Annotated in this window: 33 protein-coding genes, 3 tRNA genes, 1 rRNA gene, 2 pseudogenes and 1 riboswitch; of the genes and pseudogenes, 38 read left to right on the top strand and 1 reads right to left on the bottom strand. The window is 46.7% G+C overall.

What is annotated here, in order from left to right:
* The 35 genes and pseudogenes from BLR65_RS22970 to BLR65_RS30060 all read left to right on the top strand — a co-directional run.
* Window positions 1-81, top strand: a 16S ribosomal RNA gene (locus BLR65_RS22970); the annotation flags it as partial.
* A 611-nt stretch (window positions 82-692) separates the two neighbouring features.
* Complete coding sequence (locus BLR65_RS22965) at window positions 693-2,219, top strand: ArnT family glycosyltransferase (protein WP_245692995.1); 1,527 nt, start codon at window positions 693-695, stop codon at window positions 2,217-2,219.
* A gap of 12 nt (window positions 2,220-2,231) precedes the next feature.
* Window positions 2,232-3,881: an ArnT family glycosyltransferase gene (locus BLR65_RS22960; protein WP_093796497.1), complete on the top strand. Its 1,650-nt coding sequence runs from the start codon at window positions 2,232-2,234 to the stop codon at window positions 3,879-3,881.
* 34 nt (window positions 3,882-3,915) lie between these two features.
* Complete coding sequence (locus BLR65_RS22955) at window positions 3,916-4,599, top strand: response regulator transcription factor (protein WP_093796496.1); 684 nt, start codon at window positions 3,916-3,918, stop codon at window positions 4,597-4,599.
* The gene (locus tag BLR65_RS22950; protein WP_093796495.1) at window positions 4,589-5,905 is read left to right on the top strand and encodes a sensor histidine kinase; all 1,317 of its coding nucleotides are present in this window, start codon (window positions 4,589-4,591) and stop codon (window positions 5,903-5,905) included. The genes BLR65_RS22955 and BLR65_RS22950 overlap by 11 nt, the downstream gene beginning before the upstream one ends.
* Before the next feature lie 118 nt (window positions 5,906-6,023).
* Window positions 6,024-6,099, top strand: a tRNA-Phe gene (locus BLR65_RS22945).
* A gap of 72 nt (window positions 6,100-6,171) precedes the next feature.
* Window positions 6,172-6,246, top strand: a tRNA-Gly gene (locus tag BLR65_RS22940).
* Between the two features lie 101 nt (window positions 6,247-6,347).
* A tRNA-Cys gene (locus BLR65_RS22935) sits at window positions 6,348-6,422 on the top strand.
* A gap of 299 nt (window positions 6,423-6,721) precedes the next feature.
* Window positions 6,722-6,838: riboswitch (molybdenum cofactor riboswitch) on the top strand.
* Window positions 6,839-7,029: 191 nt separating this feature from the next.
* On the top strand, window positions 7,030-9,060 hold the full coding sequence (locus tag BLR65_RS22930; RefSeq protein ID WP_093796494.1) for a sigma-54-dependent Fis family transcriptional regulator: 2,031 nt from the start codon (window positions 7,030-7,032) through the stop codon (window positions 9,058-9,060).
* Window positions 9,061-9,378: 318 nt separating this feature from the next.
* Entirely contained in the window at window positions 9,379-10,404 is a 1,026-nt protein-coding gene (locus BLR65_RS22925; protein WP_093796493.1) for a molybdopterin-binding protein, read from the top strand.
* 84 nt (window positions 10,405-10,488) lie between these two features.
* On the top strand, window positions 10,489-13,248 hold the full coding sequence (locus BLR65_RS22920) for a molybdopterin-dependent aldehyde oxidoreductase (protein WP_093796492.1): 2,760 nt from the start codon (window positions 10,489-10,491) through the stop codon (window positions 13,246-13,248).
* 145 nt (window positions 13,249-13,393) lie between these two features.
* Window positions 13,394-15,694 carry a pyridine nucleotide-disulfide oxidoreductase/dicluster-binding protein gene (locus BLR65_RS22915; RefSeq protein ID WP_093796491.1) on the top strand — a complete coding sequence of 767 codons (2,301 nt, stop codon included), beginning with the start codon at window positions 13,394-13,396 and terminating at the stop codon, window positions 15,692-15,694.
* 11 nt (window positions 15,695-15,705) lie between these two features.
* On the top strand, window positions 15,706-15,915 hold the full coding sequence (locus BLR65_RS22910; protein WP_093796490.1) for a DVU_1557 family redox protein: 210 nt from the start codon (window positions 15,706-15,708) through the stop codon (window positions 15,913-15,915).
* A gap of 294 nt (window positions 15,916-16,209) precedes the next feature.
* Window positions 16,210-16,488 (top strand): hypothetical protein, encoded by a 279-nt coding sequence (locus BLR65_RS22905; protein ID WP_093796489.1) that lies wholly within the window; start codon window positions 16,210-16,212, stop codon window positions 16,486-16,488.
* The gene (locus BLR65_RS22900) at window positions 16,478-17,227 is read left to right on the top strand and encodes an XdhC family protein (protein WP_093796488.1); all 750 of its coding nucleotides are present in this window, start codon (window positions 16,478-16,480) and stop codon (window positions 17,225-17,227) included. Before BLR65_RS22905 ends, BLR65_RS22900 begins: the two co-directional genes overlap by 11 nt.
* Before the next feature lie 12 nt (window positions 17,228-17,239).
* Window positions 17,240-17,551 carry an XdhC family protein gene (locus tag BLR65_RS22895; RefSeq protein WP_093796487.1) on the top strand — a complete coding sequence of 104 codons (312 nt, stop codon included), beginning with the start codon at window positions 17,240-17,242 and terminating at the stop codon, window positions 17,549-17,551.
* 79 nt (window positions 17,552-17,630) lie between these two features.
* Window positions 17,631-19,562, top strand: a pseudogene (locus BLR65_RS22890) (methyl-accepting chemotaxis protein); the annotation flags it as partial.
* 178 nt (window positions 19,563-19,740) lie between these two features.
* Complete coding sequence (locus tag BLR65_RS22885; protein WP_245692994.1) at window positions 19,741-20,190, top strand: DVU_1555 family C-GCAxxG-C-C protein; 450 nt, start codon at window positions 19,741-19,743, stop codon at window positions 20,188-20,190.
* A gap of 6 nt (window positions 20,191-20,196) precedes the next feature.
* Complete coding sequence (locus tag BLR65_RS22880; RefSeq protein ID WP_093796484.1) at window positions 20,197-21,348, top strand: DVU_1551 family NTP transferase; 1,152 nt, start codon at window positions 20,197-20,199, stop codon at window positions 21,346-21,348.
* Window positions 21,326-22,459 (top strand): aminotransferase class V-fold PLP-dependent enzyme, encoded by a 1,134-nt coding sequence (locus BLR65_RS22875; RefSeq protein WP_093796483.1) that lies wholly within the window; start codon window positions 21,326-21,328, stop codon window positions 22,457-22,459. The genes BLR65_RS22880 and BLR65_RS22875 overlap by 23 nt, the downstream gene beginning before the upstream one ends.
* On the top strand, window positions 22,446-22,772 hold the full coding sequence (locus BLR65_RS22870) for a hypothetical protein (protein ID WP_093796482.1): 327 nt from the start codon (window positions 22,446-22,448) through the stop codon (window positions 22,770-22,772). The genes BLR65_RS22875 and BLR65_RS22870 overlap by 14 nt, the downstream gene beginning before the upstream one ends.
* Window positions 22,769-24,148, top strand: coding sequence for a radical SAM (seleno)protein TrsS (gene trsS / locus BLR65_RS22865; RefSeq protein ID WP_093796481.1), 1,380 nt, complete (start codon window positions 22,769-22,771; stop codon window positions 24,146-24,148). Before BLR65_RS22870 ends, trsS begins: the two co-directional genes overlap by 4 nt.
* Window positions 24,145-26,103: a DVU_1553 family AMP-dependent CoA ligase gene (locus BLR65_RS31075; RefSeq protein WP_245692993.1), complete on the top strand. Its 1,959-nt coding sequence runs from the start codon at window positions 24,145-24,147 to the stop codon at window positions 26,101-26,103. Before trsS ends, BLR65_RS31075 begins: the two co-directional genes overlap by 4 nt.
* A 67-nt stretch (window positions 26,104-26,170) precedes the next feature.
* Window positions 26,171-26,311 carry a hypothetical protein gene (locus tag BLR65_RS30065; RefSeq protein ID WP_169716773.1) on the top strand — a complete coding sequence of 47 codons (141 nt, stop codon included), beginning with the start codon at window positions 26,171-26,173 and terminating at the stop codon, window positions 26,309-26,311.
* Between the two features lie 232 nt (window positions 26,312-26,543).
* Window positions 26,544-27,668, top strand: coding sequence for a mannosyltransferase family protein (locus BLR65_RS22850; protein WP_218130659.1), 1,125 nt, complete (start codon window positions 26,544-26,546; stop codon window positions 27,666-27,668).
* A gap of 266 nt (window positions 27,669-27,934) precedes the next feature.
* On the top strand, window positions 27,935-29,533 hold the full coding sequence (nikA, locus tag BLR65_RS22845) for a nickel ABC transporter substrate-binding protein (RefSeq protein ID WP_093796479.1): 1,599 nt from the start codon (window positions 27,935-27,937) through the stop codon (window positions 29,531-29,533).
* Window positions 29,534-29,583: 50 nt separating this feature from the next.
* Entirely contained in the window at window positions 29,584-30,519 is a 936-nt protein-coding gene (opp1B, locus tag BLR65_RS22840) for a nickel/cobalt ABC transporter permease (protein WP_093796478.1), read from the top strand.
* Window positions 30,516-31,397 (top strand): nickel/cobalt ABC transporter permease, encoded by an 882-nt coding sequence (gene opp1C / locus BLR65_RS22835; RefSeq protein WP_245692992.1) that lies wholly within the window; start codon window positions 30,516-30,518, stop codon window positions 31,395-31,397. The genes opp1B and opp1C overlap by 4 nt, the downstream gene beginning before the upstream one ends.
* Complete coding sequence (locus BLR65_RS22830) at window positions 31,397-32,230, top strand: ABC transporter ATP-binding protein (protein WP_093796477.1); 834 nt, start codon at window positions 31,397-31,399, stop codon at window positions 32,228-32,230. The genes opp1C and BLR65_RS22830 overlap by 1 nt, the downstream gene beginning before the upstream one ends.
* On the top strand, window positions 32,223-32,993 hold the full coding sequence (locus tag BLR65_RS22825) for an ABC transporter ATP-binding protein (RefSeq protein WP_093796476.1): 771 nt from the start codon (window positions 32,223-32,225) through the stop codon (window positions 32,991-32,993). The genes BLR65_RS22830 and BLR65_RS22825 overlap by 8 nt, the downstream gene beginning before the upstream one ends.
* A 454-nt stretch (window positions 32,994-33,447) precedes the next feature.
* Window positions 33,448-34,023 (top strand): GNAT family N-acetyltransferase, encoded by a 576-nt coding sequence (locus BLR65_RS22820; protein ID WP_093796475.1) that lies wholly within the window; start codon window positions 33,448-33,450, stop codon window positions 34,021-34,023.
* Window positions 34,024-34,279: 256 nt separating this feature from the next.
* Window positions 34,280-37,006 carry a molybdopterin-dependent aldehyde oxidoreductase gene (locus tag BLR65_RS22815; protein ID WP_093796474.1) on the top strand — a complete coding sequence of 909 codons (2,727 nt, stop codon included), beginning with the start codon at window positions 34,280-34,282 and terminating at the stop codon, window positions 37,004-37,006.
* A 158-nt stretch (window positions 37,007-37,164) separates the two neighbouring features.
* Window positions 37,165-39,495, top strand: a complete 2,331-nt coding sequence (locus BLR65_RS31505; protein WP_093796473.1) for a pyridine nucleotide-disulfide oxidoreductase/dicluster-binding protein — start codon at window positions 37,165-37,167, stop codon at window positions 39,493-39,495.
* Window positions 39,496-39,500: 5 nt separating this feature from the next.
* Complete coding sequence (locus BLR65_RS31880) at window positions 39,501-39,563, top strand: hypothetical protein (protein ID WP_425441023.1); 63 nt, start codon at window positions 39,501-39,503, stop codon at window positions 39,561-39,563.
* A 109-nt stretch (window positions 39,564-39,672) separates the two neighbouring features.
* Window positions 39,673-39,828 (top strand): hypothetical protein, encoded by a 156-nt coding sequence (locus tag BLR65_RS30060; RefSeq protein WP_169716772.1) that lies wholly within the window; start codon window positions 39,673-39,675, stop codon window positions 39,826-39,828.
* A 234-nt stretch (window positions 39,829-40,062) separates the two neighbouring features.
* On the opposite strand, the gene BLR65_RS22805 is transcribed toward BLR65_RS30060, so the two are convergent.
* Window positions 40,063-40,827 carry an SDR family NAD(P)-dependent oxidoreductase gene (locus tag BLR65_RS22805; RefSeq protein WP_093796472.1) on the bottom strand — a complete coding sequence of 255 codons (765 nt, stop codon included), beginning with the start codon at window positions 40,825-40,827 and terminating at the stop codon, window positions 40,063-40,065.
* 251 nt (window positions 40,828-41,078) lie between these two features.
* Between BLR65_RS22805 and BLR65_RS22800 the strand changes: the two genes are divergently transcribed.
* From BLR65_RS22800 to BLR65_RS22790, 3 genes and pseudogenes are all read left to right on the top strand, one after another.
* Complete coding sequence (locus tag BLR65_RS22800) at window positions 41,079-41,867, top strand: IclR family transcriptional regulator (RefSeq protein WP_093796471.1); 789 nt, start codon at window positions 41,079-41,081, stop codon at window positions 41,865-41,867.
* Between the two features lie 72 nt (window positions 41,868-41,939).
* A complete protein-coding gene (locus BLR65_RS22795; RefSeq protein ID WP_093796470.1) occupies window positions 41,940-42,143 on the top strand; it encodes a 4Fe-4S dicluster domain-containing protein in 204 nt (67 codons plus the stop codon).
* A 13-nt stretch (window positions 42,144-42,156) separates the two neighbouring features.
* Window positions 42,157-42,784, top strand: a pseudogene (locus tag BLR65_RS22790) (3-methyl-2-oxobutanoate dehydrogenase subunit beta); the annotation flags it as partial.

The raw sequence follows: 42,784 nt of genomic DNA, 5'->3' as shown, positions 1-42,784 counted from the left end.
CCGTCTAAGGTGGGGTCGATGATTGGGGTGAAGTCGTAACAAGGTAGCCGTATCGGAAGGTGCGGCTGGATCACCTCCTTTCTAGGGATAAGCAGCGAACCAGATTGTTGCGAGCCGAGAGGCGAAGCAAGAACCTGAGTGAGTCGCTTAGTTACGAGTGGTAGCGAGTAACATCCTATAAACTCGAGCTCAATTCCAGGTCGACACATCAGGCAGATACATCTTACATTGTTTGGTTTTGAGGGAACGGAAAAACAAATATAGATTATAAAAGCAAAAGTCTGTAGGGAAAGCCTACAGACTTTTACTTTTTTGCATTATCAGACAGTATAACCTTTCTGATAATGTAAGAACCACTAGGGCTTGTGCCGGCATCCTGAAGGGCTTGGCACAAGCCGATCTTTTCTTATATTTACGGATATTTTCATAGTGCTTTCATAATTTGTTGATATAATTCCACGTAAGGCATGATCAGTTACCGTGAACCAAAAGAAAAATTATCAGAGCCGGCTGTTGTCTTGAATAGGAAAATAAGGAGCGGTTATTTTTAGCTGCGGCACAAGGAAAAACAGGTAGAATTAAGGTCGACAAAGCGGGACATAGTAGCACTAAAAGTAATTTTATAATTAATTTTACATTGAATATTACGGAGGAAGTGAAGGAGTATAAGAAAGTTAGGATATAATGTACTCTTGCTTTTATGTGTTGCCAGTGTTGTCACACTGGCGTATTTGGGTCATTTGCCTTTGTTGGATCCGGATGAACCGGTTTATGCGGAAACAGCGCGCGAAATGCTGCAGTTCCAGGACTTTATTTCACCACGAATTTATGGAGAGTTTTGGTATGATAAGCCTCCCATGTATTATTGGCTGGTGGCTGTTGCATTTAAAATTTGGGGTATTGGTGAATTTGCGGCCAGATTGCCGTCTGCCTTGTTGGCAATAGGCGGTTCCGTAGTTGTCTATTTGTCGGGGCGTGAACTCTTTACTGAACGTGCCGGCCTTTTAGCGGGACTAGTATTGACCACAAGCCTGGAATATTTCTACTTAGGCAAGGCTGCCGTTACCGATATTACGCTGACTTTTTTTCTCACATTGGCATTGCTTGCTTATTTGCACAACAGGTATGACCTGTTGTTTATCGGTGCTGCTTTAGCCGTTGTGACGAAGGGACCGATTGGCATCATATTTTGTGCAGCGATTATCGGGCTGCATGTAATAGTCACCAAAAACTGGGCCGTATTCAAATCTATGAAAATACTGCGCGGCACAATGTTATTTCTTATGATTGCATTGCCTTGGTATGTATTGATGTACCAGTATCATGGAATGGCCTTTATTGAAACCTTTCTGGGGTTTCATAACGTAGCGCGCTTTCTAAAACCGGAGCATCCGTCCGGGACTCTCTGGTACTATTATGTTCCGGTGTTAATTGTCGGATTTTTTCCTTGGACTGCGTTTATGCTACAGGCTTGTAAAGCTGCCCTGCGGCAGCGGAGCGCTGATTGGAACCGGCTGGTATTTCTAGTTATCTGGGCAGTCACGGTCTTTGTATTTTTCAGCATGGCGCAAACCAAGCTGGTTTCTTACATACTGCCGATGTATCCGCCCTTAGCCCTTTTAGTAGGTTGGTATTTTGACAAAGCATGGTCTGAGAAGCAGTTCTCAATGTTAAAATGGTCAGCGGCTATGCTGACAGTGGTTGCTGTTATTCTGGAAGCCGGTCTCTTTTATTTAGCCAATACGATGCCTGAGCTGTATGTTCCCGGAATGGTAGCGGCAACCGTACTTATAGCGGCAAATGCGTTCGTATGGTGGTTCAGTTTACGACAGGATTTTCGTTCAGTATTTACTGTCAATGTAGTAGCTATGTTGTTTTTTTCCATATATTTGGTAGTGCAGCTGCTGCCGGCCATTGCCCCCGCATACTCTATGAAATCGTTTGTTGAGGACTTCAATCAGCACTATGACGGACACAGTCAGGTATATATTGCAAAATTTTACCGGCCAGGTTTTATGTTTTACAGTGGCATGCCAGGCAACGAGCTAATGGATGATGATGCTGTTAAAACATTACTGGTCAAAGATGAGGCTGCCTTTTTTATTGTTAAAGCACAGACGTATAAAAATTTGCCGGCCCAACTGCAAAATGACATTATTGTGCTGACTGCCAGTGAAGATAAAGCGTTATTGTACCGTAAAAGGCAAAATTTGATGTAAGGGGGAATTTGGATGGCCGTTTCACTGTCTATTTCGGCTGTTCGATCCAGAGACATTGGCGTAAGTCTGTTTTTGGTTGCCTTTATTTCGTTTCTGTTGTTCAGCCATCTTATGCCCATTACCGATCCGGTAGAGTCGAATTACGCCCTTACCGCCAAAGAGATGGTAGGAAGCGCCGATTGGCTTTCTCCCAGAATTTATGGTCAGGTATGGTATGATAAACCGGTCTTTTTTTACTGGCTTACGGCCTTAGCCTTTAAATGGTTTGGATTTTCCGATATGGCGGCCCGGGTAGTACCGGCTTTGTTTGGCGGGCTGGGGGTGGTGCTGCTATATTGGTTTATAACCAAGACTTCCAGCCAGGCTGCGGCCCTTTTATCAGCGCTTGTTATGGCAACATCATTTGAGTATGTGCTGCTTGCAAAGTTTGTCATTACCGATATGGTGCTGTTTGTATTTAGTAGTGCGGCGCTTGTGTTTTTTTATCTTGCCTATACCGGTGTGGGCGGGACAAAACGTTGGTATTTGCCAATGTATGTAAGCATGGCTTTGGCCGTATTAACGAAAGGGCCGGTTGGGCTGCTGTTGCCCAGCCTTGTAGTTGTCAGTTTCATTCTGGTGCAGCGTAAATGGATGGAACTGCGGCAGATGTCGATACTGCCAGGCCTTTTTCTCTTTTTAGTAGTTGCCTTGCCTTGGTATGCGGCCATGTATTATGTTCACGGATCAGAATTTACCACTACCTTCTTCGGCGTGCATAATTATCTACGGGCAACTGTTTCCGAGCATCCCAAGGATAATGTAATCTATTTTTATATTGTTGTTTTTTTACTCAGCATGCTGCCCTGGTCTTTGTTAACAGTGAAGGCTCTGGTGGCTGGGGCTAAAGGGTACATGATGCGGACATCGTCATTACGGATTTTTTGCTTTATTTGGGCTGGCGTTTATCTGATTTTTTACTCCCTGATGGCAACGAAATATCTAACGTATACCTTTCCTACACTTTTTCCGTTGGCAATCTTAACAGGACATTATCTGGAAAGGGTACTGTTTTTCAATAAGAAAAGCACCATTCATTATTGGGTTGGTCTACCGGTATATATTGCAACTTTTGCTATGGTTGGCGCAGCGTATTTTGAACTTGACGACATGCGGCTGCCTGTTGTGGCAGGCAGCCTGATGTTGATCATAACGGTTGCCTGGTGGCAAATAAGGAAACGGCATGCCAAAACTTTACTAAGTTTATTTTGTGCGTTTCAGATTCTCGTCTATATCGCATTGTTTTTTTTGGCTTTCCCGGCATTGGCTGATACCCGCTCCGATAAGAAACTTGCGCAGGATTTAGCCGAATATGGCAGTTACCGGTTGGGATTTTACGAATTTTATAGTACGTCGGCAGTCTATTATGGTGGCAAGACGGCGGTAAAACTGGTAGCGGCGGCGGAGGCCGCCATGCCTGAGCAACCGGGTTTGAGCTGGTCAAGCAAATATACGATGCCCACAGAATCACTGAGAAATTTTGTGAGTAGTCCTGAAAAGGAGCGTACTGTGATTGTAGTACCGCAGGAGCAAACAGAACAATTTTTGGGAAAAATAAAGGATCAACATGTTCGATTATTGAAAACTACAGAGAAATATAACTATTATAATCTTATTGACTGACAGTTCAGCTTATAACTGCTGGGGGAGAGGAAAAATGCGGATATTACTTGCCGAAGATGATGTGAAACTTGGTAAATTAATTAAACGCATGCTGGAAAAGGCCGGCTTAGCGGTTGAGTGGGTTACACGGGGTGATACTGCTTTTGAATATGCAGCGTACTCTTACTATGACGTAATTATTTTGGACTGGATGATGCCAGGCCAGACAGGCATTGAGGTATGCCAAGCTTTGCGCAAAAATGGCTGTCAGGAAGCGATATTAATGCTTACTGCCAAAGATGACGTTAATGACCGGGTGTTAGGGCTGGATACCGGGGCGGACGATTATCTGGTAAAACCGTTTGAATTTGCGGAATTGCTTGCCAGGCTGCGGGCTTTGTCGCGTCGCAGCAGTGCCAAGTTAAAAGAAGATGTGGTACAGATCGGCGATCTCGTTTTGGATCGTTCTACCCGTAGTGTTCGCTCCAAGGATACGGAGGTGCAGCTTTCCAGCCGTGAGTTTCAATTGCTTGATTTGCTTGTGCAAAATCAGGGACGGGTTGTACCACGGGAAGTAATCCTAGACCGGATCTGGGGACTGGAAGCGGATGTATCATCCAATAATCTGGATGCTTATGTACGGCTATTGCGGAAAAAGATTAATGTGCCCGAAGGTGAAGTAGGCATACAAAATGTACGCGGGGTGGGTTTCAAGCTGGAGGCACAGCATGTTTTCTAAAATTCGCAACCATTTAACAATGGTCTATTCTGCCGTTATGGCCTGTTTTCTTATATCCTTTATTGTGGCAAGCTATACAGGGTTGGTTTGGGTACTGTACCGGGAAGAACAAAGAGATATCGAGGCGTTTGCCAAGGAAGAAGCTCATGAACATGTAAATTTGCTGCGGCAACGCAAACTTTCACCCAACTCCCCCGTGGAAGAGGATGAGGATCAAAGTGACGGCAAGCTTTTTCATTATGCGTTTGATGTTAATGGCCGGCAGATTTCCTCAAGTCAGCCTGCGCGCGAGGTTCGTGACGCTATTACCGAGCATATTCACAACTGGCAGGACGGGGACGGGGAGGCTGTTTTAACCAAACTGCACCTGGCCGGTGATAAAAAAGGCTATTTTATGTTATGCAAAATAATGGTATATGAAGGAGAGGATGTCCTTGGTACGGTCTTTGTGGGTAAGGACATTACTACTTACTATGTTATGTTAAAGAGGATACTGTTTATGCTTTGTGTAGTTTGTCTATTCTTCCTTATCATTGCCACCTTTGCCGGACATATGCTGGCCGGCCGGACGATTGTCCCCATTAGAAACTCTTTTTTGCGGCAGCGGGAGTTTGTGGCTGACGCCTCTCACGAATTGAGGACACCGCTTAGTGTTATGTTGACTTCTGTGGATGTTATTCGCACTGATGATGACAATAAACTTTCATCATTTTCGCAGGAAGTGCTGGATGATATGAAAGAGGAAATCCGGAGAATGACGAAAATTGTTTCTGATTTATTGACCCTGGCGCGTGCCGATGCCGGGGCGGCCAATATTATTAAGGAAAAATTTGATATCAGCCTTGTTGCCGGCAAGGTTATCCGTTCACTTTTACCGATAGCTGCTGAAAAAGGGATCAAACTTGAGTTTGCCGGCGCAGACAGTCTTATTGTTCAGGCAGACAAAGAGAGAATGAATCAATTATTGTTGATTTTGCTGGATAATGCCATCAAGTACGGGCAGCAGGAGGGAAGCGTAATTCTTACGGTCAAACAGGCAGGTGGCTCAAAGGGTACCGTGAATCTTATTGTCCAAGATGATGGGGCGGGAATTCCCCAAGAACAGCAGCAGCTTATATTTGAACGGTTTTATCGGGTAGATAAAGTAAGATCAAGGGAAGCAGGCGGCAACGGCCTGGGTTTGGCCATTGCCAAATGGATCGTGGAGGCTCATGGCGGGACAATCAGAGTAGAAAGCACTATTGGTGTTGGCAGTACTTTTATTGTAACTTTGCCGGGAGTGGAATGTAGGGAAAAACGGTTGTAACAAAGCCGAGCAGGCCAAGAAGTTAGAGCCCAGTATATTTAACTCAAATTGCATAATTTACCATTGCAAATTATTTTATTTTGTTATATAATCACCTATGTGCCTTTAAATAGGGTACGCCTCGGTAGCTCAGTCGGTAGAGCAGAGGACTGAAAATCCTCGTGTCGACAGTTCGATTCTGTCCTGAGGCACCATTCTCGGCCTTGGACATTAGCAGGCGACGTTCGATAGCGAAAATCGAACGTCTAATGTCGAAAGTCGAACATGCGGAAGTAGCTCAGTGGTAGAGCATCGCCTTGCCAAGGCGAGGGTCGCGAGTTCGAATCTCGTTTTCCGCTCCATTTATATATATTTAGCGGATGTTATCGCTACGCTCTAATAAGCGACTCACACATGTTCTTGCTTCGCCTATCAGCTCGCAACAACATGGTTCGCTGCTTATGGCGACATAGCCAAGTGGCAAGGCAAGGGTCCGCAAGACCTTTATCCCCTAGTTCGAATCTGGGTGTCGCCTCCAAATATACGGAAAAAAGGCTACTTTGCGGTAGCCTTTTTTGTTTGAAAAATTTTAATGTGTAAATCGTTGGTGATTATAGCATAGGATTATAGCGTGGATAATTTTGAACGATTCGCATGAATTGCAGGATTTTTCTAAATTAATATAGAAATATATACTCAAATTTTACTATGATAAATTTCATAAGAAAAGACTTGGCTTGTGCCAAGTCCTTCGGGACGCCGGCAGAAGCCCTAGTCGCTCTTACTTATTATCAGAAAGATTAACCTTCTGATAATGTAAAATAACCGTAATCTGTCAATAAACGTTAGCTCCGAGCCTGTTTACCTAAATCAATACGAGATGGTGGCTGGCCAATGGGTGTAATGGGAAACTGTTACATCTTCCTTTTGAAAAGGAGTGTTGCAATTATTCGGATTTTGCTCGCCGTGCCTGTCTTATAGTAATTAACTATGAGCGGTAAGGTTATTTTCGTATGATTAATTGAAACACAAGCCAGATACCTTTGCGTTGAAGTGGGGTATCTGTTCTTTTTTTCTGGCAACGGGGATAACCCTTCAAAGTCCATTATTACTGTAAGTGAAAATAAAAACAGGCAGGTGATTAGATGACTGGTGTTGAAAGTGCCCCCAATACGATTTTTTCTGAATGGCTAAGACTTACTGCTGCTTCCGAAGCTACGGATCAAAGTCAAGCGTATTCAGTCCGACCGGAAATTTTGGATTCATGGCGACGCTGCAAGCACGACATGGTTGAGCCTAATAGCCGTACACTGCACCGGCAACTGGACTCTGCAAGTCTTCAGGTTATGCTCGAGGAAAATCAAGAGCTTATTACCATAGCGAAACCGTTTATGGCTAATTTGTACGGATTTGTTGCAGGTTCCGGTTTCGTAGTCGTGTTGACAGATGTTCGCGGCTATATCATGGAGATATTTGGTGATGAAGATGTGTTAACCAATCCCATGACGGTAAGTTTTTTTCAGGGGGCTGACTGGAGTGAACGGGAAGCCGGCACGAACGCAATCGGTACGGCTTTGGTCATCAAGGAGCCCATCCAGGTGTCCGGAGCAGAACATTATTGCCGCAAACACCATAATATAACTTGTTCGGCCGCTCCTATTATGGATAAGCAGGGCAATATGATCGGTATTTTGGATGTTTCGGGTTCTTTTACAGCAGCCCATCTGCATACATTAGGTATGGTTGTGGCGGCTGCTGAGGCTATTATGGCCCAAATCAGCATCCGCAGAAAAAATAATGAATTGAGTGTCATTAATAATCGCCTGATCAATATTTTCAATACCATGTCAGATGGTGTAATTATGGTTGATAATCAGGGATTTATTAGTGAACTGAATCCTGTTGCCCAAAAACTGCTTGGTTGTGGCTGCGGTTCAATTACACCGGAAGCCGGGCCCGGGATACGGCTGACAAGCATATTGGGAGATAAAAATCCGCTTATTCAGAAAATGCTGCATGGTAAACAATCGTGCAATGATATTGAACTCATGCTGAATACCAGGCATGGTGTCAGTCACTGTCTGGCTTCGGGGGAACCGGTCACCGATGCCCAGGGACTTGTTAACGGTTATATAATTATTATGCGGTCAATTAAACAGATACAAAAATTAGTGAACCAGTTTAGCGGTCATTACGGGACTTTGCAATTCAGTGATATAATCGGCGAAAGCAAGGCCATTCTTGAGGCTGTGCGTATTGCTTCCCGGGCGGCAGCGTGTACGTCGAATGTACTGCTGCAAGGCGAAAGCGGCACAGGTAAGGAGATTTTTGCTCAGGCTATTCATAATCGCAGTAATCGTCAGGCAGGGCCTTTTATTGCGGTTAATTGTGGCGCGATACCCAGGGAATTAATTGGCAGTGAACTTTTTGGCTATGCCGAAGGGGCTTTTACCGGGGCGAAACGCGGCGGCAAGTTGGGCAAGTTTGAGTTGGCATCAGGCGGGACCTTATTTTTGGACGAAATAGGGGATATGCCATTAGAACAGCAGGTTGCGCTGCTCAGGGTATTGCAGGAACGCTCTGTGACACGGATCGGCTGTGATCAAGTGATTCCGGTAGATGTCCGGGTAATATGCGCGACCAATAAATGCCTGGTGCAAGAAGTGGAAAGGGGAACTTTCCGCGGTGACCTGTATTACCGGCTGAGTGTCATATCCATCACAATTCCGCCGCTAAGGGACCGGTCTGACGATATTATCCCTTTATTTAATTATTTTTTGGAAAAACTGGATAGGCAAGAGCGGAATTTCAACGTGGATTCCGAGGTACTTGCCAAAATTATCAGGTATGATTGGCCCGGAAATGTGCGCGAATTGCAAAATGTGGTTGAACGGATTGTTAACTTGACAGAAGGACTGGAAATCACATTGGCCAATTTACCGCAGGAAATATTGGATTGGCATCCTCATTTTTTAGCCTCTGCACCGGTCAGAAATATAAAGGAAACATTAGGCGTGAGAGGGCAGCACCGGCGTATCGTGGAGGAGACGGAAAGAGAGGAAATTCTAACCTTGCTTTATACGCATGGCGGTAATGTCAGTCTAACGGCCAAGGATATGGGGGTTTCCCGCAATACGCTGTATCGGAAAATGAAACAATATGCGATAGAAAACTAACTGTATCACAGATGTTATTTTAATGTGACACTTGTGTGACACTTGCAGTACACTATGAATGAAAAGCTGAAACCAATTGCTTAACAAGCAGTTGGTTTTTTTTTGTTCCGAATAGACCATCATGGTTTGGGTAAAACCTAAGTGCACAAAGGCTTTGATCAGACTGCTCAAAAGGACTCGGACAAGTCAAGTACTTTTCTAGGAGTCATTTTGCGAAATGGTATAACAGTTGGCATAAATCTTGCGATAATAATGGTTAGCGTAGCTGATGAAATTAAAAAGAGATAAAGCCGGCGTTTAGCTAGAGAGGGTGGTTACATGAAAGTAGTTTCTGTATATCAGGCAGAAGGAATGGTTCTTTGTCATGATATTACGGAAATTGTTCCCGGCAAGTTTAAGGGCAGGGCGTTTAAAAAAGGACATGTTATCCGTAAGGAGGACATTCCCAAATTACTTACTATTGGTAAGGAAAACATTTATGTGTGGGAAGTCAATGACAAAACTCTCCATGAAAATGATGCCGCTTTACGGTTGGCCCAGGCGGTAGCCGGATCAGGGGTGACTTTAGCGGAGGCTTCTGAGGGAAAAGTTGAAATTAAAGCCGGAATCAGCGGACTGCTTAAGGTAAACAGCGCAGCATTGGAAAAAATCAACGATATTGATCAACTGGCAGTGGCTACCCTCCACGCCAATCAGGTGGTTGAGGCGGGGAAAAAGCTAGCTGGCTGCAAAGTAATTCCTTTAGTGATAGATTTAGAAAAAATTAAGAACGCGGAGCAACTGTGCGCTGCCTGTTATCCAGTGGTGGAAGTAAAGCCCCTGCAATCGTGCAAAGTGGGAATTGTAACTACCGGCAGCGAGATTTACTATGGGCGCATAAAAGATTGCTTTGGCCCGGTATTAACCGAAAAGTTCGGGCAATTAGGCAGTTCCATTTTGCAGCAAATCATTGTTGACGATGACATTGACATGATTGCGGATGCGATTCACCGGTTGCTTGACGCGGGAGCTGAAATGATCGTGACTACCGGGGGGATGTCTGTTGATCCTGATGACGTAACGCCTGCCGCTATCCGGACGGCGGGTGGAGAGATTGCTCTTTATGGTGCGCCAACCTTGCCGGGAGCGATGTTTATGCTGGCATATTTTGGAGATGTTCCGGTTTTGGGATTGCCGGGCTGTGTCATGTACCACAAGAGCACGATCTTTGACTTGGTTGTGCCACGCCTGCTGGCAGGGGAAAAACTGGTGAAGCGGGATATTAGCAAACTGGGCTATGGCGGTTTATGTCTGAACTGTGAAGAGTGTCATTATCCGGAATGTGGTTTTGGCAAAGGCAGTTAAAAAAGTAGGCGCAATTGGCGTGTTTCAGGGAGGTAAAAGTCCCTTGAAATATACGAATATTGTGAAAAGGAGAGGGAGAACTGAATGCAAAAAAAAGTGCTGATTATCAATGGTATACCCAGAACGTTAATCGTTGATCTGGAGGCCAGTCTTGCCAGTGTGCTCAGGGAACAGTTGCTGTTAACCGGTTGCAAGGTTGGCTGTAATCAGGGACAATGCGGTACCTGTTCCATTATCATGGATGGCCGGGTCGTCCGGTCTTGTGTCATGAAAATGAAGAGAGTGCCAGACGAAGCTCATATTACCACAATTGAAGGAATGGGAACTCCTAATAATCTTCATCCGTTGCAGGTGGCCTGGATGGCTTATGGTTGTGCCCAGTGCGGCTTCTGCAGCCCGGGATTTATTTTATCGGCAAAAGTCCTGCTTGACGAAAATGTCAATCCCACCAGAGAAGAAATTCGGGCATGGTTCCAGAAGAACCGTAACGCTTGCCGTTGTACCGGTTACAAGCCAATCGTGGACGCCGTTATGGCCGCCGCTAAAGTGCTGCGTGGTGAAATGCGTAGCGAGGATCTCATGTTTAAGCCTGTTGGCAATAAAATTTACGGTACAACCTATCATCGTCCGTCTGCTTTGCAAAAAGTTACCGGCACATGGGATTTCGGCGCCGATGTTGGGCTGCAGATGCCGAAAGGAACATTGCGGTTAGCCCTTGTGCAAGCAGAAGTCTCTCATGCGAATATTAAAGGAATCGACACCTCGGCAGCCGAGAAAATGCCGGGCGTATATAAAGTAATTACCCATAAAGATGTAAAAGGCAAGAACCGGATTTCGGGTTTGATTACATTCCCCACGAACAAAGGGGACGGCTGGGATCGCCCGATTCTTTGCGATGAAAAGGTATTCCAGTTTGGCGATGCTATTGCCATGGTGGCCGCCGATACGGAAGAACATGCCAGGGAAGCCGCGAAAGCGGTAAAAGTTGATCTGGAAGTATTACCGGCCTATATGAGCGCGCCGGCTGCTATGGCGCCTGACGCTATTGAAATTCATCCCGGCACCCCGAATATCTATTTTGAAACCGGTGTGGTAAAAGGGGAAGATACCAAGCCGATCATGGAGCGCCCGGATGTGGTTATTGCCGAAGTCGAAACCTATTGCAGCCGTCAGCCGCATCTGCCGCTTGAACCGGACTGCGGCTCTGCCTACATGGATGAAGAAGGCCGCCTGACGATTCATTCCAAGAGTATCGCCCTGCACCTGCACCATGCCATGATTGTTGCCGGCATCGGCATTGAGCCGGAAAAATGCCGCCTTGTTGCCAATCCGACCGGCGCTACGTTTGGCTATAAATTCAGTCCTACCAATGAAGCTTTATTGGGGGTTGCCTGCCTGGCCTGCGACGGCAAGCCTGTTTCGCTTAACTTTAACATGTTCCAGCAAATTACGTATACCGGCAAGCGGTCGCCTGCGCTTGTGCGGACCAAGCTGGCGGCCGATAAAACCGGTAAACTGCTGGGAATGGAGACCAATTGGTGGCTCGACCATGGTCCGTACAGCGAATTCGGCGATCTGAACTGCATACGGCAGGGCCAGTTTACCGGCGCCGGCTATAATATCCCCAATATTCGCGGCAAGGGCAAGTGCGTATGCACCAATCATGCCTGGGGTTCCGCATTCCGGGCCTATGGTTCGCCAAAAGCTTTCCTGTCGTCGGAAATTTGTGTGGATGAACTGGCGGAAAAATTGGGGATGGATCCATTGGAATTCCGTTATAAGAATGTTTACCGTCCCGGGGCTACCACGCCGACCGGCCAGGTACCGGAAGTGTTCTGCCTGCCGGCAATGCTTGACAAACTTCGCCCACATTGGGAAGAGGCCAAGAAACGTTGTAAAGAGCTTTCCACGCCGGAAAAGAAACGTGGTGTCGGCTTGTCGCTCGGTATATATGGCTGTGGCCTGGATGGCGCGGACAGTTCGCACGCCTGGTCAGAGCTTAATCCGGACGGCACAGTCACTGTCGGCAATTCCTGGCAGGACCATGGCCAGGGCGCTGACCTTGCTACCTTGACACATGCCCATGAAACTCTCCGGCAGATGGGGATTACCCCTGAGCAAATTAAGCTTGTCATGAATGATATGGCATTCACACCGGCCAGCGGTCCGTCTGGCGGCAGCCGTCAAAACGTTATGACCGGCAATGCCACCAGGGTTGCCTGTGAAATGCTGGTTAACGCTATGCGTAAGCCGGACGGCACTTTCCGCACCTATGAGGAAATGGTAGCAGAAAAGCTTCCGGTTCATTATGATGGATCCTGGACAGCCTCTATGTGTACGGACTGTGATCTGGAAACCATGCAGGGAAATCCGTTCCCCATTTATATGTATGCGCTCTTTATGCCGGAAGTGGAAGTCGACATGAAGACCGGCAAAGCGACCGTAGTCAGGTTTGTAACCGTTCAGGATATTGGCACTTTAACCAATAAAACAACTTGTGACGGCCAAGTCTATGGTGGTTTGGCCCAGGGGATTGGCCTTGCGCTTACGGAAGATTTTGAAGATCTCAAAAAACACACCACGCTGGTTGGCTGTGGTCTGCCGTTTATTAAAGACATTCCCGACGATATGGAGATCATCTACAATGTTTCCCCGCGTGAAAATGGACCGTATGGTGCTGCCGGCGTAGGGGAAGGCCCGCTGACGGCGCCGCACCCCGCTATTCTCAACGCTATTTATAATGCCTGCGGTGTTCGCATTTATTCCGTGCCTGCACTCCCGGAAAAAATAAAAGCAGGTTTGGAGGCGCTTGCTGCTAAAGAGCAGGCTGCCGGCGGCAAATAATCGGCTACAAATACCCTGTAACCTTAAACGAACAGGAAAGTCGCAAGGCTTTCCGTTCGTTTAGGTTTTTCCATCAGGTAGCTTGGATTATTACTTTGGAACCAATAACAAAGGCTTTTCTCATACCGGGAAGAGGAGGTTCGCTATGGATCAAAAACTATTGCATCAACGGGAAGCCAAATGTGTTCAGGATAACCCGCCAGGCTGCACGACCAACTGTCCGGTTCATGTTGATGCTCGGGGTGTAATTGCCTCTGTCCGTAAAGAAGACTATGCGGCAGGTTTTACCTTATTTCATAAAATGGTCCCTTTTCCGGGAATTATCAGCAGGATTTGCGATCAACCCTGTCAGCAGGGGTGCAAGCGCAGAGAAATAGAAGAGCCGGTTAATATCAGGGCTTTGGAGCAGATTTGTGTGGAAAATAGCGCTGCGATAATCAATTTTGCCGCTTTACCGGCTAAGAAACGAACAGTTGCCATTGTGGGAGCAGGCTTGAGCGGCTTGACGGCGGCTCTTGAACTGAGTCGCAAAGGATATAAAGTTGCTCTTTTTGAAGCTACTGACCGGTTGGGGGGAAGTATCTGGGATATTTCCGAAAAACGGCTGCCCCGTCATGTGATTGACAATGACTTTTCTATTTTTGAGAAAATTTTGGTAGAAATTTATTATCATACTCTTATTATCTCCTTAGACAGCCTGGATGAAAAATTTGACGCAATTTATTTAGGCACAGGTCTTTATCAGAATAACTTTGGTCTTACGGTGTCTGCCAATGGAAAAATAAACGTTGATGTGGTTTCTTTGGCGACAAGTTATCCTAAGGTTTTTGCCGGGGGAAGTCTGCGCTCCCACACGGGAAAACGTTCGCCGATTACATCAATAGCGGACGGTAAAATCGCTGCCGTTTCGATTGACCGCTTTTTGCAGAATGCTTCTTTGACTGCTAACAGGGAGAATGAAAGAACTTATGCATCTTTGCTGTTCACAAATATTACAGGGGTAAAGCCGGAGCCCACGGTGGCGGCGGCTGATCCGGACAGTGGCTATACTAAGGCGGAAGCGAGCCGGGAGGCGAATCGCTGCCTGTTGTGTGAATGTCTTGAATGTGTCAAGGCTTGTGAATATCTTGCCCACTACAAGGGGTATCCTAAACGCTATGTACGGGAAGTATATAATAATTTATCCATTGTTATGGGGATTCATCGTGCCAATAAAATGATTAATTCCTGCAGTTTATGCGGTTTGTGTGAACAGGTTTGCCCGGGTAAGCTGAACATGGGAGAGATTTGCCGGGAGGCACGGCGGACGATGGTGGAAAAGGGAAAAATGCCGCCGTCAACGCATGATTTTGCCCTGCGGGATATGCAGTTCAGTACCAGTGACAAATTTATGCTAACCAGGCATCAGCCCGGGTTTGCTGACAGCGAGCTGGTTTTTTACCCCGGTTGCCAGCTGGCCGCATCGTCGCCGGAGCATGTCATAAAAATATACCGCTTTTTATGTGAAAAGGTAGCCGGTGGTGTCGGATTAATGCTGGGGTGCTGCGGCGCACCGGCCAGTTGGGCCGGCCAGGCGACAATCTTTCAGGAAAAAATGCAAAACCTGAAGGCTAACTGGCGCAGTTTGGGAAGCCCCAAGGTCATAACGGCCTGTCCCACCTGTTATCGGTTGCTTACAGACAATGTGGCCGATATGAAGGTGGAAAGCTTATGGACCTTGCTGGAGCGTATCGGCATTCCGGAGGGAAAACGCTTGGCCGAAGCACCCCAAAAGCTGGCGGTTCACGACAGTTGCACGATAAGACATGATGTTGCGATTCAGTCAAGTGTCAGAAGCCTGTTAAGCAAATTGGGATATCAAGTTGAAGAATTGCCCTTAAGCCGGGAGAAAACAGTGTGCTGCGGTTATGGAGGCTTGATGCTTTATGCGAATCCAGAGGTTGCGCATAAAGTCATAGACAGGCGGATTCAAGAAAGTGAGTTGGATTATCTTGCCTACTGTGCCATGTGCCGCGATAATTTTGTAAGTCAGGGAAAACGCAGTTACCACCTCCTGGATCTGATTTTTGGTTTTGCTGGGAACCACACGGCAGAACAGGCCGGCCCGGGCTATTCGCAGCGCCAGGAAAACAGGGCAAGATTAAAGCAGACGATGCTCAAGGAAATATGGGGTGAAAAGGTGGAAGAAGCACAAGCTACAGTTTTGTTTTATATTTCGGAAGAAGTGCTGGCCATTATGGAAGAACGGCAGATTCTTATTGATGATGTTATCAAGGTAATTGACCATGCGGAAAGTACCGGCGAAAAACTGCAAGAATCTGTAGGCGACTACTTTATAGCCTATTTTCAACCTGCCAGCGTTACCTATTGGGTAGAGTACAAACCACAGGGGGACGGATTTGTCGTTCGCAATGCCTATTGTCACCGGATAGAAATTACAGAGTGAGTGGAGGAACTATGAACAATCTGACGGCTGGGCAGCAACCCAATCTGACATGTGCCAAGTGCGGGATTACGCTGACACTGGGAAAAGTAACGTTAAGCTATTTGGGCAGCAGCTTCCCCGTTGAGCTATTCAAATGTGCCAAGTGCGGGTTAGTGTATATTCCGGAGGAACTGGCCAATGGCAAGATGAAGCAGGTCGAAGCGGCATTGGAGGATAAGTGATGCTTGGAGGATCTCTGGCGATGTGTTTCTGCTCCCGGAAAAAAATTAGGATACTTTTTACTGGTGGCTGAAAAAAAGGAAAGGGAAGGATGAGAAATATTGGGGGAAAAAACATGTCCTCGCTGTAACCAGGAAATAACAGGTGACGCTCCTTTGTATCAGTGCTGCCGGTGTTTCACCATTTATTGCAAAAAATGTGAAGATTCCAATGAAGGACGGCATTGCCCCAAATGCAGGATGGGACCGCGGTTGATCCTCTCGGCGGGAAAATGAGAAGGGGTGGAGGCAAAGATTATGAAAGAAGAACAGGATTTTATTGACAAAATTGAGGCGGACTGGATTATTGTCGAGGTAGTCGACAAAAATACAGGTATCACGTATCGGCGCAACTTGCCGGTGAGATATTTGGAAACCGACAACGGTGTAATATTATCCGGAGAAACTCTTGACGGCAAACCGTCACACATTAATTTCCTGTCAGCTGCCGCTCTGGCTAAAATTCGCGACTTGATTGGTCAAGGCCCTGATCATGACCGTTGTGGTTCCAAGGAGGGCGCGGATCATGTTTCATAAACTATTGTCTATTGTGCGAAACGGGGGCAAAGCCGATACGCTTACCGTAATTGACTGTAACCCGGCCGAGCCTGACCTGGTGGGAAAAATGATTGTTGTTGATGAGGATGGACAGGCGGCAGGTCAGGTGGAGACAGGCGTTATCGAGGAAATACTAGCCGCACTCAGGAAAACCGAGTGGATTCAGCCGACAGTCCTCTCGGTGGAAGGAAAGCAGGGAACAATATACCGGCTATTTTGGGATCGTGTGGTCAAGAAACCCTGCGCGATTGTATTCGGTGGCGGACATGTCAGCCAGCCGCTGGTGCAAATGCTGGCACTTGTTGACTTTGAAGTGACAGTTATTGATGATCGGCCGGAATTTGCCAATAAGGCGAGATTTCCCGGTGCGCAGCAGGTAATTTGCCAGAGTTTTCAGTCGGCAGTAAAGGATTTGGCAATCGACCAGGATACAGCTGTTATTATTGTAACGCGCGGTCACCGGTATGATTTGGACTGTTTACGCGCTACTATGGGCAGCAATGCCCGTTACCTGGGAATGATCGGCAGCAGAAAGCGCATCAGGGAATGCCTCAGTCTTTTAAAGGAAGAAGGAGCGCCGGCGGCGCTTGAACAGCGCCTGCGGGCGCCTATTGGTCTTAATATTAAAGCAGAGACTCCTGCTGAAATCGCTTTAAGCATTGCGGCTGAAGTGGTGGCGGTTTTTCGGGGCGCTTCAAACTATGGGATGTGTGGATAAGGAGGCAGTCTAATGGACCGGGGGTTATTGGAAACAATTTGCGAAAAACAAATCAACGCGGAAAAAGCTGCTTTGGTTACCATCGTGGCAACCCGTGGTTCAACACCGCGCAAGGCAGGCAGCCAGATGCTGATTTTACCTGATGGCAGATCTTTTGGAACCATTGGTGGCGGCTGCGGGGAAGCGGAAGTCAGACGTCAGGCGTTAACCGCCCTTGACGAGCAGCGGCCGCAATTATATACGGTAAGAATGCTGAACGATGTGGCGGCTGATGAAGGTATGGTCTGTGGGGGAATCATGGAAGTATTTATTCAGATTGTATAGCCTTGCCTGTAAGCTAAAAGAAGGAGGCTGATTGGATGAGGGCGTTAAAAAGCAGTATTAGTATGAATAGAGGAGTATTATGTTAAAGTGGTTTGAAAAAAAGCAATCCTCTACAGACCGGAAAATGATTGATAATACTCATACTGTGCCGATTACTACTACCTTAGAAGATATTCAGAATCTATATCTATCAGTAACCGAGCTAGACGCCACCAGTATGAATAAACTGTGCAATCTGGCCGGCGGTGTGGCTTTAGTTATAGGTTTTGCTTCGCCCGACAATAATTTTGCCCAATTAGCGGCAACCATTAAAAATTTTTTGCCTGCCAGTACAGTTTTTATGATGATATCTACCGCAGGCGAATTGTGCCATACCGAATCTGCTGCAACTTTATATAAGACTGTCGAAAATAATCGCCGGAAAGTTCTTCTTCAGGCCTATTCCCGAAGATTGGTAAAAGATTGTCAAATGATCGCCATTCCTTTAGCCAATGGCGATCTTAAAAAGGGTGTTAGCGAAAAAAGCGTCGATGAGCGGGTGGCGCATATTAAGGGGGAGCTTAAGAAAATTCCGCTTAATTTTGCAATTAACAGCCATGATACGGTGGCTTTGGCCTATATTGACGGCTTGTCCGGTTCGGAAACTTTTTTTATGCAAGCGGTTTATGCGAGTAAAAAATTTCCCTGTATGTTTGTTGGTGGTTCGGCCGCCGGCAATTTGGATTTTTTAAACACGTATATTTACGACGGCCACGTTGTCAGACAAAACTATGCAGTCGTTTGCCTGCTGAAGCTTCATTCTGATTATCGTTACGGTATTTTTAAAACACAAGGCTTTGCCAAAGATGCGGGTGAATTTATAGTATCAGATTCTAATTCGGCTTTACGGTATGTCAGTAAAGTTTTTGATAAAAATTATAACAGTATCAGTTTTATTTCTTTACTAAAGAAAAGGTTTAACGTACAAACGGTTGAACAACTAAACAAAATATTGGAGTCCTATGGTTTTGCCGTTGAAATTGGCGGGGAAATTTTTGTGCGGGCCATATCAAAAATTGATGAGGCAAACGACAGAGTCTACTTTTTTTGCGATATTGCGATGGGTGAAAAACTTTTCGTTGTACGGCGCGCTTCCCTGGTAGAAACTATTGATAAGGACTGGCGAAAGTTTATTAACGGCAAACCAAAACCTATCGGCGGAATTTTAAATGACTGTATAATGCGCCGGTTATGCAACGCGGGCGTAATTGAAAAAGTAACTGCTTTTTCTGAATTTTCCGTGGCGGGATATTCGAGTTTTGGTGAATTATTGGGATTGAATATTAACGAAACGATGACGGCTGTTTTCTTTTTTCACATTCATGAAGGAGAGACTTTCTGCGATGAATATGTTGATAACCTGCCTGTTTACTATAGTAATTTCGAAAAGTATTTTTTAGAACGGCACCTAACCCAGATTATTATCGTAAACAAGCTTCGCGGCAGGGTTATCGAGCTTTTGAACAAGAACAGCAGCAATATTCCAACTGTTTTAGATAATGTTAATCAAATAGGACATCATGTGCGCAGTATTGGTGATGACACCAAAAATTTATTACAAGCACTTAAGAAAAATATGGTTGGTGTAAATGAACTGATTTCTGTAAATAACCAGCTTGCGCCAACGCTAGAAGGGTTAACGAACAGTACGAACGAGATTAAAAATGTGTTGGCATTAATCATGAATATCGCCGCACAGACAAATCTGCTGGCATTAAATGCTGCTATTGAGGCCGCACGAGCCGGTGAACAGGGTCGTGGGTTTGCCGTAGTTGCCGAAGAAGTACGAAAGTTGGCCCAAAATACTCAGGACAGCTTAAATCAGACCCATGCTTCTATTAATAGTTTGTTTGAAAGTGTTCAGGAAATATCGGCAAAATTGAGCTCCAGCAATGATTTTACCTATAAATTTCAGGAGGATATGAACAGATTCAACACCGATCTGTCCGGTGTCGCTTCGGCTATTATTCATGCTGTGGATATAATTTTTTTATCCATGGAACGTATTGCTGATTTAGAATCACTGCAGGCAACTACGCAAGGTGAACTGACAAAAGTATCCAATTTGGTTCGTTTTATGGAACGGGACGAACGCTAAAGAGATGCCATTACGAGCGTTACATATAGGAAGAACTGAGAAGGGGGCAGAGATGATGAACGATGCTTTTATGAAACTAATTGAGCTGTCACAGGCAGGCTTTTTTTGCAGTCAGATCATGCTGATTATCGGACTTGAAGCGCAAGGTAAAGAAAATCCTGACCTTGTCCGGGCTATGGCCGGGCTAAACGGGGGAGTGGGGTTTTGCGGCAAAACCTGCGGGGCGTTGACCGGCGGGGCTTGCCTTCTTGGCCTTCATACCGGTAAAGGAACGGTGGAAGAAATGGAAGACAGCCGCAGTAATGATATGATCAGAGAACTGGTAGAGTGGTTCGAACAAGAAGCAGGTTCTGTATATAGCGGAATTACCTGTGACGAAATCTTGGAGAAAAACCCTGCAAACCGGACGGCACGGTGTCCTCATCTGGTTATTAACACGCTTGGCAAAGTGCAAGAAATTCTCGCGGCCAACGGATATGCTTTTTCCGGCCAGCTTGGTTAAACACTTATGCGCGCTGCACGCATAGCAGGACTCATTGTGGCGGCCGGTTATTCCTCGCGTATGGGAGCATTTAAGCCGCTGCTGCCATTAGGCGAGAAGACGGTTATCGAAACAGCCGTCGACAGCCTGCGGTTGGGGGGGGCCGCAGATATCCGGGTGGTTGTGGGGTACCGGGCCGAAGATTTGTATTCGGTATTAGGCCGCCGCAAAGTCGGTATCATTCATAATCTAAGATATAGCGACGGCATGTTTTCTTCCATTGTTGCCGGAGTTCGGACATTGACCGATGGGGTTGATGCGTTTTTGCTATTGCCTGTCGATATTCCGCTGATCAGGAGACATAGCATTAAGGAATTAGTGCGCGTCTACCGTGAAACAGGCGCAGCCGTGATTTATCCCGTGTTCAACGGGCAAAGGGGCCATCCGCCGCTTATCAGCGCCAAATGTTTTGCCAGTATTCTTAACGCTGACGGCATAGGCGGGCTTCGTCCTGTTTTGGAGCAGTTTGCCGACAACAGCGTGGAAGTGGAGGTGGCAGACAGCGGAATATTGCTGGATATGGATAACCGGCAAGAATATCAACAACTTGTCGGATTTCAAATGCGGCGTCACATACCGACCTATGACGAAGGCCTGGTATTGTTTCGGAAGTATCAGGTGAGTGATAGCGTTATGCGTCACGGGCAGGCTGTTGCCAAAATTGGTCGCCACATCGCGGAGTTGCTTAACGATGCCGGCTTACAGCTTAATACGGAACTGATTTTTGCCGCTGGGCTGCTGCATGATTTGGCAAAAGGAAAACCCAACCATGCCAAACGGGGGGAGCGTGTGCTGAAAACTAAAGAATTTCCTGATTTGGCGGGCATTGTCGGTTCCCATATGAATTTGGATTTTGAAGCCGGCCAGGCGGTTGATGAAACAGCCATAGTTTTTCTGGCCGATAAAGTAGTCCATGGGAACAAGGTGGTGCCCCTGGACGCGCGCTTTAAGCCGGCTCAGGAAAAATTCGCCGATAATCCCGCAATATTGAATATCGTGTTACAACGCAAACGGACAGCAGAGGTTATCTGGGGTCAAATAGCCGCTATTTTGGGGATCAGAAATTTTGAGTTGAAATTGACAGGGGGGGAAGTCTATGAAGCTCATTTACTTAAATAATGCTGCGACTTCCTGGCCAAAGGCGCCACGAGTCGGTGAAACAGTGGCTGATTGTATTAATAGTGTGCCCTATCATGCCGGACGTTCAGGTTTTAGCGGACCGGATATTTCCGGGGAATGCCGCAAGCGATTAGCGGGTTTGCTGCAAGTGCAAGACCCCAAACAAATTATTTTTTGTCCCAACGCTACTTATGCCCTCAATATCGCTTTACACGGCATCCGTTGGCGGCCTAACGCCGCTATTGTGACTACCGCAGCCGAACATAACTCGGTGTTACGGCCGCTATATTATTTGTCGCAAACAAAAGGGGTGGCAGTACACTGTGTAGCCGTGAGTACAGAAGGGCGGATTGATCCCGCAGAATGGGACGCGGCGTTACGAATTTATCAACCGCAACTGGCTGTGTTTACGCATGCATCGAATGTGACCGGCGCAGTTAACGATGCCGCCCTGCTGGCCGGAATGGCGAAACAGGCAGGTGCCCTGACGCTGCTGGACGTATCGCAGAGTCTGGGGCTTGTACCGGTTTTGCCTGAGAAGTGGGGCGTTGATCTGCTGGCATTTACTGGCCATAAATATTTATTAGGGCCAACAGGAACGGGAGGATTATATATGGCCCCCAACGTGGATTTAGCGCCGGTGTGGGTCGGCGGGACAGGAGTGATGAGCGACCTTAAGGAAATGCCCTCACTTCTGCCGATCCGTTTTGAAGCCGGAACGCCAAATGACGCCGCATTTGCCGGTTTGGCAGCCGCCCTGTTATGGAACAGGGAAAATCCTGTTGACGTGACTGAGTTGCAAAGCAAAACAGAACGTTTGGCTGCAGGGCTGGCAGCCGCGGGAGCGGATGTCATTGCTGTCAGGCCGCCCAGAACTCCGGTCATATCTTTTACACTCAAAAACTGGACGGTTGAAGATGCCGGCGAGGTGCTGCATAAAAGTTTTGGGATAGTCTGCCGCACCGGTCTTCACTGTGCCCCCGGAATTCATTCCTGTCTGGGGACCGCACCGGCCGGCTCTGTGCGGATCAGTTTGTCACGCTTTACTACCGAGGAAGAGATAAATGACTGCATCAGGGCAATAGGGGATCTAGTTCATGCAGCATTATGAGTGTAAAAAGGTGGAGAACTGCTTTGGGGGGACTTACGTTTATGAATACCGGCTGGGGATAAAAAACTCTGAAGAATTTCTTGAAGGGTTTAAGCCATTGGCAGCAATCAAGTATTATAAGAATTTTCCCCGGCCCTTTTTTCAGGCTGTCTTTACCGACGGGACAACCGTGAAAGGGGTGATTGCCGATTCGGTAATCAAGGTGAGCTTTCCTGAAAACGACGCGCTGGAAAGTAAACAAAGTTTTGAGACGGTATTGGAAGCAATGCTGGTGCAATGGCTGGCTAACAGAGGGGAGATAGCTGATTTATGAGCGATGGGGTTACAAAAAAAATGCAAGAAACGGTACTTTCCACAACAGAAAGCGTATGCCCTGAATGTTTGGCGCGTATTCCAGCAAAGCGGCTTGCCAGGGGAAGCAAGGTATTTTTACAGAAACAGTGTCCGCAGCATGGCGAGTATGAGGTTTGTGTTTGGGAGGGAGAACCGGGTTATTTAGACTGGACTACTGTCCAAAACCTATCCTCACCGGCCGTGTGTGCCACGGAGACGAGTAAAGGCTGTCCGTTTGACTGCGGTTTGTGTCCGGAGCACCGCCAGCAGACATGCTGTGTGCTGCTGGAAGTGACACAGGCCTGCAATCTGCAATGCCCGGTGTGTTTTGCCTCTTCAACAGCGGCCCATAGTGGAAAAGACCCCGATTTAGACACCATTGAAGGCTGGTACCGGATGCTTAAACTCAGCGGCGGGCCTTTTAATATCCAGTTATCAGGCGGCGAACCTACGCTGCGTGATGATTTGCCGGAAATTATCCGCCTCGGCAGGAAGTGGGGATTTGATTTCTTTCAGGTTAATACGAACGGGCTCCGGTTAGCTACCGATGAAGAGTACGTAAAAAGGTTAAAGGAAGCCGGTCTCTGTTGTGCCTTTTTACAATTTGACGGCTTGAGCGACAGTGTTTATACTCAATTACGGGGCAGGCCGCTGCTCGGTATGAAACAGCAGGTTATTGAAGTTTGCGCCGCCCACGATATTGGCGTTGTGCTTGTGCCGACTGTGGTTCCCGGTGTAAACGACAGCCAGATTGGTGATATTTTACGGTTTGCCGTTAATAAGATGCCGGTGGTGCGCGGTGTTCATTTTCAGCCGATTAGCTATTTTGGCCGTTATCCGCAAGCGCCTAGGGAGAGTGAGCGCATCACGCTTCCCCGGCTTATCCGCGAAATTGAAAAACAAACCGGCGGAATCATGAAGACGGAAAACTTCCGCCCGCCCGGCGGGGAACACGCGCATTGCTCTTTCCATGGCAATTTTATTTTAATGCCTGACGGTCAATTAAAGCCTTTGGCCCAAGAATCCGGTGCCTGCTGTTGCCAGCCTAAATCTGGCGTCAACGGCGCCGCGCGGGCCCGACAATTTGTTGCCAGGCAATGGTCGGCTGCGAAAAAAATAAAAGCTGCAGGCAGACAATCAGGCAGTTTGGCAAGTTTGGACGAATTCCTGGAGCAGGTAAATACGTACAAACTGGCTGTCTCGGGTATGGCCTTTCAGGATGCCTGGACCTTGGATTTGGACCGGCTAAAGCAATGTTTTATTCATGTAGTTGGCGATGATAACCGGCTCATTCCTTTTTGCGCCTATAATCTGACCGACCGCCAGGGGCGAGCGCTTTACAGGGGGGGAAAATGACAGGAAAGCTGCCGATAACGCCCTTGGAGGCGTGGATAAAGGAAAAAACAGGAATAATTGGCAATCATATGCATAAGGAGCACCTCAACCGTTATCAACTAACTAAACTCAATGAAACGATTCAGAGAGCGAAACAGCTAAGCTCTTTTTACCGCAAACACCTGGCCGCTACAGGAGCGCTTACCGGGTTGGCGGATTTGACGATGTATCCTTTCATCACTCCTGCCGACGTAAGTGAGCATGCTTTGCGGATGATTTGCGGTTCACAGAGCGAGATTAGCCGGGTAGTCACTCTGGCGACCTCCGGTACCACGGGCAATCCCAAACGGGTGTACTTCACAGCAGACGATCAGGAATTGACAATAGACTTTTTCCGGTGCGGTATGTCAGGCCTGGTGGAGCCAGGCGATACGACGTTGATTTTACTGCCGTATGAGCCGTCAGGTTCAGTAGGGGATTTGTTAATGCGGGGATTGAAACGTATTGGTGTCGCGCCTGTGCCGTACGGTTTTGTCAGAGAGGTTCCGGCTGCTGTTGCCGCCATGTGTAAAGACCAGGCGACCTGCCTTGTCGGTGTGCCGGTACAGGTTCTGGCGATGGCCAGGTACTGGGAAAAAGCGGAAAACTGCCCATGGCGGCCAAGCAAAGTGCTGTTGAGTACGGATTATGTCCCCCAGGCTATTGTGCGTGAGCTCAACCGGATCTGGCAATGTGAAGTCTACGAACATTACGGGATGACCGAAATGGGACTTGGCGGCGGCATAGAATGTTCGGCCCATCAGGGTTATCATTTGCGGGAAGCCGACCTCTATGTCGAGATTATTGATCCTAAGTCAGACCGGGTGCTGCCTGACGGCGACTACGGCGAAGTCGTTTTTACTACCCTGACGCGCCGGGGAATGCCGTTTATCCGCTACCGGACAGGAGATATAGCGCGAATATTGCCGGGAAAATGCCCCTGCGGCAGCTGGCTGCGGCGCTTAGAGGCAGTACGGAGCAGAAAAGAAGGCCGTGTCTGGCTGGGTAAAGGGCAATCGCTGACAATGTTTGAGCTGGATGAAGTGCTTTTTCCCCTCGCAGGCGTTATTGATTTTAGTGTTGAGGTCACTTATGATCAGGTAAATCAGCTCAAATTGGTGGTCATTGTCCTGAATAACCGCATTCTGGATATAGCCGAAGTTTTACGAGCTGTTCGCAGCCTTCCCGTTCTTAAGATACTGGAACAGGCCGGCAGGTTACTGCTTAGAGCCGCGATTGTTTATTCAGACGGAAGGTTAGTGCTGCCTCCTGGAAAAAGGAAGATCAGAGTAAGTGCCCGGAAGGGAGTGATGACAATGAGTGGCAATAGGCAGGAAAGGGTCATCTATCTGCTGCGCCATGGACATATCTTATCAGAAAAACAGGAACGCCGGTATATTGGACAAATCGATATTCCTTTGTCCGCGAAAGGGATAGAACAAGCCCGTAATCTGCACAACGAGTTTACCGGAAAAGCAATTACGGCCGTATTTTGCAGTGATTTAGCCCGTTCGCACGCTACGGCCACAATTATTTCGGCCGGAACGGGAAAAGAGCCCACAGTCAGAGCGGCGCTCCGGGAAATCAGTATGGGTGAATGGGAGGGAAAGAGTTTTCAGGAAATTGCCAAAGCCTATCCGGAAGCCTATGCGCACCGGGGAATTGATATGATTGGTTACCGGATACCGGGCGCGGAGAGTTTTAACGAATGCAGCCGTAGAGTGCTTACGGTATTTGACGATATTGTGTCATCGACAACAGGCGACATTCTTATTGTCGGTCATGCAGGCATTAACCGGCTGCTGTTATGCCATACGCTAGGTATGCCGCTTGACAACTTATTTCGCATTATTCAGGATTATGGCTGTATTAATATGATCGTAGCTGAGCAGGGACAATACCGCGTTAAGTTATTAAACGGTAAACGACTTGGCTGAATGATTGCCAATTACTTTCAGCATGAATGGAGTTGATTTGGACACAATATCTATCGGAGGTGATACTATGAGAAAGGAAAACCGTAAAAACGAACAGTGCTGTAACGATAAGGATCAAAAAAACCTTGAGTTCGCCCGTGAGTTAGCGGATGTAGAACAGTGCCGCAATCAGAAAGATTGCGGTGGCGGCTGCAAAGGCAAACGGTAGCTTTCCCCAATAGATCAATCTCCACTCCCTATTTACCTTTCCGTTTTACGAAGGGGCTGCCTCATGTAGGTTCATGAGGCAGCCGCTTTCGTATCATACAACACGCCGGTTATGCATATTTACCTGTTATCAAGCATTCTATGGATGGTAAATCAATGATCATACTAGGAGGTCTATGGTGTCAAACGGAAATATGCTGGTTAATTTCGTTTCTAGAATAGTCAGTTTTACTATGATCAAAGATGTAACAGCCATCCGCATCGGTTTTGTGACTTTTGGCCTTCATACGGCAATCATTCTGGCAGCGCTCTTTCTTATTGGCGATCTGCCAAGCCGGGAAGCGGCGGGATTTATTAACCCGTCAGCAGCCGGAGCACCACCGCTTGTAGAAAAATTTATCAAATGGGACGCTCATTGGTATACATATATTGCTGAACATGGCTATAATCTGCAAAGCATTGTTTTTTTTCCGTTGATCCTGCTATTGATCAAGCTGCTGGCTGGTTTTGGCTTAAGCTATGTGACGGCAGGCTTTATTTTGTGCAATCTTTTTACTTTTATAAGTTTTTATTTGATGGCGAAAACTTTTTTACTGAATTTCCCGGAAATAGAGGTAAAAAAAGCGCTTATTGCCTACGCGCTTCTGCCTACTTCCTTTTTTTTAAATAGCGTTTATACGGAATCGATTTTTATTGTGTTTGCATTGGCCTCTTTATACTGTTTGCGGACAAGAAGCTGGTGGTCTGCAGGTCTCTTTGCCGCGCTGACGGCATTATGCCGTAATCTGGGAATTTTACTGGTTCCTGTTATACTATGGGAATGTATTGTCTATTACCGACAGAAACGAAAAGTTACGATTAACATGATTGCAGTGCTGTTGCCTCTCATTGCTTTGTCCGGGTTTTGTCTGTATAATTATCTATTGTTTGCCGATCCGCTGGCTTTTGTTCATTCCCAGCAGGCCTGGGGCAGGCGCTTTGGTCTTCCCTGGGACAATTTTTGGAACAATGTAAACTTAGTTGTTGCCGGCGTCCCTAGTCTGGAGGTCGGGGTTTACTTAGATGCTGTGCTGGTCGCGCTTGCTTTTATTGCACTCTTGGCGGTAACCGTCATTCCGGCGTTCCGGCTTCCCTGGACTTATACCCTGCTCGGCTGGTTTTGGTTTTTCGTGCCCATGTTTTCAACCTCTCCCATTTATCCGCTTTACAGTATGGCCCGTTTTGTCCTGGTTATATTGCCAGTCTATTTATTCTTGGCGAAGCTTCCTGACGCCGTTTTCTACTGCCTAATCACTATGAGTGCCGTAGGGCTGTTGGTTTGCACCGGATTATTTATAAATTGGGCGTGGCTTGGCTGATTATTTAACAATATTGATTTTTCTCCAGCCGTTTATGATAAAAAAATCACAACTGTATTTACAAAATCATCTAAAAATGATAATATTTATACATAAGTGCGAATTTGAAAATTTGCAAATGGTGTAAGAATTTGTACAAATCAATAGCATAAAGTAGCAGAACATGGCATGAAGTCATACCAAGCAAATATATATTTGCTTGGTGGCTCATGCCTTTTTTTTGTCAAAAAGCTTATAAAGGTAACCGATTAAAAAGGAGAGTTAAAATGAATTTCAATAAAATTCTAGCATTGGTATTGACAATTGCTTTGTGCACCAGCCTGGTTGCCGGCTGCAGCCAAAGTAGCGGCGGCAATGCGGGTGTTGCCGGCAGAAATGAAATTAACTACGCCAGCACGAAAGATATCCGTGACATCAACCCGCATTTATATCTGGGAGAAATGGCCGCTCAAAATATGGTCTTTGAGGGGTTGACCAAAAACGAAGGCGGCAAAGTTGTGCCGTCACTGGCGGAAAGTTGGGAAATTTCGCCCGACGGCTTGGAATATACCTTCCATTTGCGCAAAGGCGTTACTTTTACTGACGGAGAACCGTTTAACGCCCAGGCGGTCAAGGTAAATATGGATGCCATTGTGGCTAACATCAAGCGGCATCAATGGCTGGACATGGTTAATGAAATCAAAGAAAACGTGGTTGTTGACGACCATACCTTTAAATTAGTACTAAAGCATCCGTATTATCCAACGCTGGTTGAATTGGGGCTGACCAGGCCGTTCCGTTTCATTTCGCCCAAATGCTTTATTAACGGCACAACCCATAATGGCGTCAATGGCTATGTGGGAACCGGTCCCTGGATTTTGGCCAAACATCGGAAAAATCAGTACGCCACCTTTGTTCGCAACGAAAATTACTGGGGTGAAAAAACCAAAGTTGCCACTTTGAACTGGAAAGTTATGCCTGATCCGCAGACTATCTTGCTGGCGCTGCAAAAAGGGGAGATAGACCTCCTGTTCGGGGCGGACGGTGATCAGATTGACTTGGATTCTTATAAGAAACTGGAAAGGGAAGGAACCTATAAAACGTATCTCAGTCCGCCGGTTGCCTCCCGCGCTATTCTGTTAAACACCAATGCGCCTGTTACCCGGGACTTGAAAGTTCGTCAAGCTTTTGAACATGCTATCAACAAGCAAAATATCATACAAGGAATATTAAACGGATCTGAAGATCAGGCCGATACTTTGATGTCGAAAACTGTGCCGTTTTGCGATATTGCTTTAAAAACATTCGCCTACGATCCGGCGCAAGCTGACAAACTAATGGATGAAGCCGGCTGGATTAAAGGTGACGACGGCATTCGTGTCAAAGACGGCAAGAAATGCGAAGTGACTTTTTCCTATAACGCCAAGAACGCGCAGGAAGGGACTATTGCCGAATCCGTCCAGGCGGATTTGGCAGCCGTGGGCGTTAAAATGAATATTCTGGCTGAAGAAAAACAGGCTTTTCTTGATAGGCAGCGAACAGGTGATTTCGATCTGCAATATTCGTTATCCTGGGGCACGCCCTATGATCCGCAATCTTATGTATCTTCCTGGAGAATTCCCGCTCATGGAGACTGTCAGGCCCAAAAAGGCCTGGAGAGAAAACAGTGGCTGGATGATGTCATCACAAAAATTATGATTGAAGCTGATACCGGCAAGCGGGCGGAACAATACAAAGAAATTTTGACCTATGTGAATGACCAGTGCGTCTATGTTCCCATTTCTTATTCCAAGACCAAGGCTGTTGCCATCAAAGGCTTGCAGGGAGTGGGCTTCAACGATTCTCAATATGAAATTCCCTTTGAAAAGATGTATTTTGGCAAGTAAGACACTGATTGAAGCGATAATGCACCAATATCCTGGATTGGGGAGAACCGATGAAATTTTATATCATCAAACGAATTCTGTGGATGATTCCGATTTTTATCGGAATCTCCTTCTTTTCCTTTATTCTTATTAATTTAAGTCCCAGTGATCCGGCCGAAGTAGCTATCCGGGTAAGCGGCACCACGCCCACCGAGGAAAATGTCGCTGAGATCAGACAGGAGCTGGGATTGGATAAACCCTTTATGACCCGCTATGCTGATTGGATAACCAAGGCTTTGCACGGCGATTTCGGCAAGTCGTATATTACGAGACAACCGGTTGTCAATGAATTTGCCGAAGCCATTCCCGCTACCTTGTATCTGGCCGCTGCAGCTTTGGTGATTATTTTGACGGTATCGATAGCTGCCGGCGTATTCTGTGCTTTACAGGAAGGCAGTGCCCTGGATATACTTATTCGTGGCCTTATTTTTGTAGGAACAGCCATTCCGTCCTTCTGGGTAGGAATTTTGTTAATGTGGCTGTTAGCTGTAAAAATTCCTGTTTTTCCGACCAGCGGCATGAACACGCCCGCTTCCGTCGTTTTACCGGCGGTGACATTAGCGCTTGGTTATATTGCCACCTATGTGCGTCTGCTCAGGAACACCATGATTCAAAATAAACAGGCTAATTTTGTTTTATATGCCAAAGTCAGAGGTTTGAAAAACAGCACCATTACCAAGCACGTTTTAAAAAATTCGCTGCATTCGTCATTGACTGCTGTGGGCATGTCTATTCCCAAACTTATTGCCGGTACGGTTGTCGTTGAAAATATTTTTGCCTGGCCCGGAGTTGGGCGCCTTTGTGTTACCGCTATTTTTGACCGGGATTTCCCGATCATCCAGGCGTATGTGCTAATTATGGCCATATTATTTGTAGTGTGCAATCTGCTGGTAGATATTGGCGTGACTGTTCTTGATCCCAGAATGCGGCAGGAGGAGGGAGCATGATGGCAGGTTTTTGGACAAGATTTAAAGCTGATAAAGTAGCACTTGTTACGGCAGCCTTTTTAGGTATTGTCATATTACTATCGTTATTTGCGCCGATTATTGCGCCTTATTATCCGGCCCATCAGGATGTTGCCGACAAGTTTGCCCCCCCTTCAGCTGAACACTGGTTAGGAACAGATCAATTGGGACGGGATATTTTGTCCCGGATTTTGTGGGGCGGTCAAATAACTGTTCTTTGGTCGCTGGCCGCTATGTTCTGTACAATCAGTATCGGCATTGTGTTAGGAGTTGTTGCCGGCTATTTTCGGGGCTGGGTAGATGAAGCCATTATGCGTGTCTGTGATATTATGCTGTCTTTTCCCAATGAGGTGCTGATTTTAGCTATTATCGGTGTTATGGGAACCGGGATTTTTAATATTTTACTCGCTATGGTTATCGCTAAATGGGCTTGGTATGTCCGGATGATCCGTTCCATCGTCATTCAGTTTATGGACAAAAACTACATTTGTTTTGCCCGGGTGTCCGGCTGCAGTGCCCGGCATATTATTTGCCACCATCTCTTGACTGGCGCCCTGGGAGAAATCTGCGTATTGGCTACTTTGGATGCCGGCGGCATCATTTTGAATATTTCCGCCTTATCCTTTTTAGGTTTAGGCGTTCAACCGCCGGCAGCGGAATGGGGCATGATGCTGAATGAGGCAAAAAGGGTCTTAATAATGAATCCTTGGCAGATGCTGCCGCCGGGTTTTGCCATTTTTCTGGTGGTCGCCGCTTTTAATTTTTTGGGTGACAGTATTCAGGAAGCTTTAGATCCACAGATGGATAAAAGCGGGAAAAAACATCTATCTATTTTTACACGCAAGAAGGCGGTGGCTTGATGAGTAATGTATTAGTTGTACGGAATTTGAAGGTCACTGATCTCAGGAATCAAGAAGAAGTCATTCACGGTGTCAGTTTCGAACTAAAAAAGAAAAGTTGCCTGGGGATTGTGGGCGAAAGCGGCAGCGGTAAGTCGATGACGGTCAAAGCCATCCTGGGCCTCACCAATCCTTGGCTGCACACGGCGGGAACGGCTGAGTTAGTAAGCGGTCAGGAAATTTTTGACTTGTTGCAACAAGAGGAAAGTACGCTGCGAGCGATCCGGGGGCAGCGGATTTGCATGATTTTACAGGATGCCATGTCGGCCTTTGATCCGCTGGCGAAGATCGGCAGTCAGCTGGCTGAAACCTTTAGCGAGATTAAAGGAATATCCCGGCCGGAAGCAATGGCGATGGCACTGACGGCTTTAAAGAAGGTCAATATGCCTGAGCCGGAACAGGTACTCAAAAAATATCCCCATCAACTTTCCGGTGGTATGCTGCAGCGCTGTATGGTGGCGACGGCACTGGCCATGAAACCTGATATTATTGTGGCTGATGAACCGACAACCGCTTTGGATTCCATCAATCAGCGTCTGGTTGTGGAAGAGTTTAGGCGGCTAAGGCAGCAAATAGGAGCGGCTGTAATTTTCATTTCCCATGATTTGGGTGTGGTGCGGTATCTTGCCGATCAGCTCTTGGTTATGCGCTGTGGGGAGCGGGTGGAATACGGTGAAGCAAAATCAATATTCCAGAATCCTCAGCATGAATATACCAAGTATTTGATCGACAGCAGGCGCGAATTGGCCCAGTCTTTCCAAAAAGCCATGAAACGGAGGGCGGTCAGTGCCTAATTTAGTTGAAATTAACAATGTAGAAAAAAGTTATGTAAAAGCCGGCGGCAAATTTAGCGGTAGTAGAGTCAAGATTTTAAAAGGTGTTACCTTTACGGTTGAAGAAGGACTCTGCGTGGGCCTTATCGGTGAAAGCGGCAGTGGCAAAAGTACGCTGTCCCGGCTGATTTTAGGGCTTGAGAAGCCTGATAAAGGCAAAGGGTCCATTTTAATTGAGGGACAGGCTGTTCCCCAATGGATTAAAGCCAATCAGGGGAAAATGAGCGTAGTCTTTCAGGACTATACTTCTTCCGTTAATCCCAAGTACACCATCAGGGAGATCATTGCTGAGCCCCTGCACGCATTAGGACGCAAGGGAAGCTTAGATGGTGAAATTGATGTCCTTTTGGCTAAAGTGAGCCTGGCGCCGGGTCTAAAAGGCCGCTATCCTCATGAACTGAGCGGCGGGCAGCTTCAGCGTGTCTGTATTGCCAGAGCCATTTCCACTAATCCGAGATTCCTCGTTTTGGATGAGGCTATTAGCTCTTTGGACGTATCAGTTCAAACGCAGGCAATGAATCTGCTCCACAAGCTTCGCCTGGAAATGAACATGACCTATCTCTTTGTGGCTCACGACTTACAGGTTGTGGCGCATTTGTGTAATAAGATTGTATTTTTGTATAGAGGTGAAATTGTGGAACAACTTATGAGCGGTAATTTGGTTAATGCGCAAAATGAGTATGCAAAAGCTCTGCTGGCTTCAGTTATTCCCTTTGAAACCTGAGAGGGTATGAGTAAGCTCGCCGCCACTCTTATCCTGTTTTGACACATATACGGTTTTACTCTTTACAACAACAAATTAGTATTGTACAATAAATATTGGTGGAGCGTCTACGCTGAAATCATAATTACTTCGCGGGCCTTTTCCCGCAATGCTTCGTTGTCGTCGGTTTACATATTCCCGATATGCGCACCTCCTCCGCCTCGCCTTGCGAAAAAATTCCCACGAGTTCTTTTACGCTTTCAACATAGACGCTCCACCAGATAAAGAGTTATGAAGACTCTTACGGGATCGATTTGGATTATGTACTATGTTGCATAAGATATTTAGGCATGAAGCCATTAGGGGCATGGAGTCCTTTGGTTTTTCATGCTTTTTTTATTGAAAAAACCAGGAAATACTTGGCAATAGTGAATGTGACGGCTTAACGTCGGCTGAAAAAGGAGAGTGGATTAACATGGAAATTAAGCATAAAGACTGGACGATTCGCAAGATTACGGCAAGAGATATTCAATCTGTTCTTGATTTCATCATCCCCATGCTGCAAGAGATATATCCTAATATACCTGACGTAGCAGTACGCTGGGATCTTGCCAACATGGAGAATGCGTATATTATACCTGATAATTCTGCGATGTTTGCCGTTTTTGACAGTAACGGACAGGTTGTGGGAACCGTTGCCATCAGGCCATACGATGACAGGCTGGAGGCAGTGCGTGGTTGTTATGATGATTCAGCTACTGCCGAGTTGTCCCGCTGTTATATAAAACGTTCACTGCGCCGCCAGGGAATTGCCAGTATGTTGGTGGCTGCCATAGAGAACTATTGTGAGCAATACGGCTATCAGACAATTTGTCTGCATACGCATAAGTTTTTGCCAGGCGGCTTTCCTTTTTGGCTAAGTCAGGATTATATAATAAGAAGGGAAAAATTAGAGAATCTTGAAACTGTGTATATGGATAAACGGCTACATAGCAATCCTTGTTTTCTTGAACTGAAACCGGTTTGTCATAGTAAGTCAATAGCGGTATAGAGTGTTTTAATAACTTCAGTACGGATATAGCTTCTAAAAAGAAGCAAGCCGGGCTAGCGAGTCTAAAAGATTCGCCGTCCCGGCTTATTTGCGTTATCAGAAAGTATACCTTTCAGATAATAAGCAAGAAGGGGCTGTCGCACTAAAAATTTTTGTTTTCCTACCACTGGGTATAGTAAGGTAAAAAAAGAAAAAAACTATAATAGGGAATTGGAAGTTTTATAATCAAAGTAGATGGAGGCAAGGGGGACGAAACGTGCAAAAAAAAGTTTTACATATTAATGGCTTGGAAAGAACGCTGATTGTTGACCCGGAAGCCACACTAGCAAATGTGCTCCGGGAACAGTTGCTTTTAACCGGATGTAAGGTTGGTTGCAACCAAGGACAATGCGGCACTTGCTCTATCATTCTAGATGGCAAAGTTGTGCGCTCCTGTATAGTTAAAATGAAGAAAGTGGACGATTATGCCAAAATTATCACTATTGAAGGTCTTGCTACTCCTAATAATCTTCATCCGTTGCAAGTTGCCTGGATGGCGTATGGTTGTGCGCAGTGCGGCTTCTGTAGCCCTGGATTCATCATGTCTGCCAAAGTTCTGCTTGATACTAACCAAAATCCTACCAGAGATGATGTTCGCGACTGGTTCCAGAAAAACCGTAATGCCTGCCGCTGCACCGGTTACAAGCCATTAGTTGATGCTGTCATGGCAGCAGCCAAGGTTGTTCGCGGTGAAATGCGCAAAGAAGAATTACTGTACGCGCCTGCGGGAAACAAGATTTATTCAACCACTTATCATCGTCCTTCGGCTTTGGCAAAGGTTACCGGAACCTGGGATTTCGGGGCAGATGTTGCCTTGCAAATGCCTAAAGAAACATTGCGTTTGGCGTTAGTGCAAGCTGAAGTTTCTCATGCAAATATTAAAGGGATTGACACTTCCGAAGCTGAAAAAATGCCGGGTGTATATAAAGTTGTCACCCACAAGGACGTCAAAGGGAAAAATCGGATCACCGGCCTTATTACCTTCCCCAGCAATAAAGGCGACGGTTGGGATCGTCCCATCCTTTGTGATGAAAAAGTATTCCAATTCGGCGATGCGATAGCCATCGTTGCCGCCGATACGGAAGCTCACGCCCGGGAAGCAGCCAAGAAAGTGAAGGTTGACCTTGAACTGTTGCCGGCATATATGAGCGCACCAACCGCAATGGCACCTGACGCTATAGAAATTCACCCCGGTACACCTAATATTTATTATGAGCAAGGAATTGTAAAAGGCGGGGAAACCAAACCGTATTTTGACGACCCCAACAATGTAGTTGTGGAAACGAATACTTACTGCAGCCGTCAGCCGCATCTCCCACTTGAGCCTGACTGCGGCTGTGCATATATCGATGAAGAGGGCCGTTTGACTATTCAATCTAAGAGTATCGCACTGCATTTGCACCATGCTATGATCGTTGCCGGCATTGGTATTGAACCTGAAAAACTACGGCTTGTTGCTAACCCGACTGGCGCTACTTTCGGCTACAAGTTCAGCCCGACCAATGAAGCACTATTAGGTGTCGCCTGTCTGGCCTGCGACGGCAAACCTGTTTCCCTGGTATTTAATATGTTCCAGAATATTACCTATACGGGCAAACGTTCGCCCGGTTTTGTCAAGTGCAGGCTTGCCGCCGATAAATCCGGTAAGCTTTTGGCTATGGAAACCGATTGGTCCATTGATCATGGTCCGTACAGCGAATTCGGCGATTTGCTGACTTTGCGTCAAGCTCAGTTTACCGGTGCCGGTTATGATATCGCAAATATTCGCGGTAAAGGCCGCACGGTTTGTACGAATCACGCCTGGGGTTCCGCTTTCAGGGCTTATGGTTCGCCACAAGCCTTCCTGGCGTCAGAAATTGCTATGGATGAACTGGCTGAGAAACTTGGTATGGATCCATTGGAATTGCGCTTCAAGAATATTTACCGCCCTGGCGCTACTACTCCTACAGGTCAAGAACCGGAAGTGTACTGTTTTGAAAATATGTTTAACAGGTTGCGGCCGCTATGGGAAGAAGCGAAAAAGCGTTGTAAAGATTTCTCAACTCCTGAGAAAAAACGAGGGGTAGGGTTAGCTCTTGGAATTTACGGCTGCGGTCTTGACGGTCCTGACAGCTCAGTAGCCTATGTTGAATTGAACAAAGATAATACTGTAACAATCTATAACTCATGGCAAGATCACGGCCAAGGTGCAGATCTTGGATCTTTGACTCACGCTCATGAAACGCTGCGTAAGATGGGGATTACGCCGGAACAAATAAAACTCGTTCTCAATGATACCTCAATCACTCCGCCCAGCGGTCCGTCCGGCGGCAGCCGGCAAAACGTAATGACCGGTAACGCCATCCGGGTTGGCTGCGAAATGCTGGTGAACGCCATGCGTAAAGCTGACGGCACCTATCGGACTTATAATGAAATGGTTGCTGAAAATATTCCGGTCCGGTATGAAGGCAAATGGGCTGCTTCTATGTGTACCGACTGCAGTCCTGAGACAGGTCAAGGCAATCCGTTCCCGGTTTATATGTACGAAATATTTATGCCGGAAGTGGAAGTTGATAGGAAGACCGGTAAAGCTAAAGTTGTTAAATTTACAACAATCGCTGATATCGGTACAATTACCAACAAGGCGACTACTGACGGCCAAATCTATGGCGGTTTGGCGCAAGGTATCGGCCTTGCTCTTACCGAAGATTTCGACGACCTCAAGAAACATACCAGCCTGGTTGGCTGCGGTTTGCCGTTTATTTATGATATCCCTGACGACATGGAAATTATCTACAACATCACGCCGCGCGAACATGGACCGTATGGCGCAGCCGGTGTAGGTGAGGCTCCGCTTACCGCCCCGCATCCCGCTATCCTTAACGCTATCTACAACGCCTGTGGTGCCCGGGTTTACTCAGTACCTGCTCTTCCGGAAAAAATCAAAGCAGCTATGCCCCAATAAGCTTTTTCGTCACTACGTGTACAATAAGGCGACATCTTAATAGTATGTGTTTACCCAAATGAATAGCCTAAAACGAACAGGTTGAAGATCTGTTCGTTTTAGGCTTCATTATGAGGCAGCCTTATCTAATATAAAAAGTAAAGGAACGAGAGATTAGTATGGACCAACAAGTATTGCGTAAACGGGAAGCAAAATGCGTTCAAGACAATCCGCCCGGTTGTACCGCCGGGTGTCCGGTGCACGTCGATGTGCGCGGTATGATTACCGCTATTCGTAAGGGTGATTATGACAAGGGTTACGAATTATTTCACAAGATGGTGCCTTTTCCGGGGATTATCAGCCGTATTTGCGCTGAGCACTGCCGAGCGGGGTGTAAACGCAATGAAATTGATGAGCCTATCGCTATCAATGCTTTGGAAAAAATCTGCGCTGACAAGTGCCAAAATGCTCCCAAACTAATAATTCCACCGCTGAAAAATCAGAAGGTAGCCGTAGTGGGAGCGGGGTTGAGTGGTTTAACTGCAGTGCTGGAGCTTAGCCGCAAAGGATACAAGGTGGTTATATTTGAAGCGACAGGCCGCTTGGGCGGGAGCATCTGGGATATCCCGGAAAACCGGCTGCCCCGAGAGTTGATACGCAAGGATTTTGCAATTTTTGAGAAATTGCCTGTAGAGATTAATTATAATATGGCGATTGGTAATCGTGGTGGGTCAATCATGTCTTTTGCCGACCTTGGCGAGAATTTTGATGCGGTTTATTTAGGTGTGGGGTGCGAAGAACTAAACTCTTTGGACTTGGGGCTGGAACAGGATATTACTGGAAGGTTGGCGATTGATCCTGTAACCTTGGCTACAAGCCAGGCTAAGGTTTTTGCCGGCGGCAGTCTTCGTTTAGGCTGTGAAAATAGATCACCGGCTTTATCCATAGCCGACGGCAAGATTGCTGCAATTTCGATTGACAGGTTTTTGCAGGGGGTATCCCTTACTGCCAACAGGGGGAAAGAGGGCTCATATAAGACATCACTCTATACGAATATTGCCGGTGTAAAGCCACGGCCGATGGTGACTGCAGCCGACCCTGCCAGCGGTTACAGTCAAGAGGAGGCTTCGCAGGAGGCCAACCGTTGTCTGGCATGCGAGTGTCTGGAGTGTGTGAAAGCATGCGAATATCTTGCGCATTACCGTGGCTATCCCAAGAAATATGCGCGTGAAGTATACAACAATTTGTCAATTGTCATGGGAATCCATCATGCAAATAAGATGATTAACTCGTGTAGTTTATGCGGGCTTTGCGAACAAGTGTGTCCGGGGAATTTAAACATGGGGGAAATATGCCAAGAAGCGCGGCAAATGATGGTCAGTAAGGGAAAAATGCCACCATCGGCCCATGAATTTGCCTTAAGGGATATGGAATTTAGCAATAGCGAACGTTTCGTACTTAATAGGCATCAGCCTGGTTTTACAGCTAGCAAGATGGTGTTTTTCCCTAGTTGTCAGCTCGCTGCCTCCTCACCACAGGTCATAAGGAAAATTTATAACTTTTTGTGTGAAAAAATTGACGGTGGTGTCGGACTTATGCTTGGCTGTTGTGGGGCTCCGGCCAACTGGGCCGGCCAAGAAGGATTATTTAAAAAAACAGTACAAAAAATTGAGCGAAATTGGCGAGCCTTAGGCAGTCCTAAGGTAATTACAGCTTGTCCGAGCTGTTTTAGTATGTTTAAACGCAATTTGCCGGATATGCCTGTGGAAATGATATGGACAGTTTTGGAGAGCATTGGATTGCCGGCCGGTACAGAATCAGGAATGGAGCCCCAAAGGCTGGCTATTCATGATAGTTGTACGACAAGGCATGAAGTTGAATTACAAACCAGCATACGGAATATTCTGAGCAAACTGGGCCATAAAATAGAAGAACTGCCTCATAACCGCGATCATACAACATGTTGTGGGTATGGTGGTCTGATGATTTACGTCAATAAAGAAGTTGCCCATAAAGTAATAAGCAAACGAATCAAAGAAAGTGAAACAGACTATGTTACCTATTGCGCCATGTGCCGTGATAATTTTGCCAGTCAGGGCAAACATGTTTACCATCTTTTGGACATGATTTTTAGCAATGAGCAGGATAACTTGGCAGAACGGGAAGTACCCGGCTATTCACAGCGACAAGAAAATCGGGCTCATGTAAAAACGTCGCTATTGCGGGAAATTTGGGGTGAAACAGTGGGAGAGTCGCAGCCTGACGTTAAAGTGACTATCCCTAAAAGTGTAAGACAGATTATGGATGACAGGATGATTCTGGTTGAGGATGTCACAAAAGTGATTGCTTATGCGGAAAGTACAGGCAACAGATTGGAAAATCCGGAAAATGGGCATTTTATCGTCTATTATCAGCCGGTTGCCGTGACCTATTGGGTAGAGTATTCCCCTCTGGATGATGGCTTTGTCGTTCATAATGCCTATAGTCATAGAATACAAATTACCAATTAGTTTATATTCCTGAAGGCTTAGCGCTTGGTAAGATGAAGCAAGTGGAAGTCGCGTTGGAAGACAAATAAAATAATGGAGTTGCTGTTATTCAAGGCAATAAGTCCCTCGCATGAGCTAGTTAATTTTTATTAATAATAATATTGGTTGATCGTCAGTTATTTTAAAGGAGGAAAAACTATGGAAAAGAACAATCTACCCAAGCAACATGCCAATTATTCCCGGCTTAATGTTCCTTTTGATGTTCATGGCACCGATGTGTCTGCCATAGGCGGGGCCTCACCGGAGATGACAAATTTAAGCCAATTGGCAATGAAAGCTAGCCGTAGACAGTAAACTCCTTGACAGAACCCTAATATTTACTACATTCACGTTTGTTGTATAAATCTGGTTGTAATTTCTTATCTTTTACAAATTGGTTTTACAACCAAAAACGGCAATCGGCAGTAAGCCGGAAGCCGTTTTTTGTTGTATTTGGGGCAATCTTTGCGCGACAGCACCGATTCTGTCAGAATTGGCACAAGCTAAGCCTTTTCCTATGTATAAGAATAATGCGCGCGCGGTTTTTTTTTAACAGGCGGTCAGGCCGCCATCCACCGTCCAGACTGCGCCGGTCACAAAGGAAGCGGCGGCAGTGGCCAAAAATGAAATGACATGGGCGACTTCGGCCGGTTGGGCAATGCGGCCAAGCGGATATAATTTTGCCATATCCGCAAGCGTGCAGATGTTTTGGGGATCGTCAAGCTGACGGTCCAGCAGGGGAGTGGCCACATCACCCGGACATACGCAATTGGCGCGGATGCCGTAAGGAGCACATTCCAACGCTAATGCCTTGGTGAAGGCAATGACCGCTCCTTTGGAAGCGCAGTAAGCGGTACACAAAAGATTGCCGTTAATGCCGGCGTCAGAAGCGAGGTTGATGATTGAGCCGCCACCGGTTTTACGCAGTTCAGGCATAGCCGATTTGCACATGAAATAAGTGCCTTTTACGTTGACATCCATAATGGTATTGTAATCGTTTTCACTGACGTCGGTAATGATACTTTCCTGATAACTGCCGGCTGAGTTCACTAAAATATCAAGTTGTCCAAACCGTATGGTTGTCTGCTGGATGATGTTCCTGCAGTCTGCGGGCAGGGAAACGTCTCCGGGCACATAATCAACATCGTCGGCAATTGCCGCAAGCGAGTGCCTGGCCGCCTGGCCTTTGGCGGAATCACGGCCGACAATAATCACTTTCGCACCGTTGGCGAGAAAAAGTTTCGCGGTGGAAAAACCGATGCCTGAAGTTCCGCCGGTAATCACGGCGACCTTGTTAAGCAGGTCATATTGCATGATATTAGCTCCTATCGTGAATATTCTATAACAACATTTTCTGGTTTGCGTTTCTTTTTCCCTGCTTACCATATCCAATCGCAACGACAGGTTACGGGAAAGACCGGCATTTTTTCTTGTTGAAAACAGTATGATAAAAATATCCGAACAAAATGAAAGGCAAAAGGAATTTTACATTTCCTGTAGAATTAATAAGGCAAAAGAACGGCGTTCAGTATAAATGAACACCTGGCGCTAGTGAGGAATTTATAATGAACCAAGGGAGAAAACCCGCTAAAGATAAAAACAAATATTTAGTTGCTTCCGTAGATCGTGCGATAGAACTTCTTTTTATTCTGGAAAGCTCACCGCGGGAAATGGGAGTAACGGAAATCAGCAGACAACTGGGAGTCCAGAAAAGTACGGTTCATAATCTGTTGCAGACCTTGTTAGCAAGGGATTTTGTTCGCCAGACCGACACAGGCCATTATACACTGGGATTTCGGCTGATGCCCTTGGGACTGGCATGTACTGAACGTTTGAACATCCGGAGAATTGCTTCTCCCTATCTGAAAGAACTGGCGGCAGAAGCCGAGGAGGTTGTGCTGCTGGCTGTCTTATCTGCCGGACAGTTAACGATTATTGATAAAGTCGAGCCAACCCGACCTGTTTTTCTTATACCCCGTTTCGATTATTGCAATACGTTTCATAGTTCGGCGTTGGGAAAGGTGTTTCTTGCCTACAGTCCCGATGAATTTCTGGAAAAGGTGACGGCTGAGCCTCTAACCCGGTATACGGATAAAACCATTACTGATAAGCAGATGCTGATGACAGAACTGGCCAATGTAAGAGAGCAAGGCTATTCGGTCGCCAGCAATGAAACGATCGAGGGGGTTACCTGTCTGGGCGCGCCCATCATGAATGCCAATGGAAAAATTGAAGCGGCTATCACTGTTTCGGGAGCGACGGCTTGGTTTACGGAAAAGAGGCGTGAGTCGGTGGTACGGCTAATGAAGGGAAAGGCGGAAGCAATATCTGCGGAACTGGGTTTTCGTGGTTAAGTTGGCACCAAGTAGGATGAACAAGTTTTTCATGAATATAGATGTCCGATAATTCATTAAGGAGTGATGATGATGGCAAAACTGGAATTTTCCCAGGAAAGATGCAAAGGCTGCGAATTGTGTAAAGTGGCATGCCCCAAAAAGCTGATTGTTATGTCGTCAACTTTTAATGGCAAAGGTTACAATTATGCAACCTGTCCCGATGATTCGGAATGTGTGGGCTGCTGCCTTTGTGCAAAAACATGCCCGGATTTAGTCATTAAGATTTATAAATAAGGGAGTGGTAAATGTGTCGGAAAAAGTACTCATGAAGGGCAATGAGGCGATTGCCGAGGCAGCGATTGCCGCAGGCTGCCGCCATTATTTCGGCTATCCAATTACGCCGCAAACTGAGATCACGGAATACATGTCCCGGCGTATGCCGCAGTTGGGGGGCGTGTTCTTACAGGCAGAAAGTGAAATCTCGGCCATCAACATGGTCTATGGGGCGGCCGGGGCGGGCGCCAGAGTGATGACTTCCTCGTCCAGCCCGGGAATCAGCCTGAAACAAGAAGGCATTTCCTACATTGCCGGCGCCGAACTTCCCTGTTTTATTGTCAACATTATGCGCGGCGGTCCGGGGCTTGGCGGCATCCAGCCGGCCCAGGGCGATTATTTCCAGGCTACCAAGGGCGGCGGCCATGGCGATTATCACAATATCGTGCTGGCTCCCAATTCCGTTCAGGAAATGGTAGACCTGACCATGACCGGTTTTGCCTTGGCCGATCAATATCGCAATCCTGTTATGCTATTAGGGGACGGGGTTCTCGGTCAAATGATGGAACCCGTTGAAATCAGGGAAAAGAGCGATACGCCTGTGGAAAAACCATGGGCTACGGTAGGAATGCGCGGCCGTGCCAAGCCTAACATCATCAACT

The sequence above is a fragment of the Sporomusa acidovorans genome (assembly GCF_900101845.1).
GTDB lineage: Bacteria > Bacillota > Negativicutes > Sporomusales > Sporomusaceae > Sporomusa > Sporomusa acidovorans.
This window is presented reverse-complemented; position numbering and strand designations above follow the sequence as displayed.

Bases quoted from the DNA above. Each gene is read 5' to 3' on its own strand.
- BLR65_RS22930 (WP_093796494.1), top strand. From the start codon at position 7,030: ATGACTGGTGTTGAAAGTGCCCCCAATACGATTTTTTCTGAATGGCTA.
- BLR65_RS22830 (WP_093796477.1), top strand. From the start codon at position 31,397: ATGAGTAATGTATTAGTTGTACGGAATTTGAAGGTCACTGATCTCAGG.
- BLR65_RS22885 (WP_245692994.1), top strand. From the start codon at position 19,741: ATGATGAACGATGCTTTTATGAAACTAATTGAGCTGTCACAGGCAGGC.
- opp1C (WP_245692992.1), top strand. From the start codon at position 30,516: ATGATGGCAGGTTTTTGGACAAGATTTAAAGCTGATAAAGTAGCACTT.
- BLR65_RS22905 (WP_093796489.1), top strand. From the start codon at position 16,210: ATGAAAGAAGAACAGGATTTTATTGACAAAATTGAGGCGGACTGGATT.
- BLR65_RS22910 (WP_093796490.1), top strand. From the start codon at position 15,706: ATGAACAATCTGACGGCTGGGCAGCAACCCAATCTGACATGTGCCAAG.
- BLR65_RS22950 (WP_093796495.1), top strand. From the start codon at position 4,589: ATGTTTTCTAAAATTCGCAACCATTTAACAATGGTCTATTCTGCCGTT.
- BLR65_RS22955 (WP_093796496.1), top strand. From the start codon at position 3,916: ATGCGGATATTACTTGCCGAAGATGATGTGAAACTTGGTAAATTAATT.
- BLR65_RS22925 (WP_093796493.1), top strand. From the start codon at position 9,379: ATGAAAGTAGTTTCTGTATATCAGGCAGAAGGAATGGTTCTTTGTCAT.
- BLR65_RS31505 (WP_093796473.1), top strand. From the start codon at position 37,165: ATGGACCAACAAGTATTGCGTAAACGGGAAGCAAAATGCGTTCAAGAC.
- BLR65_RS22795 (WP_093796470.1), top strand. From the start codon at position 41,940: ATGGCAAAACTGGAATTTTCCCAGGAAAGATGCAAAGGCTGCGAATTG.
- BLR65_RS30065 (WP_169716773.1), top strand. From the start codon at position 26,171: ATGAGAAAGGAAAACCGTAAAAACGAACAGTGCTGTAACGATAAGGAT.
- BLR65_RS22805 (WP_093796472.1), bottom strand. From the start codon at position 40,827: ATGCAATATGACCTGCTTAACAAGGTCGCCGTGATTACCGGCGGAACT.
- BLR65_RS22875 (WP_093796483.1), top strand. From the start codon at position 21,326: ATGAAGCTCATTTACTTAAATAATGCTGCGACTTCCTGGCCAAAGGCG.
- BLR65_RS31075 (WP_245692993.1), top strand. From the start codon at position 24,145: ATGACAGGAAAGCTGCCGATAACGCCCTTGGAGGCGTGGATAAAGGAA.
- BLR65_RS22850 (WP_218130659.1), top strand. From the start codon at position 26,544: ATGATCAAAGATGTAACAGCCATCCGCATCGGTTTTGTGACTTTTGGC.
- BLR65_RS22880 (WP_093796484.1), top strand. From the start codon at position 20,197: ATGCGCGCTGCACGCATAGCAGGACTCATTGTGGCGGCCGGTTATTCC.
- BLR65_RS30060 (WP_169716772.1), top strand. From the start codon at position 39,673: ATGGAAAAGAACAATCTACCCAAGCAACATGCCAATTATTCCCGGCTT.
- BLR65_RS22820 (WP_093796475.1), top strand. From the start codon at position 33,448: ATGGAAATTAAGCATAAAGACTGGACGATTCGCAAGATTACGGCAAGA.
- BLR65_RS22960 (WP_093796497.1), top strand. From the start codon at position 2,232: ATGGCCGTTTCACTGTCTATTTCGGCTGTTCGATCCAGAGACATTGGC.
- trsS (WP_093796481.1), top strand. From the start codon at position 22,769: ATGAGCGATGGGGTTACAAAAAAAATGCAAGAAACGGTACTTTCCACA.
- BLR65_RS22915 (WP_093796491.1), top strand. From the start codon at position 13,394: ATGGATCAAAAACTATTGCATCAACGGGAAGCCAAATGTGTTCAGGAT.
- BLR65_RS22800 (WP_093796471.1), top strand. From the start codon at position 41,079: ATGAACCAAGGGAGAAAACCCGCTAAAGATAAAAACAAATATTTAGTT.
- BLR65_RS22920 (WP_093796492.1), top strand. From the start codon at position 10,489: ATGCAAAAAAAAGTGCTGATTATCAATGGTATACCCAGAACGTTAATC.
- BLR65_RS22870 (WP_093796482.1), top strand. From the start codon at position 22,446: ATGCAGCATTATGAGTGTAAAAAGGTGGAGAACTGCTTTGGGGGGACT.
- nikA (WP_093796479.1), top strand. From the start codon at position 27,935: ATGAATTTCAATAAAATTCTAGCATTGGTATTGACAATTGCTTTGTGC.
- BLR65_RS22900 (WP_093796488.1), top strand. From the start codon at position 16,478: ATGTTTCATAAACTATTGTCTATTGTGCGAAACGGGGGCAAAGCCGAT.
- BLR65_RS22895 (WP_093796487.1), top strand. From the start codon at position 17,240: ATGGACCGGGGGTTATTGGAAACAATTTGCGAAAAACAAATCAACGCG.
- opp1B (WP_093796478.1), top strand. From the start codon at position 29,584: ATGAAATTTTATATCATCAAACGAATTCTGTGGATGATTCCGATTTTT.